The organism is Nocardia sp. NPDC050718, from assembly GCF_040654235.1.
Classification (GTDB): domain Bacteria; phylum Actinomycetota; class Actinomycetes; order Mycobacteriales; family Mycobacteriaceae; genus Nocardia.
This window is the reverse complement of sequence record NZ_JBFAHQ010000004.1, coordinates 681,057-737,589: the sequence shown is the minus strand read 5'-3', so window position 1 is coordinate 737,589 and position 56,533 is coordinate 681,057. Positions and strand designations below refer to the sequence as shown.

The 56,533-nt window shown below is 70.1% G+C and carries 53 protein-coding genes and 2 pseudogenes (2 of these 55 only partly in view); 15 read left to right on the top strand and 40 right to left on the bottom strand.

The features are described from left to right. Positions 1-282, top strand: the final stretch of a protein-coding gene (locus tag AB0H54_RS22405) for an SDR family NAD(P)-dependent oxidoreductase (RefSeq protein ID WP_357347449.1). It extends 489 nt beyond the left edge of the window; only the last 282 of its 771 coding nucleotides appear in the window; the start codon falls outside the window, past its left edge; its stop codon occupies positions 280-282. A 69-nt stretch (positions 283-351) separates the two neighbouring features. Here the strand turns inward: AB0H54_RS22405 and AB0H54_RS22400 are convergent, their stop codons facing one another. Next, positions 352-2,034, bottom strand: coding sequence for an FAD-dependent oxidoreductase (locus tag AB0H54_RS22400; RefSeq protein ID WP_357347447.1), 1,683 nt, complete (start codon positions 2,032-2,034; stop codon positions 352-354). Positions 2,035-2,233: 199 nt separating this feature from the next. Here AB0H54_RS22400 and AB0H54_RS22395 point away from each other — a divergent pair. Beyond that, positions 2,234-3,078 (top strand): annotated as a pseudogene (locus tag AB0H54_RS22395) (NAD(P)-dependent oxidoreductase). 44 nt (positions 3,079-3,122) lie between these two features. Continuing rightward, complete coding sequence (locus AB0H54_RS22390) at positions 3,123-3,923, top strand: enoyl-CoA hydratase-related protein (protein WP_357347446.1); 801 nt, start codon at positions 3,123-3,125, stop codon at positions 3,921-3,923. 11 nt (positions 3,924-3,934) lie between these two features. Here the strand turns inward: AB0H54_RS22390 and AB0H54_RS22385 are convergent, their stop codons facing one another. After that, on the bottom strand, positions 3,935-4,792 hold the full coding sequence (locus AB0H54_RS22385) for a TetR/AcrR family transcriptional regulator C-terminal domain-containing protein (protein ID WP_357347444.1): 858 nt from the start codon (positions 4,790-4,792) through the stop codon (positions 3,935-3,937). Positions 4,793-5,008: 216 nt separating this feature from the next. Here AB0H54_RS22385 and AB0H54_RS22380 point away from each other — a divergent pair, with 216 nt between their 5' ends. Continuing rightward, complete coding sequence (locus AB0H54_RS22380; RefSeq protein ID WP_357347442.1) at positions 5,009-5,863, top strand: CoA ester lyase; 855 nt, start codon at positions 5,009-5,011, stop codon at positions 5,861-5,863. A 26-nt stretch (positions 5,864-5,889) separates the two neighbouring features. Here AB0H54_RS22380 and AB0H54_RS22375 read toward each other — a convergent pair whose 3' ends face one another. From AB0H54_RS22375 to AB0H54_RS22350, 6 genes and pseudogenes are all read right to left on the bottom strand, one after another. Further along, complete coding sequence (locus AB0H54_RS22375; protein WP_357347440.1) at positions 5,890-7,110, bottom strand: CoA transferase; 1,221 nt, start codon at positions 7,108-7,110, stop codon at positions 5,890-5,892. Then, positions 7,107-8,657, bottom strand: a complete 1,551-nt coding sequence (locus AB0H54_RS22370) for a class I adenylate-forming enzyme family protein (RefSeq protein ID WP_357347570.1) — start codon at positions 8,655-8,657, stop codon at positions 7,107-7,109. The genes AB0H54_RS22375 and AB0H54_RS22370 overlap by 4 nt, the downstream gene beginning before the upstream one ends. A gap of 162 nt (positions 8,658-8,819) precedes the next feature. Then, positions 8,820-9,842: pseudogene (locus tag AB0H54_RS22365) on the bottom strand (AMP-binding protein); the annotation flags it as partial. Between the two features lie 14 nt (positions 9,843-9,856). Further along, positions 9,857-10,573 carry a TetR/AcrR family transcriptional regulator C-terminal domain-containing protein gene (locus AB0H54_RS22360; protein ID WP_355278249.1) on the bottom strand — a complete coding sequence of 239 codons (717 nt, stop codon included), beginning with the start codon at positions 10,571-10,573 and terminating at the stop codon, positions 9,857-9,859. Continuing rightward, positions 10,570-11,370: an enoyl-CoA hydratase-related protein gene (locus AB0H54_RS22355; RefSeq protein ID WP_357347438.1), complete on the bottom strand. Its 801-nt coding sequence runs from the start codon at positions 11,368-11,370 to the stop codon at positions 10,570-10,572. The genes AB0H54_RS22360 and AB0H54_RS22355 overlap by 4 nt, the downstream gene beginning before the upstream one ends. After that, positions 11,367-12,620 (bottom strand): CaiB/BaiF CoA-transferase family protein, encoded by a 1,254-nt coding sequence (locus AB0H54_RS22350; protein WP_357347436.1) that lies wholly within the window; start codon positions 12,618-12,620, stop codon positions 11,367-11,369. The genes AB0H54_RS22355 and AB0H54_RS22350 overlap by 4 nt, the downstream gene beginning before the upstream one ends. A gap of 154 nt (positions 12,621-12,774) precedes the next feature. Between AB0H54_RS22350 and AB0H54_RS22345 the strand changes: the two genes are divergently transcribed. Beyond that, positions 12,775-13,686: a TIGR03619 family F420-dependent LLM class oxidoreductase gene (locus AB0H54_RS22345; protein WP_357347434.1), complete on the top strand. Its 912-nt coding sequence runs from the start codon at positions 12,775-12,777 to the stop codon at positions 13,684-13,686. A 45-nt stretch (positions 13,687-13,731) separates the two neighbouring features. Beyond that, complete coding sequence (locus AB0H54_RS22340; RefSeq protein ID WP_357347432.1) at positions 13,732-14,124, top strand: pyridoxamine 5'-phosphate oxidase family protein; 393 nt, start codon at positions 13,732-13,734, stop codon at positions 14,122-14,124. A gap of 71 nt (positions 14,125-14,195) precedes the next feature. Here AB0H54_RS22340 and AB0H54_RS22335 read toward each other — a convergent pair whose 3' ends face one another. The 3 genes from AB0H54_RS22335 to AB0H54_RS22325 form a co-directional block, all read right to left on the bottom strand. After that, a complete protein-coding gene (locus AB0H54_RS22335; protein ID WP_357347430.1) occupies positions 14,196-15,404 on the bottom strand; it encodes an amidohydrolase family protein in 1,209 nt (402 codons plus the stop codon). Positions 15,405-15,587: 183 nt separating this feature from the next. After that, positions 15,588-16,697, bottom strand: coding sequence for a GGDEF domain-containing protein (locus AB0H54_RS22330; protein WP_357347428.1), 1,110 nt, complete (start codon positions 16,695-16,697; stop codon positions 15,588-15,590). A gap of 174 nt (positions 16,698-16,871) precedes the next feature. Further along, positions 16,872-18,032 carry a helix-turn-helix domain-containing protein gene (locus AB0H54_RS22325; protein WP_357347426.1) on the bottom strand — a complete coding sequence of 387 codons (1,161 nt, stop codon included), beginning with the start codon at positions 18,030-18,032 and terminating at the stop codon, positions 16,872-16,874. Between the two features lie 489 nt (positions 18,033-18,521). On the opposite strand from AB0H54_RS22325, the gene AB0H54_RS22320 reads away from it, so the two are divergent. The 3 genes from AB0H54_RS22320 to AB0H54_RS22310 all read left to right on the top strand — a co-directional run bounded on the left by AB0H54_RS22320 (position 18,522) and on the right by AB0H54_RS22310 (position 21,067). Continuing rightward, positions 18,522-19,079 carry a helix-turn-helix domain-containing protein gene (locus AB0H54_RS22320; RefSeq protein ID WP_357347424.1) on the top strand — a complete coding sequence of 186 codons (558 nt, stop codon included), beginning with the start codon at positions 18,522-18,524 and terminating at the stop codon, positions 19,077-19,079. A 202-nt stretch (positions 19,080-19,281) separates the two neighbouring features. Beyond that, positions 19,282-19,437 (top strand): hypothetical protein, encoded by a 156-nt coding sequence (locus AB0H54_RS22315; RefSeq protein ID WP_357347422.1) that lies wholly within the window; start codon positions 19,282-19,284, stop codon positions 19,435-19,437. Positions 19,438-19,693: 256 nt separating this feature from the next. Further along, positions 19,694-21,067: an ammonium transporter gene (locus tag AB0H54_RS22310; protein WP_357347420.1), complete on the top strand. Its 1,374-nt coding sequence runs from the start codon at positions 19,694-19,696 to the stop codon at positions 21,065-21,067. 40 nt (positions 21,068-21,107) lie between these two features. Here the strand turns inward: AB0H54_RS22310 and AB0H54_RS22305 are convergent, their stop codons facing one another. Next, on the bottom strand, positions 21,108-21,413 hold the full coding sequence (locus AB0H54_RS22305; protein WP_357347418.1) for a hypothetical protein: 306 nt from the start codon (positions 21,411-21,413) through the stop codon (positions 21,108-21,110). 268 nt (positions 21,414-21,681) lie between these two features. On the opposite strand from AB0H54_RS22305, the gene AB0H54_RS22300 reads away from it, so the two are divergent. After that, positions 21,682-21,954 (top strand): hypothetical protein, encoded by a 273-nt coding sequence (locus AB0H54_RS22300; RefSeq protein ID WP_357347416.1) that lies wholly within the window; start codon positions 21,682-21,684, stop codon positions 21,952-21,954. Between the two features lie 21 nt (positions 21,955-21,975). Here the strand turns inward: AB0H54_RS22300 and AB0H54_RS22295 are convergent, their stop codons facing one another. The 11 genes from AB0H54_RS22295 to AB0H54_RS22245 form a co-directional block, all read right to left on the bottom strand. Continuing rightward, entirely contained in the window at positions 21,976-22,929 is a 954-nt protein-coding gene (locus AB0H54_RS22295; protein ID WP_357347414.1) for an NAD(P)-dependent alcohol dehydrogenase, read from the bottom strand. Positions 22,930-23,002: 73 nt separating this feature from the next. After that, positions 23,003-24,370, bottom strand: coding sequence for a hypothetical protein (locus tag AB0H54_RS22290; protein WP_357347412.1), 1,368 nt, complete (start codon positions 24,368-24,370; stop codon positions 23,003-23,005). Between the two features lie 11 nt (positions 24,371-24,381). Then, positions 24,382-25,206: an ABC transporter permease gene (locus tag AB0H54_RS22285; protein ID WP_357347410.1), complete on the bottom strand. Its 825-nt coding sequence runs from the start codon at positions 25,204-25,206 to the stop codon at positions 24,382-24,384. Positions 25,207-25,220: 14 nt separating this feature from the next. Further along, complete coding sequence (locus AB0H54_RS22280) at positions 25,221-26,168, bottom strand: ATP-binding cassette domain-containing protein (RefSeq protein WP_357347408.1); 948 nt, start codon at positions 26,166-26,168, stop codon at positions 25,221-25,223. Then, on the bottom strand, positions 26,165-27,403 hold the full coding sequence (locus AB0H54_RS22275) for a nucleotide disphospho-sugar-binding domain-containing protein (protein WP_357347406.1): 1,239 nt from the start codon (positions 27,401-27,403) through the stop codon (positions 26,165-26,167). Before AB0H54_RS22275 ends, AB0H54_RS22280 begins: the two co-directional genes overlap by 4 nt. Positions 27,404-27,407: 4 nt before the next feature. Continuing rightward, positions 27,408-28,829: a condensation domain-containing protein gene (locus AB0H54_RS22270; protein WP_357347404.1), complete on the bottom strand. Its 1,422-nt coding sequence runs from the start codon at positions 28,827-28,829 to the stop codon at positions 27,408-27,410. A 430-nt stretch (positions 28,830-29,259) separates the two neighbouring features. Beyond that, positions 29,260-30,579 (bottom strand): diacylglycerol kinase family protein, encoded by a 1,320-nt coding sequence (locus tag AB0H54_RS22265; RefSeq protein WP_357347402.1) that lies wholly within the window; start codon positions 30,577-30,579, stop codon positions 29,260-29,262. A gap of 52 nt (positions 30,580-30,631) precedes the next feature. Then, complete coding sequence (locus tag AB0H54_RS22260) at positions 30,632-31,063, bottom strand: acetyltransferase (protein WP_355271768.1); 432 nt, start codon at positions 31,061-31,063, stop codon at positions 30,632-30,634. A 172-nt stretch (positions 31,064-31,235) separates the two neighbouring features. Then, complete coding sequence (locus AB0H54_RS22255) at positions 31,236-33,074, bottom strand: glycoside hydrolase family 15 protein (protein ID WP_357347400.1); 1,839 nt, start codon at positions 33,072-33,074, stop codon at positions 31,236-31,238. A 70-nt stretch (positions 33,075-33,144) separates the two neighbouring features. After that, a complete protein-coding gene (locus AB0H54_RS22250; RefSeq protein ID WP_357347398.1) occupies positions 33,145-34,749 on the bottom strand; it encodes an MFS transporter in 1,605 nt (534 codons plus the stop codon). Positions 34,750-34,765: 16 nt separating this feature from the next. Continuing rightward, entirely contained in the window at positions 34,766-35,299 is a 534-nt protein-coding gene (locus tag AB0H54_RS22245) for a hypothetical protein (RefSeq protein ID WP_357347396.1), read from the bottom strand. 602 nt (positions 35,300-35,901) lie between these two features. Here AB0H54_RS22245 and AB0H54_RS22240 point away from each other — a divergent pair. The 3 genes from AB0H54_RS22240 (at position 35,902) to AB0H54_RS22230 (ending at position 37,994) form a co-directional block, all read left to right on the top strand. Further along, positions 35,902-36,471 carry a hypothetical protein gene (locus AB0H54_RS22240; protein WP_357347394.1) on the top strand — a complete coding sequence of 190 codons (570 nt, stop codon included), beginning with the start codon at positions 35,902-35,904 and terminating at the stop codon, positions 36,469-36,471. Positions 36,472-36,540: 69 nt separating this feature from the next. Continuing rightward, positions 36,541-36,912 carry a nuclear transport factor 2 family protein gene (locus AB0H54_RS22235; RefSeq protein WP_355271776.1) on the top strand — a complete coding sequence of 124 codons (372 nt, stop codon included), beginning with the start codon at positions 36,541-36,543 and terminating at the stop codon, positions 36,910-36,912. 95 nt (positions 36,913-37,007) lie between these two features. After that, entirely contained in the window at positions 37,008-37,994 is a 987-nt protein-coding gene (locus tag AB0H54_RS22230; RefSeq protein ID WP_357347392.1) for a helix-turn-helix domain-containing protein, read from the top strand. 22 nt (positions 37,995-38,016) lie between these two features. On the opposite strand, the gene AB0H54_RS22225 is transcribed toward AB0H54_RS22230, so the two are convergent. After that, positions 38,017-38,358 (bottom strand): hypothetical protein, encoded by a 342-nt coding sequence (locus tag AB0H54_RS22225; RefSeq protein WP_357347391.1) that lies wholly within the window; start codon positions 38,356-38,358, stop codon positions 38,017-38,019. Positions 38,359-38,618: 260 nt separating this feature from the next. On the opposite strand from AB0H54_RS22225, the gene AB0H54_RS22220 reads away from it, so the two are divergent. Then, complete coding sequence (locus AB0H54_RS22220) at positions 38,619-39,335, top strand: hypothetical protein (RefSeq protein ID WP_357347389.1); 717 nt, start codon at positions 38,619-38,621, stop codon at positions 39,333-39,335. Here the strand turns inward: AB0H54_RS22220 and AB0H54_RS22215 are convergent. The 16 genes from AB0H54_RS22215 to AB0H54_RS22140 all read right to left on the bottom strand — a co-directional run bounded on the left by AB0H54_RS22215 (position 39,325) and on the right by AB0H54_RS22140 (position 55,787). Then, a complete protein-coding gene (locus tag AB0H54_RS22215) occupies positions 39,325-39,663 on the bottom strand; it encodes a ferredoxin family protein (protein ID WP_357347387.1) in 339 nt (112 codons plus the stop codon). The two genes, AB0H54_RS22220 and AB0H54_RS22215, sit on opposite strands and share 11 nt — an antisense overlap. Next, positions 39,660-41,249 carry an FAD-binding protein gene (locus AB0H54_RS22210; protein ID WP_357347385.1) on the bottom strand — a complete coding sequence of 530 codons (1,590 nt, stop codon included), beginning with the start codon at positions 41,247-41,249 and terminating at the stop codon, positions 39,660-39,662. Before AB0H54_RS22210 ends, AB0H54_RS22215 begins: the two co-directional genes overlap by 4 nt. Before the next feature lie 65 nt (positions 41,250-41,314). Further along, positions 41,315-42,250 carry a TauD/TfdA family dioxygenase gene (locus AB0H54_RS22205; RefSeq protein WP_357347383.1) on the bottom strand — a complete coding sequence of 312 codons (936 nt, stop codon included), beginning with the start codon at positions 42,248-42,250 and terminating at the stop codon, positions 41,315-41,317. A 107-nt stretch (positions 42,251-42,357) separates the two neighbouring features. After that, entirely contained in the window at positions 42,358-43,698 is a 1,341-nt protein-coding gene (locus tag AB0H54_RS22200) for an LLM class flavin-dependent oxidoreductase (RefSeq protein ID WP_357347381.1), read from the bottom strand. A gap of 15 nt (positions 43,699-43,713) precedes the next feature. Beyond that, positions 43,714-44,607, bottom strand: a complete 894-nt coding sequence (locus AB0H54_RS22195) for an ABC transporter permease (protein WP_357347379.1) — start codon at positions 44,605-44,607, stop codon at positions 43,714-43,716. Further along, positions 44,600-45,460, bottom strand: a complete 861-nt coding sequence (locus AB0H54_RS22190; protein ID WP_357347377.1) for an ABC transporter ATP-binding protein — start codon at positions 45,458-45,460, stop codon at positions 44,600-44,602. Before AB0H54_RS22190 ends, AB0H54_RS22195 begins: the two co-directional genes overlap by 8 nt. Continuing rightward, positions 45,457-46,539 (bottom strand): ABC transporter substrate-binding protein, encoded by a 1,083-nt coding sequence (locus AB0H54_RS22185; RefSeq protein WP_357347375.1) that lies wholly within the window; start codon positions 46,537-46,539, stop codon positions 45,457-45,459. The genes AB0H54_RS22190 and AB0H54_RS22185 overlap by 4 nt, the downstream gene beginning before the upstream one ends. Before the next feature lie 319 nt (positions 46,540-46,858). Then, positions 46,859-47,599, bottom strand: coding sequence for a helix-turn-helix domain-containing protein (locus AB0H54_RS22180; protein ID WP_357347373.1), 741 nt, complete (start codon positions 47,597-47,599; stop codon positions 46,859-46,861). A gap of 103 nt (positions 47,600-47,702) precedes the next feature. Continuing rightward, positions 47,703-47,864 (bottom strand): hypothetical protein, encoded by a 162-nt coding sequence (locus AB0H54_RS22175; protein WP_357347576.1) that lies wholly within the window; start codon positions 47,862-47,864, stop codon positions 47,703-47,705. Between the two features lie 33 nt (positions 47,865-47,897). Further along, positions 47,898-49,286, bottom strand: a complete 1,389-nt coding sequence (locus tag AB0H54_RS22170) for a hypothetical protein (RefSeq protein WP_357347371.1) — start codon at positions 49,284-49,286, stop codon at positions 47,898-47,900. A gap of 10 nt (positions 49,287-49,296) precedes the next feature. Beyond that, positions 49,297-50,121: an ABC transporter permease gene (locus tag AB0H54_RS22165; protein ID WP_357347369.1), complete on the bottom strand. Its 825-nt coding sequence runs from the start codon at positions 50,119-50,121 to the stop codon at positions 49,297-49,299. Positions 50,122-50,150: 29 nt separating this feature from the next. Beyond that, a complete protein-coding gene (locus tag AB0H54_RS22160) occupies positions 50,151-51,113 on the bottom strand; it encodes an ATP-binding cassette domain-containing protein (RefSeq protein WP_357347367.1) in 963 nt (320 codons plus the stop codon). Continuing rightward, positions 51,110-52,366, bottom strand: coding sequence for a glycosyltransferase (locus AB0H54_RS22155; RefSeq protein ID WP_357347365.1), 1,257 nt, complete (start codon positions 52,364-52,366; stop codon positions 51,110-51,112). Before AB0H54_RS22155 ends, AB0H54_RS22160 begins: the two co-directional genes overlap by 4 nt. A gap of 2 nt (positions 52,367-52,368) precedes the next feature. Then, positions 52,369-53,796 carry a condensation domain-containing protein gene (locus AB0H54_RS22150; protein ID WP_357347363.1) on the bottom strand — a complete coding sequence of 476 codons (1,428 nt, stop codon included), beginning with the start codon at positions 53,794-53,796 and terminating at the stop codon, positions 52,369-52,371. A gap of 302 nt (positions 53,797-54,098) precedes the next feature. After that, positions 54,099-55,043, bottom strand: coding sequence for a hypothetical protein (locus tag AB0H54_RS22145; protein ID WP_357347361.1), 945 nt, complete (start codon positions 55,041-55,043; stop codon positions 54,099-54,101). A gap of 57 nt (positions 55,044-55,100) precedes the next feature. Beyond that, the gene (locus AB0H54_RS22140) at positions 55,101-55,787 is read right to left on the bottom strand and encodes a TVP38/TMEM64 family protein (RefSeq protein ID WP_357347359.1); all 687 of its coding nucleotides are present in this window, start codon (positions 55,785-55,787) and stop codon (positions 55,101-55,103) included. A 178-nt stretch (positions 55,788-55,965) separates the two neighbouring features. On the opposite strand from AB0H54_RS22140, the gene AB0H54_RS22135 reads away from it, so the two are divergent. Further along, a protein-coding gene (locus tag AB0H54_RS22135; RefSeq protein WP_357347357.1) for a methylmalonyl-CoA mutase family protein crosses the window boundary here: on the top strand, positions 55,966-56,533 show its beginning. It continues 1,304 nt past the right edge of the window; 568 of the gene's 1,872 nt are visible here — the first part of the coding sequence; the start codon lies at positions 55,966-55,968; the stop codon falls past the right edge of the window.

Below are 56,533 nucleotides of genomic sequence, written 5' to 3'. Positions count from 1 at the left end.
GCGGCCAAGGGCGGCGTGATCGGCCTGACGCTGGTCGCCGCTCGCGATCTGAGTGCGGTGGGGATCCGGGTCAACAGCATCGCTCCGGGCACCATGCACACCCCGATCATGGACTTCCTCGGTGCGGAGAAGCTCGCGCAGTTCGCCGCGTCCGTGCCGTTCCCGAAGCGGCTGGGCGCACCGGTGGAATACGCGTTGCTGGCCCAGCACCTGCTCGAGAACCCGTACATCAACGGGGAAGTGGTGCGGATCGACGGCGGTCAGCGCTTCCAGCCGAAGTGAGTCGTGCCGTCACCACGGCCGCCCGAAACCGCCACCGCCGCTCCGCGATCCGGAGCGGCGGTGGCGCTTTCAGGACTGCTGCGGTGCGCAGGCCGCGGCGAGCAGGGCGGCCCGGGTGGCCAGTTTGACGCGCGGCCTGCCTGCGGCGGCGCCCGCGGCCAGTTCGGCACGATCGATGGCCGCCCAGCCGTCCCGGCCGACGCGGTCGGGCTGCCTGCGGTCGAGCAACTCGGTGAGTGCGGCCCGGTCACCGCTGGGGGACGCCAGGCGCCCCGCGGCGAAGTCTGACAGGATGGCCTCGACCGTCTCCTGCGCGTCGACTCGGTTGGTCCCGATGACGCCCTGCGGACCTCGTTTGATCCAGCCGGTCACATAGACCCGGTCCACCGGTGCGCCGTCCGATCCGACGACCCGGCCGTGCTCGTTGGGGATCACCCCGCGCGCGGGATCGAAGGGCAGTCCGGGTTGCGCAGTGCCCCGATAGCCGACCGCGCGTAGTACCAGTCCGGCCGTGAGGGTTTCGGTGCGGTCGGTGGGCTCGGCACGGAGGCGGCCGTCCCGCGCGGTGAGTTCGTTGTGGACCAGCTCGACGGACTCGACCTTGCCGTCACCGGTCAGCGCGGTCGGCGAGGCGAGATAGCGGAAGACGATGCGGCGGTGTCCCGGTGTGCCCGCCGACGTCGAATACTGCTGTGCCACCGAGTACTTCAGTCGCAGTGATGGTTCGGCCGCGGGATCGTCGAGCAGGGCGCGGCTCCCTGGGTCCAGGTCGAGGTCGGTCGACTCGACGACGACGTCGACACCATCGAGATGGCCCAGCGCGAGGAACTCCGGACCGGTGTAGGCCGCCTGGAGCGGACCGCGCCGCCCGATCAGGACGACCTCGGTGACACGGCTCGCCCGCAGAGCCGTGAGTGCGTGCTCGGCGATATCGGTCCGGCCCTCGAGCAGATCCGGTGGCATCGTCAGGACCCGGGCCACATCCAGGGCGACATTGCCGTTGCCGATGATCACCGCGCGCGGGCCCGACAGGTCGAACACCCGGTCGGCATAGTCGGGGTGACCGTTGTACCAGGCGACGAACTCCGTGGCGGAGTGCGAGCCGGGCAGGTCCTCGCCCGGGATATCCAGGGCGCGGTCACCGGAAGCGCCGACCGCGTACAGCACCGCGTGGTGGTCGGCGAGTAATTCGTCGTGCGAGATATGCACGCCCACTTCGACATTCAAGTGGAGTCCGACGGCCTCGCGGTCGAGGACCGGCTCGAACCGGGTGGTCATCGCCTTGGTGCTCCGATGATCCGGCGCGACTCCGGAACGGAGCAGGCCCCACGGGGTGGGGAGGCGGTCGAAGATCTCGATCTCGGCGGCGCTGCGCCGCAGCAGTTCCTCGGCGGCGTAGCAGGCCGCGGGGCCGGCGCCGACGATGGCCACCCGCAGCGGGCCGAGGTTCTTCGGCAACCGCAGGGGTGCGACGGGGTCGGCCGCCGGCAGTAGCGGATGCCGCCGGAAGTACGCGGCGTTGATGTCGGCGAATCCGGTCAGCACGTCGGGCAGGTCGTCCTCGGCGAAGACGGCGTCCACCGGGCACGCGTCGACGCATGCGCCGCAATCGATGCAGGTGTCGGGATCGATGTAGAGCATCTCGGCGGACGCGAACCCGGGTTCGTCCGGACGGGGCCGGATGCAGTCGACGGGGCAGTCGGCGACGCAACTGGCATCGTTGCAGCAGCGCTGGGTGATGACGTAGGCCATGGTGTTCCGCTCCTCGGGGGCAGGGTGGTGGTGAGCCGTCGTCGACGGGCGAGCGCGCGGGCCGGAATCGGCCAGATTATACTGTCAGTATTACAGTAAGTGACATTGGACGTGAGCTCCAGAGATATGTACTGTAATGACAACAGTATGATCACCCGCCGGCCTTGCCGCCGGGTCGAGCGGATCGGAGATCGGTCGAATGCCCGACGGTGACAGAGCCCTCGCGGGGCGAACGATGATCATGTCCGGCGGCAGCCGCGGCATCGGACTCGAGATCGCCCGGCGGGCGGCCGCGGACGGCGCCAACATCACCCTGATCGCCAAACCGATCAGCCGCACCCGAGTTTGCCCGGCACCATCCACACCGCCGCCGAGGAGCTCGAGCTGGCGGGCGGCTCCGTGCTGAAGGTGATCGGCGATGTCCGCCGGGACGAGGTCGTCGCGGCGGCGGTCGAACAGACCGCCGAGCGGTTCGGCGGGATCGACATCGTGGTCAACAACGCGTCCGCGATCGACCTCTCGCGCACCGAAGACCTGTCGATGAAGGCCTACGACCTGATGCAGGACATCAACTGTCGCGGCAGTTTCCTGCTCGCCAAGACGGCGCTGCCGTACCTTCGGAAATCGGCTGAGGCGGGCCGTAATCCGCACATCCTGACGATGTCGCCACCGCTGAACCTCGAACCACGCTGGGCCGGAGCTCATCTCGGCTACACCATCGCCAAGTACGGCATGTCGCTGGTCACCCTGGGGCTCGCCGAGGAACTGCGCGGCAGCGGCATCAAGGTCGACTCCCTGTGGCCGCGCACGACGATCGCGACCGCGGCGATCCGCAACCGGCCCGGTGGTGCGCAGCGCGTGGCCACCTCGCGGATCCCGCAGATCTGCGCCGACGCCGCCTATCTGGTGTTCACCTCGCCGGGCGAGGTTTCGGGCCGGTTCCTCGTCGACGAGGATGTGCTGGCTGCGCACGGCGTCACCGACTTCGGCCGATACCGGGCGGTGCCAGGATTGGCTCCGCTCGACACCGACCTGTTTCTGTAAACGCGCACCGGGTGACGCCGGCAGAACGGAAGGACTCGATCCCCGTGACCGACATTCTGCGCCGTGAGCGCAACGACCGCGTTGTGACGCTCACGCTCAATCGGCCCAGCCGCAAGAACGCGATCACCCTCGAACTGTGGGACGCGCTGCGCGGTGCGCTGGACGCGATCGCCCACGAACCCGGCGTGGGTGCCGTCGTCGTCACCGGGGCGGGCGGTGCCTTCTGCTCGGGAGCGGACGTCGTCGACAGCGATCCCTATGCCGCGCCGTTCCGGAAGCTGCGGGCGATCGCCGATGTCGCCCAATACCTCCACGATCTGCCGGTGCCCACCGTCGCGAAGGTGCGCGGCGTCGCGGTCGGTGCAGGCTGGAACCTGGCCCTGGGCTGCGACCTGGTCGTCGCGACACCGGACGCGACCTTCTCCCAGGTGTTCACCCGGCGTGGGCTCTCGATCGACTGCGGTGGCTCGTGGCTGTTGCCGAAGCTCGTCGGCGTCCAGCAGGCCAAGCGGCTCGCGCTGCTCGCGGAGACGATCGACGCGGCCGAAGCGCGCGAACTCGGCCTGCTCACCTGGATCAAGCCCGAGGCGGAGATCGACGAGTTCGTCGACGGGATCGCGCAGCGGCTCGCCGCGGGCCCGCCGATCGCGATCTCGCAGACCAAGGCGTTGCTCAACGAGGGTGTGGACCGATCCCTGCGTGAGGCCCTGGCCGGCGAGTCGCGCGCGCAGGCGGTCAATTTCGCCGTCGAGGATCTGCCCGAGGCCTACGCGGCGTTCGCGCAGAAACGGGAGACGGCGTTCACCGGCCGATGGAATGTCCGTCGGCTCGACGAGCTGGCGTAGCGGTCGGGCTGCTACTCGGAGCTCGCCGCCGCGCGGGTACGGCGAGGGGTGGCCGTCTTCCGGGCCGTCGTGGTCTTCTTCGCCGCGGTGGCCTTCGCGGCGGGTTGCGCGGCCGCCTTCTTTGCCGGGGCCTTCTTCGCTGCGGCTTTCTTGGCCGCGGCCTTCTTCGGGGGCGCGCCGATCAGGCGGACCGCTCGTTCGAGAATGCAGTCGAGCCCGTATTCGAAGTTGTGATCGTCGGGAGCACCGCTGTGGTGGCCCCTGGCGCTCGCTTCGGCCAGCAGCGGGGTGGTTTCCGGTGCGATCTGCAGGTGTTCGTAGTACGCACCCGGTTCGTCGCCGGATTCCTTGTTCTTGTCGTAGAGCCGCTGCAGTACCACCGAGCCGCGCGTGTGCAGCTGGACCGCGGAATAGGTGTCCACCGCGTCATCGACCGACATCCCCGCGTCGACCAGGCTGGCGACGACCTTCTCGGTCATCACGGCGCCGACCTGTGCCGCACGAGGACTCAGCGCGCCACGGATGAGGATCAGATCGCACAGGATCGGGTTGCTCAGGAACGTCTTGCGCATGGTGCGCGCGTGGTTGCGCAGGGTGTCCTGCCAGTCGTCGGTCTCGATGAACGGCGCGGCATTCTCGTACTGCTGCAACGCTCGGTCGGTCATCGCGTTGAGGAGTTCGTCCTTCTTGCGGAAGTACCAGTAGATGCTGGTGACGCCGACGCCGAGGTGCTTGCCGAGCAGCGGCATGCTCAGGTTGTCCAGCGAGATCTCCTCGGCGAGCTCGAAAGCGCGGTCGAGGATGTCCTCGGGGTTCAGGGAACCCCGCTCGCGCCGGGGGCGCCTGTCCGTGGTTGCTCGTTTCGTCATCTGTGGCCACCTTCGTGGAGTCTTTGGTGTGGGGGCTATATCGGTGCGCGGCCTTTGTTATTTACCACAGTAACCATTACCGATGGAGTTTCCGCTGCCCGGCACGCGGGCGCGTGGCCCGCGGAGGTGATCGCCAGAAACAAATACAGTAACATTCACGGGATGATATTCAGTGGAGCGCCCGGCGCAGGTGCCGACCTCGGACGGAGATCGTGGTTGTTCGCTCCCGCCGACAGCGAGCGGAAGACGACGAAAGCCGCGGCGAGCGCGGCCGACATCGTGATCCTCGATCTCGAGGACGCGGTGGCCCAGGATCGCAAAGCCCACGCTCGCGCGGTGTGCGCGGAATTCCTGGCCGACTGCCCCGTCGCGGAGCGGCGGCGGCTGTGGGTCCGGGTGAACCCGTTCGACAGCCCGCACACCCTGACGGACCTGGCGGCGGTGCTGCCCGGCCGGCCCGGCGGCATCATGCTGCCCAAAGCTCGTGGCGGCCAGGACCTGCGGACACTGGACAACTATCTCTCCGCTCTGGAAGTGGCGGGTGGAACACCGGCCGGACACACCGCGGTCATCGCGCTGGCCCCGGAGACCGCCGAATCGGTGCACACCATGGGGACCTATCGAGATGCGCCCCGGTTGGCCGCAGTCACCTGGGGTGTCGCCGATCTCGCGGCCGAGATCGGTGCGGCGGCGGTGAGCGGCGCCGACGGACGGTTCGGTCCGGTCCTCGAGACGGCGCGCAGCCTGTGCCTGTTCGGCGCCGCTGCCGCCGGCGCGGTCGCCGTCGACACCATCCACGCCGACTACCGCGACTCCGCCGGGCTGCGGGCGCGCTGCCTCCGTGCCAGGCAGGACGGTTTCGGGGGCATGCTGGCCATCCATCCGGACCAGGTCGAGATCATCAACGACGCGTTCGCGCCGACCGAGGCCGAACTGGCCGCCGCCCAGGAGATCGTGGATCTGTTCGCCGCCGACCCCGCGGCCGGGGCGATCGGCCATCGCGGTGCCCTGCTCGACCGGCCGCACCTCGCCCGGGCCCAGGCGCTGCTCTCGCGGCGACGCCCGAGCTGACCGGGTCGTCCGCTCGGGCGCGCGGATCAGATATCGGCCGCTGCCTTCCGCGATTCCGTGATGGACGGGGTGGAGAGCCCGATCAGGTCGCGCAGGACCGCGGTGGTGTGCTGACCCAGCGCCGGAGCGATCCGGGCGGGCAGGTGCGTCCCGTTGATCGAGACCGGTGCGCCGGGCGCGAGATAGGTGCCGATGCCGGGCTGATCCAGGGGCGAGAACAGGGGATTGGCGGTGACTTTCGGGTCGGCGGCGACTTCGCCGAAGGTCCGGTAGCGCTCCCACATCAGGGATGTCCCCGCCAGTCCCGCGGCGATCTGCGCGCCGGTGTGGGCCCGGAACCAGGGTGTGAAGAGACCGGTCAATACCTCGCGATGGCGATAGCGATCCCCTTCGTCGGCGAAGTTCGCCGCCAGCGCGTCGGCGAGCGCGTCGACGACCTGGCCGGTTTCGGTGAGCTCGGTGAGATCCCGGAAGTGCCGGGCGGTCAGTGCCACCACCATGAAGGTCGCGCCGTCGGCTCCGGTGAAATGCCCGCCGAACTGGCCGTAGACGGCATTGCCGAGCCGGGGACGGGTGCGCTCGCACACCATGGCCTCGGTGAGGAACCCGAGGTTGCCCGCGGTGGCCAGCGCGACGTCCTCCAGTGGCAGCGAGATCCGGCTGCCCTCCCCGGTGGCGTCGCGGTGCCGGACCGCGGCCGTGATCGCGAGCGCCGCGTACAGGCCGCAGAGCAGGTCCCAGACGGGCACCACGTGATTGACCGGTTCGGCGTGGTCGGCCGGTCCGGTGACGAGGGGGAAGCCGGTGGCCGCGTTCACGGTGTAGTCGACGGCGGTCGACCCGTCCGCGCGGCCGAGGATTTCGAGATGGATCAGATCGGGCCGCAGGGCGGACAGCGCGGCATGGCTGTGCCAGTCGCGGCCGGACACATTGGTCAGCAGGATTCCGCCCGCGGGGCCACCGGCCGTGATCAGCCGGCTGATCAGCTGCTGTCCCTCCGGCGATCGGAGATCTGCGGTGACCGAGTGTTTGCCCTTGTTCAGGCCCGTCCAGTAGATGCTGGCGCCGTCATCGGTCAACGGCCACCGGTGGACATCGGCGGCACCGCCGAGCGGGTCGACCCGGATGACCTCGGCGCCGAGCTGACTCAGGGTCATCCCGGCCAGCGGTGCGGCCACGAAGCTGGAGATCTCGACGACCCGGACCCCGGCCAAGGGCTGTGTCGCGGACTGCTGATCCTCGCTCACCGACCAGCTCCTTCCGGCTGGGGGGACTGCAGCAGGGTGCGCAGACCACGGATGTCGACCTTGCCGGTCGCGCCGCGCGGTATCCGCTCGGGCGAATCCGTCAGCACCCACACCGTGGGTATCTTGAAGGCGCTCAACGACTCCCGGACCTGGGCGCGCAGTCCGTCCGGCGTGGCCGAGCTGTCGCAGACCACGAGCGCGCCCACGCGTGCGCCCTGTTCGCCCGCGACATCGGTCACGCACGCATCGATGACGCCGTCGAGACCGCGCAGAGCGCGCTCGACCTCGCTGGGATACACCGTCGCACCGCTGACCTTGAACATGTCGTCGGCACGGCCGTGATAGTAGAGGAAGCCCCGGTCGTCGACACGGCCGAGGTCACCGGTGCGGTAGAAGCCGTCCGGTGTCATGAACTCGGTGCGCTCGCGCAGGCACATCCCGCGCAGCAGGTGAGGTCCGCGCAGTTCGATGACACCCACGTCGCCGGTGGGCACCGCGGATCCGGTGTCCTGGTCGGTGATCCGTAGCTGTGTCCCGGCGAACGGCCGCCCGCAGCTGCCCCAGGCCGACGCGGGCATGTCGGTATGCGCGGGATACCCGCTGTACGGGCCGAACGATTCGGTCATGCCGAACAGGTTGGCGCGTGCACCGGGTCTGGGCCGTAGCTCGGCGGGCAGCAACGCGTCCAGGCTGCCCGGCCGCAGTGTCGTGACGGCGACACCGTCGGTCTCGGCTACCCGGGCAAGGGCCTCGGCCTGCTCGGGCCAGCCCCGGAACAGCGTCACCCGTTCCCTGCGCAACAGCTCGAGGGTAGCCGGCGGGTGGGGGACGGCTTCGGTGACGAGCGTGGCACCGGCGAGCAGGGTCGAGAGCACGCCGCCGCCGAGGCCACCGACCCAGAAGAACGGCATCGGCAGGTAGAGGCGGGTGCTCGCGTCGATGGCGCGGGCGGACAAGCCGGCCCGGACAGCCCCGAAAGCACTGCCGTGGGAGTGCAGGACTCCCTTGGGCATGCCCCGGCTTCCCGACGTGAACAAGATGGCGAAGGTGTCGGCAGCCGACACGGATTCGGCCAGGGCTGTGGAGATTCGGACCGCCCGGCTGGTCGGCTTCGCGGTCAGGAGCCGATCCGCGGTCCAGATCTGCCTGAGCGCCGGGAGGGACGAATCGGGTGCGACCGCGCCGTCCTGGTGAGCCGGTGGGAGATCGTCGAGATAGTTCCGGCCGCGGAACTCCGGCACCGTCACCACGATCTGGACCGCGGCGACGCGCAGCTGGGCACGCAACTCCGGCGGACGCAGCAGCGTGCTCAACGGGACCAGGGTCGCACCGATCCTGGTGAGCGCCACAGCGATCCGGACCCAGTCGATGCCGTTGGGCAGCAGCAGCCCCACCCTGGTTCCCTTGCCGACACCGGAATCGACGAGCACGGCGGCGAGTTCCCTTGTCGCTGAGTCGAGCTCGCCGTAGGTGAGCCGGTCACCGGGTTCGATCACCGCCGGTACATCGCCGAACCTCTCGGCCCGATCGCGGACGAGCCGGTCCATAGTCGTGGCCGGATGCTCACCCGGGTGCGTCCGCGGCGACGGCTCGATGCCGCGACCCACCGGGTGGATCACGCCGTCGTCGTCGCGATGGACGAGTTCGCCCGTGTGGAACCACTGGTCGGGATCGAAGCACTCCTCACGGCTTCGCCGATGGTAGTTCTGCATGACGAACGGTCCGCGGAAACAGAACTCGCCGACCGTTCCCGGAGCGACCTCGGCACCGGTATCGGGGTCGAGCACCGCTGTATCGAAGCCCGGCATCGGCTTTCCGCCGGATCGGATTTCGTCCCCGGGCCACAGAACCGAACCGCCCGCTTCGATCGAGCCAAGCCCATCGGAGCGACCGGCGGCTACCTGCGTGGGAGCTGTGATGTCGTGGCGTTGCAGCGTCGCGCCGGCGAGTACGGCGGGCAGCAACCCGGGCAGGATCCCGGCGGGGGAGGGGAGCGGGTGATCGGTCCGCAGGACGGACTCAGTGGTCAGCCCGCTCGCCTGGTTGCGTACCCGATGACCACCGACCAACGAGCCGTGGGTATGCACGGCACCGGTGAGTGAGTCACCGGTCGAGGGCAGGTAGAGCAGGCACAGCGGATCCGCAGCATGGACATCGTCTTCGAGCGCGGCGAGCTGTTCGTCGTCGACGGCGTCGGCCCATCGGTGGACGTCCGGGGCGTACCGCGCCGGTGTCGTGCTGTCGGTAACCACGTGCCGTAACTGTGGTGCCGCCGTGCAATACCACCTCCCCTCGGCGTCGAATTCCGCGCCGCGCAGGGCCTCCGAGACCACCCTGGCCGCACTCGGCAGGTGATCTTCCCGCGCCCGCAGGAGGATCCGGACATCACTGTGGGCCAGCAGATTCCGGATCTCGACGGGGCCCGCGGAGGCGGGCAGCGGGACAGCGACGGCTCCGATGCGCGCGGCGGCGAGCAGCGCGACAACGAATTCCGCCCCGTCCGGGTACAGCAGCCCGATATGCATGCCCTTGCCGGCGCCGAGTCCGGCGAGACCGCGGGCGAGCAGCGCCGAACGATGCTCCGCGGCACCGAAGGTCAGCTGCTCGCTTCCCAGATCGAGCAGCGGCCGGTCTGGGAACGCGCGCGCGTGCGCGCGCAGCACTCCGCCCAGGGTTGTCGCATCTGCGCCGGGTGCTCGTCGTGTCGGCTCCACCTCGGTACCGCCTTCCATCCAGGTTCTCCTGTCTAAGGGCTGCTTCGCGTGGCGATGGCCTGCTGGGCGCGGTCGAGCACCGAGGCCAGACCCCATTCGAAGTTGTGGTCGTCGGGTGCGCCGGAGCGGCGCCCTTCCGCCATGGCCGCGGCGAGCAGCGGTGTCGTTTCGGGCTCGATCCGGATCACGTCGTAGTACGCGGCGGCCTCGCTGCCCAGCTCCTGGTTCTTGTCGTGCAGGCGCTGGAGCACCACCGATCCCTGGACGTGCAGGTTGACCGCCGAATAGACGGTGAACGCGTCGTCGAGCGACAACCCGGCGCTGACCAGGTTCGCCACGGTCCGCTCCACCTGTTCGGCGCCGAGTCGCGCCGCGTGCTGGCTCAGCGCCGAGCGGATCAGGACCAGGTCGCACAGGATCGGGTTGTCGAGGAAGGTGCGGCGCATGATCCGCGCGTGCCGGGCCAGCGAATCCCGCCAGTTGTGCGGCTCGACCGAGGGAAAGGGCACCGCGTACAGGTAGCGGCGCAGCGCGCGGTCGGTCATCGCGTTGAGCAGATCGTCCTTCTTGCGGAAGTACCAGTAGATGCTGGTCACCCCGACGTCGAGGTGTTTGCCCAGCAGCGGCATGCTCAGGCCGTCGACGGTGACCTGCTCGGCCAGTTCGAACGCGCCGTCGATGATGTCCTCCGGATTGAGGGAACCACGTTCGCGCCTGCGTCGCGGTGCGCTTCCCTGACGGCCGCTCACGCGGTGACTTCCGGGGCGCGGGTGTAGCGCGGTTCGCGCTTCTCCGCGTAGGCGGCGAAGGCCTCGAGCACGTCCGGTCCCGCGAGATTGGCGCTCGCCGCCGACGCTTCGGCGTCGAGGGCTTCCAGGAGGGTTCGACCGGTACCTGTGTTGAGCAGGTCCTTGGTCTGCCGGAGGGCCAACGGCGGACCGGCGGCGAGGCGCTGGGCCAGCTCGGTCGCGACGTCGTCGATCGTGTCGGCGGTGTGCAGCCAGGTGACCAAGCCCAGTTCGAGGGCTTGCGTTCCGTCGATCATCTCCGCCAGCAAGGCGAGGCGTTTGGCCTGCTGGAGGCCGACCAGTCGGGGCAGCAGCCAGGAGCCACCACAGTCCAGCGACAGCGCCCGGCGGGCGAAGATCTGGCAGAACCGCGTCTCCGGTGTCGCGATCACGAGATCGCAGGCCAGCGCGAGGTTCCAGCCCGCGCCGACGGCGACGCCGCGAACCTTGGCCAGGGTCGGCACCGGTAGTTCGTGCAGCAGGCGCACGGTGTCGTTGATGGTCGCGAGTTCCGCGCGGGGATCGGGGAATTCGTCCATGCCCTCGGCATCGGCGATATCGGCACCGGCACAGAATGTTTCGCCGGAGCCGGTGAGGACCACCGCGCGGACCGTGTCGTCTCCGGCGATGTCGCTCAGTGCTGCCCGCAGCGCGTGCCACAGCGGGAAGCTGATCGCGTTCTTGCGGTGCGGGCGGTTCAGTGTCAGAGTGCACACCCCGTCGGTCTGTTCGATGAGCAAGGTGGGTTCTGCGGTCACTGGATCGTCCTTTCGTCGTTGTTCCCGGCGGGCCCGAGCGCGCCCCGGCGGCGGAACTCCTCGATCTCGTCCGGCGTGAAACCTGCTCTTACCAGCACGGATTCGGTGTGCTCACCCAGTGCGGGTACCGCGCCCATCGGCGGCTCGAAGCCGGTGATGACCGGTGGTGGCAGCAGTGCGGTCACCGGACCCGCCGGGGTCGGGATGGCGCGCCAGCGTCGGCGTGCGGCCAGGTGCGGATGCGTGAGGACCTCGCCGGGCGTTCGGAACCGGGAATTGCCGATACCGGCCGCATCCGCCCGCTCCTGCACGGCGTCGGCCTCGTGGCGGCCGCACCAGCGGGCGATCTCCCGGTCGAGTTCGTCGCGCAGCCGCACCCGGTCGGCATTGGTGGCGTACCGAGGGTCGGCGGCGAGGTCCGGACGGTCGATCAGGTCGCGGGACAGGCGCTGCCATTCGCGGTCGTTGGTGGTGCCGAGGACGATCGTCGCGCCGTCGGCGGTGCGGTACGCGCCGTAGGGGGCGACCGCGGGCGAACTCATGCCCAACGGCTGCTGGTCGACCCCGGTGTGGCGGGTGTAGGTCAGGTGGTAGCCCATCAGCTCGGCCGCGGTGTCGAACAGGCTCACCGACGCGCTGGCGGGCACGGCGGATCGACCGGCGGGAGCACGTTTGGCGCAGAGGAGCGCCAGGATCGTCAGCGCGGCGTACAGGCCGGAACTCACATCGGCGATGGGTGGTCCGGGCTTCGCCGGCGCGTCCGCTGTGCCGGTGACCGCGCAGGTGCCCGACTCGGCCTGGATGAGCAGGTCGTAGGCCCGTTTGTGCGACAGTGGGCCGCCCGCGCCGTAGCCGTCGATCTCCATCACCACGAGTTCCGGGAACTCCGCCGTCAGCTGCTCGGCCGACAACCCGAGGGTGGCCGCCGCGCCTGGTGCGAGGTTGGACACGAAGACATCGGCGGTCCCGAGGATCCGCCGCAGGATCGCGCGGCCGTCGGGATCCTTGAGATCCAGCGCGACGGATTCCTTGCCCCGATTCGCCCAGACGAAGTGCGCGGCGAGGCCGTGGACGACATCGTCGTAGTGCCGGGCGAAGTCGCCTCCGGCCGGATTCTCGATCTTGATCACCCGGGCGCCGAAGTCGGCGAGGACGCGCGTGCACATCGGCGCCGACACCGCCTGCTCCAGCGCGACCACGGTGAGCCCGGACAGCGGTCCTTGCGGTCCTGCCTCGTCGGAAATCTGCACAGCTGACCTCGTTTGCGTCGATGGGCCGGTGACATCGGCCGCGAAGGTGTCTACTGTAATATATACAGTAGCAAGAACCGCACGGGCTACTGTCGTCTGGTGTCCGTGCGGCGTCACGGCGTCGCGAGGATCGGTGGGGCAGAGGTTGTCAGTGATGAAATATGTTCTGGAGTACCCCGGTGAGCGTCCCGGCGCCGCGGAAGAATTTCTGCATCCCGCGGTGATTCGCGAACTCACGGTCGCGGCCGAGGAGTGCGGATTCGCCGCGGTGGCGCTGAGCGAGCACCCCGCGCCGTCGCTGAAATGGCGGCACAGCGGTGGGCACAACACGCTGGACCCGATCGCGGCGCTGAGCTACATCGCCGGCGTGACCTCGCGGATCCGGCTGCTCACCAACCTGTACGTGCTCCCTTTCCGCAACCCGTATCTCGCGGCCAAGGCGCTGGGAAGCCTGGACATCGTCTCCGGCGGCCGGCTGATCGCCGGTGTCGGAGCCGGATACCTGCGCGCGGAGTTCGCCGCGCTCGGCATCGATCACACCCGGCGGGGGCGCCTGCTCGACGAGTCGCTCGAGGCGATGTGCCGGATCTGGTCCGACCCCGGATCTCCGGTCGCCGGAGAAGGTTTCGGCGCGCCGGGACCGGTGTGGCTCCAGCGCCCGGTCCAGCGGCCCCATCCGCCGCTGTGGATCGGGGGCAACGGGGTCGCCGCCCGGCGCAGGGTCCTCCGGCACGGTGCCGGGTGGATGCCCATCATCGCGGATCGAGGGATGGCCGCGGCGATGCGCACGACCGCGATCGAGAATGCCGAGGAGTTCAGCGAGGGCGTCGACGGTTTGCGTCGCGAACTGGCCGCCGCCGGCCGTGATCCGGACTCCGTCGACATCCAGATCGTCTGCCCGGTGATCGATTTCGCCGACGGCTCCTCGGTGCGGACCGCGATAGATGTCCTGGAGGACCTCGGGAAGCGCGGCGCCACCTGGGCCGTCGTGCATGCCGACAGCACGAGTCCCGATGCCGCGGCCCGGTCGATCCGGGCGTTCGCGGACTCGGTGATCGCGCGGTAGACGCGCCATGGAAATCGTCACAGCGAACCGAAGATGGAGTGTGTCATGACCGCACAGGTGCCCGCCGAACTCGCGGACCTGCTCCGGCGGCCGATCGTCGGTGTTCTCGGAACGGTCGCGCCGCACGGTGCTCCGGACCTGTCGCCGATGCGGTTCAAGTGGGACGGTGCGCATCTGCGGATGAGCCATACCATTCCGCGTCGCAAGTTCACCAGCCTGCAGGCGAATCCGAACTACTCGTTCCTGATCACGGATCCGGATGCTCCGTCGCGATGCCTGGAAACCCGGGGGTGGCTGGTCACGGTGCTCGGGGACGAGAAGGGCGAGTTCTACCAGGAGCTGAACGAACTCTACGGTGACGCCGGAGGTGAACTGCCCGACGACGTCTACGACCGTGTCGTGCTGATTCTCGATGTCACCAGGTTCCTGGTCAAATGAGGACGGCCGCCCGCCCCGGCACCGTCGTTCCGGTGCTGGGGCGGGCGGCCTGATGGGGTGGCTCCGCCGAGTCAGTCCAGCGTGACCTTGGCGCCGATCAGTTCGAGCGCGTTGTCCCGCATGACCTTTCGGGTGTCCTCGTAGGAGAACTCCGGGAACTGCGGGATATCCGCGGTGAAGGTGGTCGGATCGGCGAGACCCTCACCGTGCGGCCAGTCGGAGCCGAACAGGATCTTGTCGACGCCGATCGTCTCGGCCAGCAGCTTGACGTCGTCCTCGTAGTACGGGGCGATCCAGACGTGGTTCTTCAGCTGCTCGACCGGGTCCTCCGTGAAGTGGTACGGCGCGGTGTTCGCCGCCTTCTTCAGGCGCTTGATCAGGCGGTGGACGAAGTACGACCCGTTCTCGATGCTCGCGACCTTGAGCTTCGGGTGCCGGGTGAAGACCTGGTGGACGATCATCGAGGCGATGGTGTCGTGGATCGCCCGGTCGTCCAGGAGGATCTGATCCAGTGGATCCTTCTTGCCGAACCCCTCGAATTGGGCCTTGCCGCCCCACAGCGCGTTGATCGCGAGGTACCCGCTGTCGGACAGGTGGAAGCCGACCGGCACCCCGGCCTCGGCCAAGCGGGCCCACACCGCGTCGTGCAGCGGGTCGCCCAGCGATCGTGGGTGCGTGACGCCGGGCACCGGCGCCGGGCGGACCAGGACCATCTTGGCGCCCCGGCTCAGCACGAACTCGACCTCTTCGATCGCGGCCACCGGGTCGGCGAGCGAAATGATCGGCGCCGCGATGATCCGATGGTCGGGCCGGTCGAATCCCCAGTCCTCGTCGAGCCACAGGTTGAAGGCGTGCAGGGAAGCCATCGTCGCGGGGATGTCGTGCTTGAGTGCTTCCTCCACCCCGCAGGCGAAGGTGGGCAGCATGAAGACGGTCTCGAGCTTCTGCCGGTCCAGGACCGGTACGCGGGCGTCGCGCTGCTGGTACTCCGGGTGGTCGGCCAGGCGGTCGACTTTCATCAACGAGGCGGGATCGACGCCGTCCGGGATCTCACCGCGGAACAGCAGATCGAGGCAGCCGGGTTCGATGATGGGGTCGAACGTCGGGTTGGGGACGAAGTGATTGACCTTCCCGCCCATGATCGCGAGGGTGCGCTTGCCGTCCTGGACCATCTGCACTCCGCGCTGCCGGAATTCCTTGGGCAGGTGGCGGGTGAACGCGTCCAATGATTCGTAGTAGTGGTTGTCGACGTCGATGGCGAGATAGTCCAGCGTTGTCATTCCCTGTCCCTTCGTTGCTGAAGCCGCCGTCGAGGCCTGGCGGCCGACCGTCACCAACGCTACGGTCATTCATACTGTATCGCTTCCAGTATTGCACTTGGGGCATCGGATGGCGAGAACGGAAGGGAGATCGAATCGGTGCCCAGCGCCCGTCGTCGGCGCAGGAAGTTCCGGAGCCGGTCGTTACCGGCGGTCGTCCTCGTGCGGGTGGTGATGATTCGGTAGTGGCGTGAGATCGTCGACCACCACGAGGTTTCCGCCGGACTGCTTGGCCCGGTACATCGCCGCGTCGGCGCATTGCAGCAGTCGGTCCGGAGCTGGGTGCTGGCACTGGGGGCATGTCGTGGCGTCGAAGACTGCGACGCCGACGCTCGCGGTGACCATCACGGTGGTCTCCGAGGGTTCGGCGACGACCTGGCACAGCCGTTCGGCCTCGACCCGCGCGGCGGCTGCGTCGATCGGGGCGGCCACCACGAATTCCTCACCGCCGGTGCGTGCCACCACGGTGGAATCACCTGCGGCAGCGCGCAACCGGCGCGCCGTTCGGGCCAGGACAGCGTCCCCGATGCTGTGTCCCCAGGTGTCGTTGACGTTCTTGAATCGGTCGAGATCGAAGCAGATGACACAGATCGCGGGACTGCGGTCCATCAGCTGCGGCAGTCGGTTCTCGAGCCCTCGGCGGTTGAGGAGCTCGGTCAGCGGGTCCGACAGCGACTCGGTGCGCAGGAGCCAATAGAGGAGTTGGAACGCGGGCATCGCGACGGCCACCGACGCGAGCAGGAGCGCGACCGCGACCGCCAGGCGCACCTCGCCACCGCCGGTAGCGATCCGCGCCGACAGCACCAGCACCGACAACACCGACCAGACCGAATGCGCGGCCAGCGCTCGCGCGCTGTGGAAGAAGCTCAGGTAGCTGCCGGTGACCAGGAGAAGTACTGTGCCCATAGCGCCGAAGAGTCGATCCTGCAGCTGCAGGAATTCCACGGTGAACAGCACGTCGGCGCAGGCGATGAGCAACAGCGACTCGGTCCTGTTCGGCCAAGGAAACAGCCACCAGCGTACTGCCCACAGCGTCCCGGACAGCACCCCGATGATCGAAGCGATGCCGGGATCGCCGGGCGGCCCCACCGAGGTGCCGGCGATCACCGCGCCCATCACCGCGATCGCCGCGCCCGCGATGCCGATCAGTATCTTGAGTGGTCCCAGCGCCGATCGGGCCGCCAGCGTCGCGACCAGCCACCGGTAGTCGACCGGGTCTTGCCACCAGGCGCGCAGCGTGTTGCCGTCGCTCATCGGCCCACCCTCGGTCCCCGACTGCGTCGCCCACGGTCGCTCGCGCCGTTGTGAGAAATCTGGAAATCCCACCAGCTCATCGGTAGTAGTCTAGGTCGGATCCGTTCATGCTCGGCCGGATCTCGCGGTTGACGGACGGTTCCCGAACGACGCGTTCGGCCGGAATCGACCCGACTACGGAGTCGGAAGGAGCGCGTCGCCGTAGATCTCGAGGCAGCGTAGGGCCAGTTCGATATGGACTCGTCGGCGCTCGATCTGGCGACCCATGCGACGCTCGGCCTGGTGGAGTCGGTAGCGGACGGTGTTCGCGTGCACGCCCAGCAGGTCAGCGGTCGCGCCGATGCTACCGCCGGCGTAGAGGAACTCGCGCACAGTATCGCGGATCCGTGCCACCGGCTCGCTGCGGTCGGCCAGGTCGCCGAGCTCGCGCTCGACGAGCGCGCGCACAGCATCGATGTTTCCGTCGCCGGTGAGCATGCACACCAGGTCGACGTCCTGATAGACGGTGACGGCTGCGGCGTGAGAAGCGCTGGTCGCGATTCGCTGCGCCGAGCGTGCTTCCGGATGGCTGCGCCGGAAGCCGTCCACCCCGGGGTTCGGGATGCCGACTGCGACTCGGGTGTGCGTGGTCGGCGGCGCCGGGAGGTCGCCGGTCTCCGGGCGATGCGGCGTTCCCAACCAGGCCCACATGCCGTGAGCGCCGCTGCTGACCAGCAGCGGCGGTGGTGCTCCTAATGAATCGGCGATGTCCGTCGCGTGTTCGCGCAGTAGATGCGGTGCCTGCCGGGCGGGTACTTCGCGGTCGGTCCAGAGGACGAGGGCGGTCTGGAAATCGTCCATCGGGTGGCGGAGATCGTCGGGTGAACCGGCGGTCGGCGCGGGCTCGCCGTGCAGGATGGCCTGAACCGTTGCCGTGCGGTGGGCATCGGAGGTGTGGATGTGGTGTTCGCGCTCGCTCATGTACGCGGCGACGATGTCATCGAGGCAGTTGTCGAGCCACAGTGTGCTGCGTTCCCAGAAGGTGACCAACACGACCCCGCGGAGCTCGGAATCCGGGATCTGCTCGTTCAATACGTGGGTGATGTATCGCCACAGCCCTCGCTGTGCGGCCCGGTACGTCTTGAGCAGCATGTCCACGCCATAACCACGGCGCGCCACAGTCCGCGCGCCGTCGACGGCCTCAGTGGGTGGGTGTGCCTCGAACCGGGTACGGCCGACCACGGCTAGGAAGTTCAGCCAGTGTGCCCGTGTGGCCGCGCGGACCTCCCGATGGAGTTCGGCATCCGCGAGAAAGTGTGGAAACGTCTCCTGGATCGCGGCATCGACGGTGGACATGATCGGCTCGCTCGCGGACTCGGATCGCATCCGCAGTGCGAACGCGGTGAGCCACTCGAGGGCTGTCGTCGTACTCGCCCCGGCGGCGGGCGTCGATTCCGCCACGCCGGGTCGTGCTGTCCTCACTGCGGCGTTGGGCGATCGAACCGAGGTGCCTGCTCGGGGGGCGTTGATGTGCTGTCGGGGGTAGCGGATGCCAGCATCACTGCACCCTAGCCCAACCGGACTTGCTTGTCCGGATGTTTCGGACTCTCGGTATCCGGCCCGCCCCGAATTGTATGACTGCACGATTCGTGGACACGAATTTGGGCGAGGAAACAACTTGTGATGAACAGTTGGTGGCGATGTGACTGGCGATAGCCGCACGTGAATTCATCCGGCGTTATTCAAAGCGACCACCGCGTGGGGAAGTCGATTGTTGGGCTACGCCCGTCTGTATCGTCGCCGGTTGTGACCGGGCGGGGTCGACTTGTGGGTAGCGTAGTCCGGATGAGCTCGTCACGTCGTGTCAACAGGGGGCCCGCCGCCGCCGCCGGGAATCGCGTTGCCCTCCTCGCTGCGGCGAAGGCCACCTTTGCCGAACACGGTTTGGATGCGCCATTGAACCTGATAGCGCGCACGGCGGGAGTCGGCCAAGGGAGCCTCTACCGGCATTTTCCGACTCGTGAGGCGATCATCCTGGCGGTCTTCGACGAGAACCTCGCCCAGCTGGAGGCGATGGTCGCGAAGACCGACTCGACGCTCGACGAGCTGCTGGCGGAGATCTTCGACCAGATCGTCGAGGTGGCAGTCTTGTTCGACCTGTTCCGTCTCGCCGACAGCAGCGACCCTCGACTGGCGGAGATCATCGCCCGGCTCTACGCCCTGCTCGATGAGAAACTCGCCGACGACAGTCGACGTGGCAGTGTCCGTCGCGGGGTCACGGCCGAGGACATCTTTCTCGCCGTGGGAATGCTGGGCGCGCTGCTGAACAAGACGCCGGAACGGGAACGGGCATCGGTGGCGGGTAAGTGCTGGGGATTGTTGCTGCGCGCGCTATATGAGTGAAACCTGGAGCACGCGACGAATTCAGGTGTACTCATTCGCAAGATTCAGCGGTAACCGAATATTTGCGCCCGGTTGGAATGACCGCCGGACGGCGGGACCCCGGGGCGAGTCCATTGGGTGCGATCATGTTGTCCAACCTCATTCAGGCAAGACCCTGGTGATGTGGCTCGATCGTGGGTGTGGGAGCCACAACACTGGGACGGTGCTGCCGGATGAGGACTACGCGAGCGTGGTACCCAATCCTCCGACACGGTTCGGGGTCGGCGAGCTGCGGGATGCGTTTGTGGATGTGGTCACCGACGAGCGCGATCCGCAGTGGATGGCCGAGGAGCGCCGCGCCTACTTCGAGGGCCTGTGAGGGTTGTTCGACCTGGATCTGCCGACCTCACGCCGGACCGTCGGCTGGGGTCCGACTCGGTATGTGCGGGGTCTGGTGGTGGACGCCTCGCGGGCCGAACACCGCGCGTTGCTGGACCTGCTGCTGAGCGGGCTCCTCGGCGATCGTGTGGAACTGGTGTTCGTCGGAATTCATCGGCTCGAAACACCGCGGGTTGTTCGGGGAAACAGCGCTTCTCGATGCTGTGCCGGAATCCTGTCGGACAAGAGGTACGAATGTGAATTCGGGAGATACCGCGTGGGTGCTGGCCTGCGCCGCGCTGGTCATGTTGATGACACCGGGACTGGCGTTCTTCTACGGCGGCATGGTTGGCAGCAAGAGTGTGCTCAACATGTTGATGATGAACTTCGTCTGTCTGGGCGTGGTGTCGACGCTCTGGGTGCTCTACGGCTACAGCGAAACGTTCGGTGACGACGTCTTTTACGGGCTCGTGGGGGACATGTCGCACGTGCTGCTGCGCACGACCCACGGGACGTTGTCCGGCCCGGTGGGGCACCAGATCCCCACCATGGCCTTCGTCATGTTCCAGTTGATGTTCGCGGTCATCACCACGGCGTTGATCACCGGTGCGATCGCCGGGCGGACACGCTTCTGGTCGTGGATTGTGTTCGCGGCCCTGTGGGTCACTGTCGTCTATTTCCCGGTCGCGCATTGGGTTTTCCACGTCACCGGTTTCACCGACACCGATTCCTCCGGCGCCTCCGCCGATGTCGGCGGATGGATCGCGAACCAGCTTCGCGCGTTCGATTTCGCGGGTGGCACCGCGGTGCACATCAACGCGGGCGCGGCGGCGCTGGCGTTGGCGCTGGTGCTCGGCAAACGCCACGGCTGGCCGCGCAGCATCGCCCGGCCACACAATGTGCCGTTCACCTTGCTCGGCGCGGCCCTGCTGTGGTTCGGCTGGTACGGCTTCAATGCCGGATCCGCGCTGACCGCAGGCGATCTCGCCGCGCTGGCGTTCACCAACACCACCATCGCGGCAGGCGCCGCGTCGTTCGCCTGGATCGTCGTCGAACAACTCCGGGACGGGAGACCCACCACCATCGGGGCGTCCTCGGGCGCGGTCGCGGGGTTGGTCGCCGTCACTCCCGCGTGCGGTTTCGTCGGCGTCGTCGGCGCTCTGTGTATCGGTGTGGCCGCGGGTATCTGTTGCGCGCTCGCGGTGAGCCTGAAATACACCTTCGGCTACGACGATTCGCTAGACGTGGTCGGAGTTCACCTGGTCGGCGGCGTGGTCGGCACCCTGTTGGTCGGCGTGTTCGCCGACGTCTCGGTCAACCCCGCGGGTGGCAACGGCCTGCTCTACGGTGGCGGGTTCCTCCAGTTGCAGCGCCAGGCCATCGCTTCGGTGGCCGTCATGGCCTATTCCTTCTTGGCGACCCTGCTGCTGGCGTGGATCGTCGACCGGCTCATCGGCCTGCGCGTTGACTCCGAGTCCGAGGCCGAGGGCATCGACGAATCCGAACATGCCGAGTCCGCTTACAGCCTGAACCTCCCGCCCGCGGGCCCGGCGCCTGCTCTCCTACCGTCCCGGCCCCAACGTCTCCCTCCGCCCCGCCCAGCCCCGCGGCCCAACGACCACCGCTGGTGAGACAGTGGGGCCGCATCGGCTACGCCGCGGTGATGCCTGCTCAGCGGGGTGAGCCGGCCCTGTCACCCTTCGGCGCCGTCTTGCTGGTGACCAGGCCGATGCCGAAGCCGAACACCGTGATCGCGAAGAAGCACAGCAGCAACCCGCCGATCTTCGCCTCGGCGTCGGTGTCGGGACTGCGCCCGGAGCCGGAGGATCCGGCGACCACCGCGGCGGGATCGACAATCGCCTGGATTCCGGTGATCAGCAGAACTATCGCCACCAGGATCAGCGCGATACCGCCGATCACGCGCTTGGCGGTCCGGCGGGGCGGGCCGGCGGATTCGGGGATGTCGGGGACTGACATGGCACGCAACCTATCACCGTGAGGCGACTCGGTTGCGTGCGCTAACGAACGGCTCTCTCGTTCCGCGGCAGGGCTGTCTAGCAATATCGCCGACGTTATCGAAGCCGAACGCCAGTCTGAGCCGGGGCCGATTGCCAGTCTGAACCGGAGAGGCGTGGTGCGACGGTGTTGTCGCGCGCGAGCCGACACGCGGGCTCGGTGTCGGCCGCGGCGGCCCGGATCGTACGTAGAGTCCGAAGTCCGAAGTCCGACGGAGGAGGCTGGATCTATGGCACGCGAGCTGTTGGCCGGGATCGTCGTCGCGATCGGTGCCGCTGTGGTGGCTGTGGGGTTGGTGTCTGCCGGGTCCGGTTGTGGCGGTGCAGCACCGGATGCTGGTTGTGGATCGGTGCCCGAGCAGGCCGAGGTGGGGCAGGCGCAACCGAGGACGAAGACCATCACCGTGACCAAGACCGCCGCACCGGATGGGAAATCGTCCACGCCGACCAACGTCCCGAAGTCGACGAAGACGAAGACGGTCACGGTCAGCAGGACCAAGTAAAGCCCCGACGGTCCCCGCTGTTCAGTCGATCTCGACTACTACCTTTCCGAGTGCGCGGCCCGCGCCGACGTATGCCAAGGCCAGCGGCGCCTCCTCGAGCGGGAAGATGCGGTCGAGGTGGATGTCGATCTCTCCCGCCACGCACATGCGCGCCAGCGGCTCGAAATGCGCAGGCCCTTCCTTGACGACGAGTACGCCGAGCGAACGTCCGCTCACCAGGCCGAGGAGCGCGCCCGCCGTCGCGGTGCGCAGCACGGCCCGGGTGGTCCCGCCGACGCAGCGGTACCGGCCGCCGCGCGTCAGCGCCCGGCGGTAGGCGAAGACCGATCGGAGGGCGACGAGGTCGAGTATCCGGTCGTAGGGTCCGGTGCGGGTGAAGTCCGTGACGCGGTAGTCGAGGACCTCGTCGGCGCCGAGCCCGCGCATGAAGTCGAGTTTGCCGGCGTTGTCGACGCCGGTCACCCGGGCGCCAGCCCGCTCGGCCAACTGGATCGCGAACGCGCCCGTGCCACCGCCCGCCCCGTTGATCAGTACCGACATCCCCGGGGTGATGCCCTCTGTGCCCTGGATCGCGATCGCCCCCGCCTGCGGCACCGCGGCGGCCTCGGCGAATCCCAGTTCCCGTGGTTTGTGGGCCACCGTGGACGCGGGCGCGACGGCATACTCGGCGAATCCGCCTTTGTGCAGGAGATTGTCGCTGTACACCGCGTCACCGGGCGCGAACCCGGTCACCGACGACCCGACGGCCTCGATCACGCCCGCTATATCGGAGCCGAGAATGCCTCGGCGCGGTGCCCGCAAGCCGCCGATCCGCGAATAGAACGGTGACCCACGCAGATTCTCCCAGTCCGAGAGGTTCAGCGAAGTCGCGCGCACGCGGATGAGTACTTGGTCCGCTGCGGGCTCGGGGACGGGAACGTCGGTGAGGGACAGCACTTCCGGACCGCCGTAGCGGTCGTAGACGACGGCCTTCACGAGGTCTCCGAGGGCATCCGGTGGCAGCCTGACACGCCACGGATTCTAGTCGAAGCGATCCGCGGCCCTCGGATCACCAGTAGTGCGGTGTCAATCCCCAGAAGTCGAATTCGGCGGTGAGGAGGGTGCGCAGAGCGGCGCGGGTCGGGAAGCGGTCGGGGTCGGCGCCGGTGACGGCGAGGGTCACGGTGCGGCCGTCGGTGGAGAAGGACAGGTTCACGCCGACCTCCACCCGGCGGAACATGGCGGGATCGTTGGTGCACACGACCGGGCGCATGAGGACGGCGGCGGCCCGGTGACCGGCGAAATCCGCCACGCCCTGGGCGGTCTCGCCGAGATTCGTGCACAGGCACTCCGGTGCGGTGGCGGTGCGGGCGAAGTGGCGCAGGACGAAGCGGGGCAGGATCATCTGGAGCGGTTGCAGATGCTGGAGGGCGGGGGTGGTCGCCGGGTCGCGGTAGGCGGTCGCGGCTCGCTTGACCGCCGCCCTGACCGCGCCGAGGTCGATGCGGTCGGTGGCGCGGTAGTGGACCGAGATCGGCAGGCCGGTGGTGGCATTCGCGCGCGGGTCGTCGGCGGTGCGCATCGAATGGGGGATGTCGACGCGGATGTCGGCGGCGTCGCCGACGCGCCCGCTGCGGCCGAGCAGGCCCGCGCCGAGGGCGATCAGGAGTCCGTTGGTGGTGCCGGAATGCGTGGCGGCGATGGAGTTCCACTGATCCAGGGACAGGTGCACGACGGCATCGGCGGGCGACCAGCGATCCGGCAGCGGCAGCTCGGGGTCCGCCGGTCGGGGAGTGCGGCCGGGCTCGGTGACGGCGCGCGTCGCGAGGGCGGCCCGGATTCCCCGCGCGACGGCCCGGAGCTGGACCACGGCGTCGGAGATGTTCGCGCCGAACGTATTCCGGGGTGCCCGGCCGACCAGACTCCCGGAACTCACGGTCCGATCGGGCTCTTCGGTCAGGCGGGCCAGCGCGTCACCGACGGCGAACAGCACCGCGCCGCCGTCGGAGGCCACATGCGAGGTCACCAGCGACACCAAGGTGCCGCCCGTGGTGGTCGGCGCGGCGGACAACCGCCACACCGACCCGGCCGTGGGGTCGAAATCGATTCGGCTCTGGGCGAAGTACCAGTCCAGGACCTCGTCCTCGGTGACCGGCACCGTGTCCCAGCCGAGCGGGATCGAGGCGGTGGCGGGCACCCAGTACGGGCGGGCGAAGGGCACCCGGGTGCCCTGGACCCGGCGGGCCAGGAAGCCGTGGGCGAGCTGGGCGTGGAAGCGGTTGAGCAGCTCTCGGCTCAGCGGTTCGTCGAATCGCCAGGCGAGCTGGTTGACCAGCGCGTTGCCGTAGAGGCTGTGCAGTTTGAGGAACAGGTCGTCGTCGGCGGTGAGCCGGTTGACGGCGGCCGCGGGGGTGATCGCGGGGGCGGTGAGTGTCATGGGGGCTCCTCTCAGCGGGCGCGCAGCGTGCGGACGGTCAGGGGCGCGAACACGGCGACGATGACGAGCGAGGCCACCACCGACCAGCAGGCGTCGGCGCCGATCGTGCCGTCCTCGGCGAGCGTGCGCACCGCCGACACCAGATACGACACGGGGTTGTAGTCGGAGACGTAGGCGAGCCAGGTGGGCATCGATTCCTCCGGCACCAAGGCGTTGGAGGCGAAACTCAGGAACGTCAGCACCAGCATCGACATGCCCTGCACGGCGGCGGGCCGCGACACGGTGACCCCGATGAACGCGAACAGCCAGCTGATCGCCGTGGTCGCCAGCACGACCAGCACCGCGCCGGCGACGAATCCGAGCGGATGCGCGGGGCGGTAGCCCATGGCGAAGCCGACGATCACCACCGTGGTCGCGGCGATCACATATCGGGTCGCGCCGGCGAGCAACGCGCCGGCGACGGGCGCCGATCGGGCGATCGGCATGGCGACGAACCGGTCGAACACCCCCGACCTGATGTCCTCGGACAGCTGCACACCGGTGGCGACCGAGGAGGTGAGCACGATCTGCACCAGCACGCCCGGGATCAGAATCGGCAGGTAGGCCGTCATGCTGCCCGCGATGGCGGTACCGAAGATGCTGCCGAACAGGAGCGGTCCGACGATCGGCAGCAGCAGGGCGTCGTAGAGCAGCTGGGGGCTGTGCCGGAAGGTGAGCAGTCCGCGCCAGGCCATCAGCAGCGACTGGAACAGCGCGGCGGGCAGGCTCACGTGGGTGACCCGGGGGCGGCGATCGATCGTCGCGGGGGCGGCGATCTCGGCGATGGTGACGGTCATGGTGGTCTCCGTGATCAGGCGGCGGCGCGGGCCGTGCCGGTGAGAGCGAGGAACACCTCGTTCAGGTCGGGTCGGTCGACGGCGAAGCCGCGCAGCGCGATGCCAGCGGCCCGGCAGGCGGCGACGATGTCGGCGGCGGTGCCCGCGTCCGCGAGCGCGACGGTGAGGATCCCGGCCGAGGATCCCTCCGGTACCTCGCCGGTGAGGTCGGCGACGATGGCCTCCGCGTGCGCGGACTGAGCCGTGTCGGCGAGTTCGAGGCGCAGCACCTGATCGCCGATGGAGGCCTTGAGCTCGGCGGCGGTGCCCTCGGCGACGATGGCGCCCCGATCGATGACGGCGATCCGGTCGGCCAGCGCGTCGGCCTCCTCGAGGTACTGGGTGGTGAGCAGGACGGTCGCGCCGCGCGCGACGAGCTTGCGGATGATGCCCCACATGCGGTCGCGGGTGTGCGGGTCCAGTCCGGTGGTCGGTTCGTCGAGGAAGATCAGCGGGGGATCGGTGATCAGCGTCGCGGCCAGGTCGAGGCGCCGCCGCATCCCGCCGGAGAACTGGCCGACCGGCCGATCGGTGACCGCGCTCAGTTCGAACTCCTCGAGCAGTTCGGCGCTGCGGGCGGCGGCCTCGCGACGGGAGAGCCCGAGCAGCCTGCCGAACAGGCGCAGATTCTCACCGGCGGTGAGGGTTTCGTCGACGGAGGCGTACTGGCCGGTGAGCCCGATCATCGAGCGCACCGCGGTGGCCTCGCGCACGATGTCGTAGCCGAAGATCTCGGCGCTGCCACGATCGGGGCGCAGCAGCGTCGCGAGCATGCGGACCGTGGTGGTCTTGCCCGCCCCGTTGGGGCCGAGCAGGGCGAAGACCGTGCCCGCGGTGACGGTGAGGTCGACGGCACCGACGGCGGTGAAGTCGCCGTAGGACTTGCCGAGTCCGGTGATCCGGATGGCGATCTCGGGGTTCATGGCAGTCTCCCTGCGGCGTGGACGAATTCGGAGGTGAGCGGGGCGAGCGCCTCGACGGTATCGGCGGCGCGCGCGACCCCGTCGGTGGTGAACGTCGCGGCGTAATCGGTGACCCGGCGACGGACGTCGGGGGTCGAGATCCGGTCGAGCAGTGCGCCGAGGCGCGCGGCGGTGAGCGTGCGCGCGGGCGCGGTCGCCGCCAGACCGAGCCGCTGGAGTGCCTGCCCCCAGTAGGGCTGGTCGGCCTGGATGGAGCAGATGACCTGCGGGACACCGGCTCTCAACGCGGCCGCGGTGGTGCCCGCGCCGCCGTGGTGCACGGCCGCCACGCACCGCGGCAGCACCTCGGCGTGGTCGACCTGATCGACGACGGCCACCTCGGCATCGAGGGAGGGCGTGATCGCGGCCCACCCCGAGGCCAGCAACAGCCGCCGACCCCGACGCGCGCAGACCGCACGCAGCATGGCGACGAACTCGACGGGATCCCCGACATCCATCGAGCCGAAGCCGACATAGATCGGTGCGGAACCGGCCGCCAGCCACCGGCGAACCGCGATCGTGGTGTCGGTGCCGTCCGCGGCGAGCACACCGCCGACGTCGACCGGAAAGCCGGTGAACGGCCCGGGCAGTTCGTCGCGCAGACCGGGGAACAGCGCGGGGTCGTAGGCCTGGATACGCACCCGGACCGGCGGTTCGCCCGCGGTCAGCACCGGCGCCAGCGCGGCGGCCCTGGCGCGGGCGAGCACCGACCAGCCCCAGCGGTGCACGACACCCGGAATCCGCTCCGCCCACCGCGCCGGAACCACCGGGACGACGGTCGTGGCCTGGATCGGGAAGAAGTGCATCGCCGCGAACGGCAGCCCGGCCTCGCGCGCCACCACGGCGGCGGCCTCCTCGCCCGCCATGCCCGCCACGACCACGTCGTGACCCGGCACCAGTTCGCGCAGGTCGGCGACCATCTCCGGCACGCCACGTCGCTGCAGGTCGAGCACCGCCCGCGCCCGTGCCCACGGATTCCGGGCACCGAATCGGGGGTCGGTGCGCTGGGCACGCAACAGCGCGGCGCTGTCGCAGCCGAACCCGACGGCGGGGACACCGTGCTCGGTCGCGAACCCGACGAGGTTGGGGGCGAGCGCGAGGGTCACCTCGTGGCCCCGGGCGATCAGCGCGCGCGCCAGCAGGATGCCGGGCTGGGCGTCGCCCCGGCTGCCGGTGAAGGCCAGCAGTGCCCGCATCGGCTCACACCGCCTGCGCGACGACCGGCGCCGCGGCGGGCGCGGGGGCGTCGAGGTGGACCGCCGCGGTGACCTCCGCGAGCGCCGCGCCGAACGCGGTGAGGAACTCGTCCATCACCTCGGCGGGCAGGCCCGCCGGATACCGGGTGGACACGTAGAGGCCGTCGGCGGCCCGCACGACCCACAGGAACACCTCGTCGGTGGAGTACGACTCCGCCCGCAGGGTCCGGCCACGCAGGTCGGCGACGAGCTCGTAGCCGGGCAGCACCCGGATGTCGAGGAAGGAGATGCCGAACCGGGGCGTCTCCGCGACCCCGAGGACCTCCAGCACCCGGGACCAGGACGCGTCGTTCGCGGTCCGCGACCGGCGCAGCGCCGTGCGCGCGCTCTCCAGCGCGGCGGCCATCCCCGCCTCGGGCTCCACCCGGATGTCGACCGGGACGACATTGACGAACCAGCCCATCGACTCCAGCCAGCGCAGATCGGGCCGGGTCGCGATCGGCATGATGGTGCGCATCCGCTCCGCGCCGAACCGGCGCTGATGGGCCACCGCCAGCGCGGCGAACACCGCCACCGACATCCGGTGGCGCACCTGGTCGAGGACCGCCTCGACCCGTTCGAGCTGGTCGAGCTCGAGCACCCGGCGCGACACACTCGGCTGCGCCAGGTCGGCCGGTGCGGGCCGGTGCGTGTGCGGGGCGAACCGCGGCATGGTGCCGTCGCCACCGGCGAGGAACTCCCGCCAGGTCGCCACCGCGGGCGAGTCGGCGTCGAGCTCGGCGGCGGCCGCTCGCTCGACCACCGCGAAGTCGGCGGCACTACCGAAGGTGGCCGACTCGCGGGCCTGCTCGCCCGCCAGTACCTCGCGGTAGAGGGTGCGCAGCTCGAGAATGAGAATGGCCTGGGAGTAGGCGTCCATGACCGAGTGATCGGCGGCCACCAGCACGGTGAAGTCCGCGGTCGCGGCGTGCTCGACCGTCGCGGCGAGCAGATGCGGCCAGACCAGCGGGGACAGGCGCAGTTCGAGTGCGCCGCACAGGAATTCGTTGATCCGGGCGCCGTCGGTGAGTCCGTCCACCCGGTGCTCGGCGATACCGACCGCCGTGGCGGGGGCGAGCAGTCTGCGCGGTTCGCCCGCGGCGTCGACGCGCACCGTGGTGCGCAACCCCTCGTGCCTGGCGTGCCAGCGACGCAGCGTCTCGCGCCAGGCGGCGGGCTCGAGGCGCGCGTCCATCTCGAAGACGGTGCCGATCCAGCGCCCACGGCCCGGTCGCGGATCGGCGGGGTCGACGCTCGCGCAGTAGCCGGCGTGCACGCTGGTCAGCGGACGGTCGTCGGGCTGCCAGGCAGCCGGGGGGAGTTCGGGCGTCCAGATCGACAACGTGCCGGGACGGATCTGGAATTCGGACAGGTGGGTGTATTCCATGACCGGGTTCACCTCGCGACGAATACATGCCGAAGCGGCGGAAGACGGATTCGAAAAAGGGGCACGTCGATGTGTCACCACTGGTGCTCTGGAACTTCGACGGCGGATATTCCCGGGAAGCCTCGGCGGATCTGATGGTATAGCCGGAACGGCGGAATTCATTCCTGTGACGGCGATCACGATTTCGCTGAACAAAACTCGTCGGTCAGTACCTTTTGCCGAGCGGTCGGCGGATTACGGCTGGCGCACAGAATATTTCGGAATGGAATTACCTGCGCACAGTGGTGTCCGCCGATACTTTTGTTCACCCGGGCCGGTCGACGGTGTCGGCGTCATCACAGCCCGGGGCGTCCGTTGTCCGGTGCTGTTTCCCCGTCGTTCACCTGACGCATGATGGCAGTGGGTGCAATCCCGGAACCGGTGACGGCGTTCAGCGCGGTGCCGCGGCGTCGCCGCGAATGGCCAAGTCGCGCAGCCGGAGCCAGTCGATCGTCGGCGGGGCGGGGGGCGTTCCCGGCCGGTGGCGCGGTACCCACACGCGCAGCGCGCCGGGTTCGATGACGCAGCGCACCGGGGTGTCGAGCTGGCGGGACTCGCCGTCGACACCGACCGGGATCTGTGGCGCGTCGGTGTCGACGGCGACTTCCGGGGTGGTGTGCTGGGTGAGGCCGCGGCTGCGGGTGCGCCGGATCAGCCCGACCGCGTCGCGGGTGTTGGCGACCGAGACGGTGACCGCCCCGAGCGTGCCGCGATCGAGGCGTTCGCGGCGGCTCAGCCCGGCGAGGTCGCTGGTGCCGTAGGGGTTGTTGCTCACCAGGATCGCTTGCGGGCCGTCGACCGTCGTCCCGTCGATGCGGGCGACGAGCCGGTTGCCGGTGTGCCCGGCGAGCAGGTCGGGCAGCAGGCGCAGCACCGTCGCGGTCTTGTCGTCGCGATAGGCGGGACTGCGCACGATCTCGGCGTAGACGCCGAACGAGGCGTTGTTGACGAATGGCAGGCCGTTGATCCGGCCCAGGTCCACCCGCAGCTCCACACCGTCGCGGAGGGCGTCGAGCCCGGCGGCGGGATCGGCGCGATCCAGGCCGAGGTCCATCGCGAAGTGATTGCGGGTCCCCGCGCTGATCACCAGGAACGGCAGGTCGTGCTCGGCCGCGATGCCCGCCACCAGCGCCTGGGTCCCGTCGCCGCCCGCCACCCCGAGCAGATCCGCACCCCGGGCGACGGCGTCTCTGGCCAGCGTCTCGACGTCGACATCGCCTTCGAGCAGGGCGACTTCCGCGCCGAGCTCCTCGGCGCGGCGGCGCAGATCGAACTTCTCCACCTTCCCGCCCCCGGAGCGCGGGTTCATGATGAGGAACGGGCGCTGGGCCACTGGGGCGGGCCGGTCGGCCGCCGGGGCGTGCGACGTCCCGGTGCGCAGCGCGACGCGCGCGCACAGCAGCGCCAGCACGGCCACCGCCACGGTGAGCAGCACCACCCACAGCAGCCGGGCCCGCACGAAGGCCACGATGACGATGATCGGCGAGAGCACCGCGATCGCCAGCGACACCCAGCGCAGCAGTCCGTACCTGGTCAGGAACCAGTACAGGGCGGCCATCGTGACGACCACGCCGCCGGTGCCGACGATCAGCACGCCGAGAGTCCCCACCACTCCCGCGAACAGCACCGGGATCACCGCGGTCAGCGCGGCGAGCAGAAGGGCGGCCCTGGCCGACCAGATCCGGACCCGCGCACCGGAGTCGGCGCTCATCGCCCGGCCCGCCACACGTCGGGCCGGGGCGATGTCGGTAGCGCCTGCGGAGTCAGTGCTGTGGTCTCCAGGTGGAGATCGCCCAGACGATCACCAGGCTGAGCCCGATGATGATGAACGACCAGGCCGGATAATAGGGCAGGGACAGGAAGTTCGCGACGATCACCAGCGCGGCGACGGCGAGCGCACTGTACCGTCCCCAGGTGGCGCCCAGGACCAGGCCGACGCCGACGATCAGCGCCAGCACCCCGAGCACGACATGAATCCATCCCCAGGTCGTCGTGTCGAACTTGTACACGTATTCGACTCCGGCGACATATATTTCGTCGTCCAGCAGCGCGGCAATGCCCTGCAGGATCGAGACCGCCGCCAAGATGAGCAGCATGCACGCGGCCGTGATGGAAATACCCTCCGCGATGGCCTGTGTCTGGAAGGGTTCTTCCTCGGGTGGCGCGCGGTGCGCCGACGAAGTATTGCTGGTCATGCTCGACTCCTCGGGATGCTGAGGGAAAGAAAGTGCCCGTCGAGAAATGGATCGCCGAGAATTGCGCCGACGGTCCGCGAGCGAAGTCGGCGAGCAGTGTGTATTCGGTGCGAGAACGCACTGATTTTACCGAAATAGTGTCCTCCGAACAAGGAATCGGGTGGTCACGGGATCAGCCCGCCGACGGGGGCGCCGCCTCGACGCGGTCGAGTTCTTCGTCGAGAGCGAGCGCGGCGGTGATCAGGGCCAGATGCGTGAACGCCTGCGGGAAATTGCCGAGTTGCTCGCCGGAGGGCCCGATCTCCTCGGCGAACAGCCCGACGTGATTGGCGTAGGTCAGCATCTTGTCGAAGGCATAGCGGGCCTGCTGCAAGCGGCCGGTCCGGGCCAGGGCTTCCACGTACAGGAAGCTGCACAGGTTGAAGGTGCCCTCGGTCCCGCGCAGACCGTCGGGGGAGGCCTCGGGGTCGTAGCGGTAGACCAGGCTGTCGCTGACCAGCTCGTGGTCCATCGCGTCGAGGGTGCTCAGCCACATGGGGTCGTTCGGTGACAGGAATCCCATGCGGGGCATGAGCAGCAGCGACGCGTCGAGGACATCGGTGGCGTAGTGCTGGACGAAGGCCTGGCGCCGCTCGCTCCAGCCGCGCTCGATGATCTGCCGGAAGACCGCGTCGCGTTCGGCGGTCCAGCGGGCCAGGTCCGCGGGTCGGGCGTGCTCGGTCGCCAGCCGGATACTGCGATCGAAGGCCACCCAGGTCATCAGCCGGCTGTAGGTGAAATCCTGACGCCCACCGCGGGTTTCCCAGATTCCCTCGTCGGGCCGGTCCCAGTGGTCGGCGAGCCAGTCGATCAGGCCGGTGAAGGTGCGCCAGCCCGCGATCGCGGCCATGTCGGTGGCCTGGGCCAGGGCATCGGCGGCCTCGCCGTAGATGTCGAGCTGGATCTGGTCGGCCGCGCCGTTGCCCACCCGCACCGGCGCCGACTTCTCGTAACCCTCCAGGTGGGGCAGGATCAGCTCCTCGAGCTTCGGATCGCCGTCCACGCGGTACATGATCTGCAGGGGCTCACCGGAGGCGGTGCCGCCCGCGTCCACCCGTTCCCGTAGCCAGCGCCGGAAAGCGAGGCCCTCCGCGGTGAATCCGAGGTCCATCAGCGCGCGGACCGAGAGGGAGGCGTCCCGGATCCAGGTGTAGCGGTAGTCCCAGTTGCGCTCGCCGCCGATCTGCTCGGGCAGTCCCATGGTGGCCGCGGCGATGGGGGCGCCGGTCGGCGCGTAGGTGAGCAGCTTGAGGGTGATCGCCGAGCGGTTGACCATGTTGCGCCAGCGGCCGCGATAGGTCGACGAGCGCAACCAGGTCTGCCAGAAGTGGCGGCAGTGGTCGAATTCGGTGGCGATGGCGGCCCATTCGGGTGCCGCCGAGGCGGCCGCGCCCGGGGCGGTGGTGGTCAGCACGACCGCCGCGCGTTCCCCCGCGGACAGGGTGAAGCGCGCGGTGACGTCCGCGCCGTCGGGGTCGAGCACGATCGGTTCGGTGGCCTGCAGGTGCAGATCGGCGGTGGGCGAACGGAAGACGGCGGTGCGCTCGTCGACCTGCTCGAGGGTGTGGGTGGCGCGGGCGTAGTCGAAGCGTGGCCGGCACTCGAGGGCGAAGGTCAGGCTGCCGCGCACCACCCGCACGACACGCACCAGCCGGTGCCGATCGGTGGGCGCGGTGCCGGGGATCGGGACCATGAAATCGGCGACCTCGCCGACGCCGTCGGGTCCGGAGAACCGGGTGACCAGGATGGCGGTGTCGGAGAGGTACAACTGCCGGACCGTGCCCGCGCTGGCCGGGTCGACCGCGATCGAGCAGTGCCCGCCCCGCGCGCTGTCCAGCAGCGAGGCGAACACGCTCGGTGAGTCGAAGCGCGGCGCGCACCACCAGTCGATGGTTCCGGCGGACGACACCAGCGCCGCGGTCTGCAGGTCGCCGACGATGCCGTGCTCGTCGATGGGTGGGTACGCGTTCACGAGCGCTCCTCGCCTCGGGACTCTGCGGTCGGCCGTGCTGCCAGCCAACCAGCCGCCCGCGGCGCGGTCCTCACCCGGAACGGGTGATTCCCGTGACCGGACGGCGGGGTAGCAGGCCGGTGCCGAACAGCGCCAGGATCGCCAGCAGCGCGGTCACCGCGAACGCCACCTGCAGTGCCTCGAGGCGGGCATCGGTGTTGACGGCCAGGATGGCCTCGGCGGTGGTGTCGTCGATCCCGGCGTTGTCGAGCGCGTCCGACAGCTGCCGGTCCGACAGGAAGGGCACGCCCGACGACAGCTCGGTGGTGGCCTGTTGCTGCACGGAGGCGGGCACCGCCGGGTTCTGCTGGATGCCCGAGATCACCGACGAGGTGAGCGTCGCGATCAGGATCGACCCGATCAGCGCGGTCCCCAGGGACGCGCCGAGCTGGGTGGCGGTGTTCTGGATGCCGCCGACCTCGGAGCTGCGCGAATCGGGCACGGCCGAGACCGTGACCGCGCCCAGCTGCGAGGCCAGCGCGCCCAGACCCAGGCCCATCAGCAGCATCGGGATCGACACCACGGCCGCGTCGGCGCCGGGATCCATGCCGGCCGCGAGCATCAGCACGCCGACGATGATCACGCCCAGGCCCAGCCGGACGACCCGGCGTGGATCGGCCTGCGGCCGGAAGCGGGGGATCCCGATCGCGGCCAGCACCAGCGCGACCGACAGCGGCAGGATGCGCACCCCGGTCTCGACCGCGCTGAGCTCGAGCACCACCGACAGGAACAGCGGCACGGTGAAGAACACCCCGGCCTGCACGGCGAACTGCGCGAAGAACATGCTCGACCCGCCGACGAGCTGCCGGTTGCGCAGCAGCGCCGGATCGACGAGCGGGTCGCGGCCCCGGTCGACGAGGTAGCTCTGCCTGCGCAGGAACAGATACATGGTGAACAGGCCGCCGAGCACCAGCCAGATGACCGCCGACAACCCGAACAGCGCGGGCGCGCCGGAGGTCGGTCGCACCCACCCCCATTCGCTCGACCGCAGCACGCCGAACACGATCGCGCCCAGGCCGAGGACCGACAGCACGGACCCGACCAGATCGAGCCGGACCTGCTCGGCGGGCGCGTCCTCGACGCGGCGCAGCACCAGCAGGATCGCCACCACGATGACCACCTCGCCGAAGAAGACGTAGCGCCACGACGCGAACGTCGTCACCGCGCCACCCAGCAGCGGACCGACGGCGACGGCGACCGCGCCGGCCGCCGCCACCATCCCGTAGGCCGCCGACCGGCGCGCGGGCGGGAAGTTGCCCGCGACCAGGGCGACGATCGCGGGCATGATCAGGGCCGCGCCGATCCCCTCCAGCAGCGACCAGCCCAGCAGCAGGACCGTCAGATTCGGCGCCAGGCCGGTGACGAACGAGCCGATGCCGTAGATGACCAGGCCGATCCCGAACACCCGGCGCCTGCCGATGATGGCGCCCACCTTGCCGCCGGTGATCATCAGCGAGGCCATCACCAGCGTGTAGAGCGTGATGGCGGTCTGGATCCCGGTGATCGTGGTGTCGAGGTCCTGGGCGACGGTGGCCATCGACACGTTCATCACCGAACTGTCGAGCGTCATCAGGAACTGGCCGGCGGCCAGTACGAGCAGGACGAGCGAACTCGACTTCACCGGTGGCGCCGACACGTGGTCCTCCTCGCGGTCAGTGGGTCAGGACGACTTTGACCGCGACGACCGTGGTGGCCGCGCAGCCCAGCACCACCGCCCCGATCAGCGTCGATCGGTCCGGGCGCCGGCCTTGCAGCCGCCGGATGACGAAGACGATGCCGGCGATCCGCACCAGCATCACGACCTCGGCCAGCACCTGCGCGGTGCGCGGCTGCAGCCACCCGAAGGCCGCGGCCGCCAGCACGACGCAGGGCACCACCGCCGAGCTGAGGATGGGCAGCGAATCGCGCAGGTCGGCCAAGCGATCCGCCGTGGTCTGCGGCGAGCCCTCGCGCACCGATCGGCCGACGCTCTCGGCGAAGGAATGCGCGATGAACGTCGACACCGCGGTCCCGAGCACCACCAGGATGCCGACGTTCTCGGCGGACGGCGCGACCGGGATCAGGGCGGCCAGGATCAGCACGTTCCCGTAGATGTAGGCGCTGATGCGGCTGGCCGCGTTGCCCTGGTCGAGGGGGACGCGGGAGAACAGGGGCCTGTGCAGGAGCTCGTGACTGATGCTGTCCATCCGTCCTCACCGTGTTCGTCGGGCGCTACCGGTCTCACGTCGGAAAGGTGTGCTTCCCCAGTACTGTATTCGCGGTTCGCGACGGCCGCGAGGAGGTGCGCCGCCTGTCGTCGTCGAGACCCGGGGCCGATCGCCCGCCGCCTCGATCTCGGGCGAATATCTGTCCGGCGTGGAATTCACCGCACCGGACGAGCTGTCCGGCAATTGTGCCCCGCACGGCATTCGAGCGCCGGGCGATTTCGCATCGGCAACGCTCTCACCTGCTGAAACATCGATTTCGTTGTCGACGAGACGAATGCGCGCGCGTGCTCACTGGTAATGCTCCAGTGCGCCGAGATCGTGTCGTGATCGGCGGTGGCGAGTTGCTATGGTGGGCAAGCGAATCGTTCGTCCGAATGTTAGGAAAACTTGATGGGAAGCACTGCTCTCGACGTCATTGCCCTGCTGGTCAACCGGGCAGCCGGATTCTGGAACTGGATGGCGACCGGCTCGGCGGGATTCCCGCCGCTGTGACGGTGTGATCTGTGCGCGCGAAACCCCGGAAGGCCTAGGGCCTTCCGGGGTTTCGCCGTTTCCGGTGCCGGGATCCGTAGGGTGGGCCCATGACGACCGTGGAGACCGGGACCGTGCCACCGACTCGGCGCTGGGTGTCGGCGATGCGCGCGTCGACGGTGCTGGCGGTCGGCGCGACCGTCGCGCTGCTGCTCGACGACGCCGCCGCCCTCGACCTGCTGATCACGGTCGCCGCGGTGCTCGCGCTGCTGGTCGCCGGTGTGGTCTGGCTGGTGTGCGCGCCGATCGGGTGCGCGCGCTACCGGCGCTACGGCACCGTGCTGGTCGCGCCGCTGGTGGTCCTGGCCGGGATCGGCGCCGTCGCGGCGGGGATTCCGGACCGGGTGGCCTGGTGGCTGTCGGAATCGGCGCTGACCGAAGTGGCGCGGGGGCGGTGCGCCGAGTCCGACGCCGGCTGGCTCGGGGTGATCCGGGTGTCCTCGGTCGCCGATCGCGACGGCGGCTGCCTGTTCGGGATCGGTGACTCGCTCGGCGGCTTGGCCTACTTCCCCGCCGGTGCCCGGCCGCCGGTGCACGTCCCCACCGCCTATCAGCCCGTCTACACCCCGTTCGACGGGAACTGGTACCGGTACTCGGTCGACGTGCACGACGGGCACTGAGACGCTCGTCCGGTTCTGTCGTACCCCGGCGTTACCGTTGGCGCACAGCCCATGTCGAGGAGGGTGACGATGACCGACAGTGTCGACGGTGTGCGGGAACGAGCGCGACGTCCGGAGGATCTGAGCCGGCTGGTGGTCGAACGGCTGAACGCCGGTGACGTGGACGGCCTGGTCGAGTTGTACGAATCCGAGGCGGTCCTGGCCCTGCCGGACGGCGTGGTGGCGACCGGCATCGCGGAGATCAGAGCCGCCTACGCGCGCCTGGTCGCGGACCGGCCGGTGTTCCAGCTCGGCGCGCAGGCGCCCGCGCTGCGGGCGGGCGATCTGGCGCTCACGTCGTCGCGGCTGCCCGGCGGTACGGGGGCGACCGTCGAAGTCGCGCGCAGGCAGCCGGACGGTAGCTGGCGCTGGATCCTGGACCAGCCGAACGTGCTCGGCTGAGCGGTGGCGGTGTCCAGAATGTTGGACATCGCGGGGAACGCCTGCTCCGTAGCGTGGTGCTCAGGTCGGGACCAGCACATCGAGGAGGCCTGTACATGACGAGGTCGCATTCCGTCCTCGCCCGGGCGTCGGGCTCCGACGGCGCGTGGCGCACGACGATGCCGCTCGCCGAGCACGGAGACGACGCGGGCCGGGTACGGCACCTGGTCGCCGCGTTCACCGAGACCGAGGACGCGGTGGGCGCCGCCGAGATCGAGGACGTCGTCGCGGCGTGGGTGCGCCAGGGTGTCTCGTTGGAGACGGTGCTGCGCTACGCGGTGCTGCGCGAACACCACAGCGCGGTGCACCTGATCACGGCGGCCCTGCTCGACGGCAGCGCGACCGCGACGATGGCCCGGCGGTGCGGGGTCGAGATCGCGTCGCACTACTGGGTGCTCGCGGTGGCCATCACGGATCCGCCCGCGTCCGGCGCCCGGGTGCGTCCCGATCGGGCACAGGCCCGGCGTCGGCTCGAGCAGGTGCGCGCCGAGTTGTTCCGCTGGTCGGACGGCACCGCGCTGTCCCTGCTGACCGGCGACGGCGGCACCGCGCTGCTTCCCGGCGATGTCGACGCCGACGAACTCGAGCCGCTCTTCGCCGCGCTCACCGACGCCGCGGGCGTGCCGATCACCGTGGCGGTCGCGCACTGCGCCGGCGGCGCGCTGCCGACCTGGGCGGACCGGACCCACAGCCTGCTCGACATGGTGCAGCGGCTCGGCGTCGACGGCAGGCTGCACCACTTCGCCGACCTGGCGCTGGAGTACCAGCTCACCCGACCCGGCCCCGGGCGGGATTTCCTTGCGGCGCTGCTGGATCCGCTCGACGAGCACCCCGAACTGTTCGCCACCCTGCGGTGCCACATCGCGCACGACGTGAACCGGCAGCGCACCGCGCGCGCCCTGCACGTGCACCCCAACACCGTCGACTTCCGGCTCAAGCGGATCGCCCGCCTGACCGGCTGCGACGCGACTCGCAGCCACGGCCTGTGGCGCCTGCGGTCGGCGTTGGTCGCGCGCAGCTATCGCAGCGCGGAACCGGTGTAGCGCAGCGGCTTGCGCCGATCGATCAGTTCTGGTTCAAGCCGGTCGACAGGACGACGACGACCTTGTCCTGGGTGACCTCGCTGACCCGGACATCCATCCCGTTGGCCGCCTGCGACTGGCCGACCGGCACCGTGACCTGCTGGCCGCCGATGCTCAGCGTCACCATGTCGCCGTTCACCGCGACCAGCTCGGCGTCGATGCCGAGCACCGATGCCTTGGCGCTCACCCCGCGCTCGAAGGTGACCGTGCACCCGCCCACGTTGCACTCGGAGGTGGTGCCGGGGCCCGTCATGGTGCAGGCGGAGGCGGCGAAGGGCAGCAGGAGGGCGAACGCACACAGCGTGATCAGCCGACGAACAGGCATGCCGGTCAGTGTAGTGCGAGCCGCCGGGCCGGGGCCGAAAGCGATGACTCGGGAGCGAAGGTACAACGGAACGGTCTCGCCGTGTTGCGGGTTCGCCACGCCGGGTAATACCGTCGCTGACAGGTAACTGGCGTCGCAGAGGGGTTGCCGATCGTGTCCGGTACGTCGGGGTGAACTGGCCGAATCTGTCGTTCGTCAACAGATCCGCCGGTCAACCGGGTGGTCGCTGGGGGCGAGCGGTCGAGTCGGGAGGTGGGTCGATGAGCGCGAGCGAGATGACGGTTGCCAGCCGCTGGTGGTGGCGGCCGGGGTGGACACCGGGACGTTCCTTCTACGACTGGCAGGTCACGCCGACCCAGCCGGTCGCCGACAAGCTGGTGGAGATCTTCGCCCCGACGCTGACCAGGCTGCCCGGTTTCGAACCGGTCGAGGCGGGCCGTCTGCGGATCGGGGTCCAGGGCATCGGGTTCGTCGACGGCGTCAAGGGAGTGCATCTCGCGGCGCTGGTCGCCGGCTCGCGCACCGTCCTCGCCGAGCGCGCCCCGTTCCAGATCGGGTTCGGCGCGCCCGTGGTCGCCGGCGATTCGATCCGGCTGCCGATCGCCTTGCCCGCCGATCTGCTCGAGGTCCGCGACGACCTCACCCGCGCGCTGACCGACGTGTGGATCCGCGAACGGATCCCCGAGTTCGGTGAGCCGCTGCGGCCGTACCTGGCCCTGGCCTACGCCACCCGGCCGACCCCGGTCGAGCACGTCCGGACGGTGCTCGCCGAGGACGGCTTCGCCGATTTCGGCCTCGACGACACGGTGTCGTCGGTGTCGCTGGTCGAATTGCAGTGCGAGAACCAGCGATACGACTGGTCCGAGGTGAGCACCGCCGATCTGCTCCGGGTGCCCGATCCGGTCGTCGAACCCACCGTCTACGACGATCCGCTGTTCGGCGCGTTGCGACGACCGGCGGACCTGCTCAGGGGGTGAGCCGCGGCGGCGGGGTGCCGTGCGGCAGGCGCGGGCCGACCGCCACCCGGGCGCCCGCGGTCCGGCCGTTGCCCCAGCCGAGCTTCTCCCGGTACCGGCCGATGTGCTCGGTCGGCAGCGTGACCTCGCGGGGGAGCGCGGTGGACTCCGGGGACACGTAGAGCGCGTCGGTGGGGCAGTACGCCTCGCACATGAAGCAGGTCTGGCAGTCCGACTGCCTGGCGATGACCGGAATGCCGTCCTCGGTGCGGTCGAACACGTTGGTGGGGCAGGCGAGCACGCATTTGTCGCAGCCGATGCAATCCTGCGCGCGCAGCAATTCGATCACGACGCCACCGCCAGTCCGGAGTTGCGGGCGTCGGCGGTGCCGGTCCACGGGGTGTCGAGGCCACCGGAGACGACGTGGTAATGCTGAGCCGGATCGATGGCGGGATGATCGGCCCGTTTGCTCATGCCCCTGGTCTCGGTGCGCGACAACGTCGATCGGTACATCAACCGGCCGACCGCCGTGATCGCCGCGGCCTGCCTGGCCCGGATCCGGTCGTCGCCGGTCGTGCCCGCCAGCCCGTCGGCGGCGGCGTTCCACAGCTCGTCGAGGCGGGCGAGCGCGGGCCGCAGCCGGTCGCCGTGGCGCAGGTAGTTCTTCTCGAACGGGATCAGTTCCGCCTGGGCGGCCGCGACCACCTCGGCGGCGGCGAGGGTGCCGGAACCGATGGGTCGCAGGCCGACCCGGCCCGCGCCCTCGACCTCGCCGCCCGTGCGCGCCGTGCGGGCGTAGCGCGCGGCGCCCGCACCGGCCCAGCTGCCCGACGACATTGCCCAGGCCGCGTTGTGGCTGCCGCCGCCGGTGAAGCCGCCGCAGATCCGCTCCCTGGTGGCGGCGTCGCCCGCGGCGAAGAGCCCGGGGATCGTGGTGGCGCAGTCGTCGTCGACCACATCGATTCCGCCGGTGCCGCGCACGGTGCCCTCGGCGAGCAGGTCGATCTCGAAACGCTGGGTGAACGGGTCGATCCCGCGGCGGTCGAACTGCAGGAAGAAGTTCGGCTGCCCCAGCCGCATCTGCGCCTGCACGGTCGCGTCGGCCCGGTCGAGCTGGGCGAAGACCTTCTCCCGCGACAGGGTGCGCGCGATCACCGAGCGGCCCCTGGTGGACCCGGCGTCCTCGAGTACCCGGCCGTCCTCGCCGAAGAAGGTGGCGTAGCCGTAGTAGGCGGTCTTGGTGATGGTCGAGCCCTTGGGCACGATCGCATAGGCGTTGGAGAACTCCATGCCCGAGAACCGCGCGCCCACCTCGGCCGCCATCAGCGCGCCGTCGCCGGTGTCGACATTGGTGCCCAGCGCCCCGGACAGGAACGCGCAACCGCCGGAGGCCAACACCACCGCACCCGCGGTGATCCGGTAGTCCCGGTCGAGCTGGCGCTGATGACCCGCCGCGCCGCGCACCGCGCCGGTGTCGTCGACGAGCAGTTCCAGCGCGGGTGAGTGGTCGTGGATCCGCACCCCGATCCGCTGGAGCCACGCGCGCATCCGGCGCATGTACTCGGGACCCTGCACGCCGGTGCGCAGCTGCTCGCCGGTGGCCGGGTCGACCGGGAAGGGATAGCGGCCCTCGACGGCGAGCCGGTGCATGTTCGTGTAGGTCTGGTCCAGGACGCGGTCCATCCAGTAGTGGTCGGCGAGGTGGCCGCCCAGTGCCTCGCGCGACGCCTTCGCGCTCGCGCGGGCGGTGGCCTCGGGCGCGACGTACCAGACCCCGGTGCCCGACGGCGCGGTGGCGCCGCTGGTGCCGCAGTAACCCTTGTCGACCAGGATCACCTCGGCCCCCGCCTCCCTGGCGTGGATCGCCGCCCAGGACGCGGCGGGGCCGCCGCCGATCACCAGGACGTCGGTGCTGGTGTGCCAGGTTTCGCTCATGGATCGTGCTCCTGTCGAGAAGAAGCCGGTGCCCGGCCGGGGACGGCCGGGCACCGGAGGGGAAATCAGGCGCCGGTGAACTTCTCGCCGGCCACCGAGCTGGACGCCGTGCCGTCGACGCCGACCGGGACCTCGCCCTCGAGGGTGGTGCGGTAGAGCACCCGGGTGACGTCGAGGTGGTCGAGATCGCTCGGGGCCAGGTGGGCGGTGGCCCGGTTGTCCCAGAACGCGATGCTGCCCTTGGCCCACCGGAACCGGACGGTGTAGGCGGGGTGGGCGATCTCGTCGAAGAGCAGCTGCAGCAGGGCGTCGCTCTGCGGCGGGGTCAGGCCGATGATCCGGGTGGTGAAGCCCGGGTTCACGAACAGCACCCGTTCACCGGTCACCGGGTGCACCCGCACCACCGGGTGCTCGGTGACCAGCGGCGCGGCCGCGATCTTGCGGGCGTAGTCGCTGTCGGCCTCCCACGGCGGGATCCGGCCACCGAAGCGGTGCTCGGCGCGCAGGCCGTCGAGGAAGGTACGCAGCGACTCCGGCAGCCCCGCGTAGGCGGCGGCCAGGTTGGTCCACTGGGTGTCGCCACCGCGCTCGGGGGCGATCTCGGCACGCAGGATCGACGCCGCGGGCGGGTTGATCAGCGGCGAGACATCGGTGTGCCACTGGTTGGTGTAGCTGAACTTCTTGCGGCCGAACCGCTTCTCGTAGAGGCGGCTGTCGACGGCCAGGATCTCCGGGTGCTCGGTGGGCGCGTCGTCGTCGTAGGGGTGCGACGGGGTGACGGCGCCGAACCGGCGGGAGAAGGCGATCTGCTCGGCGTGGCCGATCTCCTGATCGCGGAAGAACAGCACCTTGTGCCGGTGCAGGGCGGCGGTGAGCTCCGCGACCTGGGCGTCGGTGAGCTCGGTGCGCAGGTCGACGCCGGCGACCTCGGCGCCGATGTGCCCGGCGACCGGAGTGATCTCCAGTGCGGTGGCGGTGCGGGGTGTTTCGATGGTGGTCATGTTCTCGGTCCTTCGGGGATGCCGGGCTGGGGGCGGGTGTGCTCAGCGGCCCGGACAGGAACTGCTCACCACCCGCATCAGGTCGATGTCGAGACGTCGGGTTCGCATCAGGCGCTGACCCGCGAATCGCGCTGGGCGAACCGGCTTTCCACCGGGTCCAGGTCGTAGTGGCCACGCAGCGTGGTGGCTTCGTAGTCTGCGCGGAACAGGCCGCGCTCCTGCAGGATCGGCACCACCCGGTCGACGAAGTCCGCCAGCCCGCCGGGCAGGTACGGCGGCATGATGTTGAAGCCGTCGGCGGCGCCCGCCTCGAACCAGGTCTGCAGCTCGTCGGCCACCTGCTCGGGCGTGCCGGCGAAGGTGCGGTGCCCACGGCCGCCGCCCAGCTTGCCGATGAGCTGGCGCACGGTGAGCTCCTCGGTCTCGGCCAGCTCCTTGACCAGCGTGAACCGGCTCTTGCCGCCCTCGATCTCGCTCTCGGCGGGCAGTGGGGGCAGCGGCGCGTCCAGCGCGTGCGCGGTGAGGTCGACACCGAGCATGGACGAGAGCTGACGCAGCGCGTAGTCCGGCGAGATCAGGTCGGTGAACTCCTGCTCGAGCGCCTTCGCCTCCTCGACGGTGTCGGCGATGAACGGCACCAGGCCGGGCAGCACCTTCAACTCGTGTTCGGCGCGACCGTATTTCGCCAGCCTGCTCTTGAGATCGCGGTAGAACCGCACGCCCTCCTCGACGGTGCGCTGTGCGGTGAACACCGCCTCGGCCCGGTGCGCCGCGAACTCCTTCCCCGATTCCGACGATCCGGCCTGCACCAGCAGGGGCCTGCCCTGCGGTCCGCGCGGCGAGTTGAGCGGGCCGCGCACCCGGAATCGCTCGCCGGCGTAGTCGAGGGTGTGCACCCGGGTCGGGTCGGCGAACACGCCCGCCTCGGTGTCGAGCACGATCGCCTCGGACTCCCAGCTGTCCCACAGCGCGAGCGCCACGTCGACGAACTCCTCGGCGCGCTCGTAGCGGCGGGCGTGCTCGGGGATCGCGTCGAGGCCGAAGTTGTAGGCCTCGTCGACGCTGCCCGAGGTGACGATGTTCCACCCGGCCCGCCCCGCGCTGATGTGGTCGAGCGAGGCGAACTTGCGGGCCAGGTTGAACGGCTCGTTGTAGCTGGTCGAGGCGGTGGCGATGAGGCCGATCCGCTCGGTGGCGGTCGCGATCGCCGACAGCAGCGTCACCGGTTCGAACACCGCGAGGGTGTTGCGTTCGATGCGCGGGCCGACGGCGAGGGTGTCGGCGAAGAACACCGAGTCGAGCTTGCCGCGCTCGGCGATGCGGGCCAGCTCCTGGAAGTGCCGCACATCGAGCACCCGGTGCGCGTCGGTCCGCGGGTGGCGCCAGGCCGCCTCGTGGTGGCCGACGCCCATCAGGAAGGCGTTGAGGTGAAAGGTCTTGCGGGACATGGAAGGAACTCCTGGTCAGGCGTCGGTCGGCGAGGTGCGCCAGCGGGAGAGGCGGCGTTCCAGCGCGACGAGGGCGAAGTTGAAACCGAGGCCGATCAGTGAGATGGCCACGATGCCCGCGTACATCTGCGGGATCTGGAAGTTCTGCTGCGCGGCGGTGATCAGATAGCCGAGACCGGCCCTGGCGCCGACCATCTCGGCGGCGATGAGGACCAGGATCGAGCCGGCGGCCGCCATCCTGATACCGGTGAAGATCGACGGGATGGCCGCGGGCAGGATCACCTTCTGGAACAGCCGCAGCGGCGAGAAGCCCAGCGACACCGCCGATTTCACCAGCAGCGGGTCGACAGTGCGCACACCGGTGATGGTGTTGAGCAGGATCGGGAAGAAGGTCGCGTAGCCGATCAGCGCGATCTTCGACGTCTCGCCGATGCCGAGGATCAGGACGAACACCGGCAGCAGCGCCAGGGCGGCGGTGTTGCGGAACAGCTCGAGCACCGGATTGAGGAAGTCCGAGACCGGCTTGTACCAGGCGATCGCGATCCCGACCGGCACCGCGATCACCAGGGCGATCGAGAAGCCGGTGATCGACCGGGTGAGACTGGCCGAGACGTGCTCGCCCAGTTGCCCGTTGGCGGCGAGTTCGGCGAAGGCCTGCACCACCACCGAGAACGGCGGCAGGAACACCTCGTCGACCAGGCCGAACCGGGGCGCGAGCTCCGATGCGCTCAGCAGCAGCGCGAAGGCCAGCAGGGGCTTGGTGATCCGGATCAGGGTCGCGGCGGTCGTGCGGGCGGCGCGGGTCAGCCCGGCGGGCACGGCGGGCCGAGGGACCGGAATCGCCAGGGGGACCGCCGGTTCCGCGGCGACTTCGGCGGGGCGGACGAGGACGGGGACGGCGCTAGACATGGGCGGGGCTCCTGTCGGTGGACGCGACCGCCGCCGCGGCGCGGTCGTCGGTGGCGAGCTCGAGCCGCTGTGCCCGGCTCACCTCGCTCTGCAGTTCGGTCCAGATGCGGTGGCGGTAGTCGCGGAACTGTTCGCTGGAGCGGACGTCGATGTCGCCGGTCCGGTCGATGTCGATGTCGATCACGGCCTTGATCCGGCCGGGTCGCGAGGTGAGGACGGCGACGCGCTGGCCCAGGTACACGGCCTCGTCGATGCCGTGGGTGATGAACAGGATGGTCTTGCCGGTGGTGCGCCAGATGCGCAGCAGTTCGTCCTGCAGCGATTCCCTGGTCTGCGCGTCGAGGGCGGCGAACGGCTCGTCCATCAGCAGCACCTCCGGGTCGAAGGCCAGGCTGCGGGCGATGGCGACCCGCTGCTTCATGCCGCCGGAGAGTTCGTGCGGGTAGCGGTCGCCGAAGCCGGCCAGGCCGACCAGTTCCAGGTAGTGCTCGGCGATCGCCCTGCGCTCCTTGCGCGCCACGCCCTTGGCCTCGAGGCCGAACTGGATATTGGCGCGGGCGGTGCGCCATGGCAGCAGCGCGTACTGCTGGAAAACCACGCCGCGGTCGAGCCCGGGGCCGGTGATCGGGGCGCCGTCGAGCAGGATCTGCCCCGCGCTGGGGGTGCTCAGGCCGCCGAGCAGATCCAGCAGGGTGGACTTGCCGGAACCGCTGGGGCCGACCAGGACCAGGAACTCCCCGGCGCCGACGTCGATGCTGATGTCGTCGATGGCGGTGAACTTCTCGGCCGCGCCGCGCACGGCGAACTGCTTACCGACGCCCCGCAGGGCGAGTTTGGCTGTGGTGGTACTCATTTCGCGGCCACCGCCTCGCCCGTCGGGCCACTGGCCGGCTGGTAGGTGCCGTTGGCGTAGGGGTTGTCCTGGTTGGTGAACAGATCCTCGGCGGCGATCTTGCCCTTCGGCAGTTCACCGTTGCGCTCGAGCCAGTCGATCCAGATCTGGATCTCGCGGTCGGCGATCACCGCACCCGCCACCGGGATGCCGGAGCTGCGCCAGTAGTCGAGCAGCTTCAGGTTCTCGTTGCGGCCACGCTTGGTGATGATCTCGGCGAACTTGGCGACGACCTCGTCGCGCGGAGTGATCTGCAGCCAGCGGGTCGCCCGCGCGGTGCCCTGCACGAAGTCCTTGACCGCGGCACCGTTCTGGGCGATGTAGTCCTTGCGGAAAACGTAGGTGCCGTAGTCGAATTCGCCGAAGATGTCCTTGTCGGTGAACAGCGGGCGCAGGCCGCCGCGCGGCACCGCGGTCTCGCGGTACACGCCGCCGAGCGCGGCCACGTCGATCTGGCCGCTGCGCAGCGCCTCCTCGGTGTTGACCGGCGGCACCACGATCAGCTGGACCTGCTTGATCTCGGCTTCGCTGAGCCCCTGCTGGTGCAGCCATTCCCGGGTGACGAACTCGTGATGCGCGCCGAGGGTGTTGACACCGACCTTCTTGCCGATCAGGTCACGGGCGCTGGTAATCCCGGCGTCGTCACGGACGAAGTAGCCGGTGAACGACTTGGCGTCGGAGCCGTAGGAGCTCAGCACCGCCTGCACCGGTGCGCCACCGGCGGCGAGCTTGACGACCGCGCCGTTGAACGCGCTGCCGAATTCGATCTGCTTGGTGGCGGCGGCCTGGATATTGGCCGGGCCGCTGGTGGTATCGCCCTCCCACTGCAAGCTGATCGTGCTGAAGTAGCCGAGGCTGTCGGCGAGTTCGAAGGCCGTGACCAGGCCGGTCTGGCCCTGATAGCGCAGGACGGTCTTGCCGTCGGCGGTCGTCGGCGCGTCGGTGGCGCCGCACGCGGTGACCACCGCGAGGGCGGCGGGAACGACGAGTGCGGCGGCGAGCGCCCGCAGCGGACGTCGTCGGAAGAGGGTGGAGAACATGTTTCGGGGTGCTTTCGACGGCACGCGTGACCGCGCGGCGGGCCACACGGGCGCACGCCGCGACGATCCGCGCGAACGGATTACCGGGAAGGAGAGGGGAGAATCGGCGGACCTGGAGCCGCCGCGGCGTCAGCGGCGACAGCGGCGACAGAATCCGGGCGACAGGCGCATCAGGTCCACCGTACGGCGGCGGACGAGCGCGGGGGATTCGATCATGACGGGACTTTCGGTGACGAGTGCGGCGAGGGCTGCGCCGCAACGGATTCCATAGTGCGCCCGGCGGTGTCCGGGCGGCAATGCCGTTTTCGCATCGTGGAAATCACGGTGCGCCGAATCCCGTACCAGCGGCGCCGGCGTGGAAGTACGGTCCGATCCGCACGGCGATCTGGTGCATCGCGGGCACGACGGCCCGCACGAGATCCCGGTCGAGGCGGACCGAGCGCGCCTGCACACCCAGCGCGCCCCAGACCTGCCGGTCGGGTCCGAGCACCGGGACCGCGATCGCGCGGATCGGCTCGTCGCTGTCGATCTCCTCGACCGCGAACCCGCGCCTGCGCACCGTGTCGAACAATTCGCCGGTGCCCGCGTCGGCCCTGGCGGGGGTGTGCGCGAGCAGGGCGTGGCCGACCGCGCTGGTGGACAGCGGGCTGCGCTCCCGCGGAATCTGGTTGTGGCAGAAGTACACCGGTGGCCGCGCCTGGAAGACGGTGAGCGCCTCTTCCGCGTCGGGCACGCTCAAACTGACGGTGATCTTGATCCCGGCGGCGAGCGCGTACAGATGGGGCGCGGCGGCGTCGAGACCCAGCCGGGAGAGCGCGGGGCGGGCCAGGCAGGCCAGCCCGTGCCCGATCCGGTAGCGATCGGTGGCCGGATCCTGTTCGAGCAGCCTGCCCCGGACGAGGGCCTGGGCCAGCCGGAAGGTGGTGCTGACGGGCAGTCCCGCCCGCTGCGCGAGTTCGCTGAGCGACAGTTCGGGATCGCTGCCCTGGAAGCAGTTCAGCACGTGCACCGCGCGGTCGACTGCTTGCGCGCCGGAACGCGGCGGTTCGGTGGCGGTCATGGCGGCTCCCTCTCGACGAAGTGCCGTGAACTATCGCCAACGCCGTGATCAGGCGCAATCCTTCCGCGCACCGATAGCGGAATTCGAACGGTGCGGGGCGGCCTCAGTCGCCGTCGGCCCGCGCCGGGGCGACGGGCGAGGAGAGCCGGATGACGCCCGCGTCGAGGTCGACGTCGAGGCGGGGTTCGCGCTCCTGGCCGTTGCTGTCGCCGCTGCCCTCGTTCTGCAGCTTCTTGCCCGGAAACAGCTCGCCCATGATGCCCACGGCTCCACGATAGCCGCGGGCACCGGCGCGGCCTCACCAGAAGCGCGGTGTCAGTCCCCAGTCGCCGAACTCGGCGGCGAGCAGGTCCTGCAGCGCCGCGCGGGTCGGGAAGCGGTCGGGGTCGCCGCCGGTGACCACCAGGGTGACGGTGTCGTCGTCGCAGGAGAACGCCAGGTTGACGCCCACTTCCACCTGCCGGAACAGCTCGACCGGGCCGGGATTGACCACGGGGCGCATGATCACGTCGCGCGCCCGGTGCTCGCCGAGCACGGCGATGTTCTGGGCGGTGCGGCCCATGTTCGTGCACAGGCACTCGGGCGCCTTGGCGGTCCGCGCGAACTTGTGCAGCACCACCTTCGGCAGCAGCATCTGGACCGGCTGCAGATGCTGGATCGGGGGAATGGTCGCGGGATCGCGGTAGGCCAGGCCCGCAGCCTTGAGCGCGGCGCGGACCGCGGGCAGATCGGCCCGCGCACCGGCGCGGTAGGTGACGCTGATCGGCAGCCCGGTGGTGGCGTTGGCGCGCGGATCGTCGGCGACCCGCATCGAATGCGGGATGTCCACGCGGACGTCGGCGCCGTCGGCGATCCGGCCGCTGCGCCCGAGCAGGCCGACGGCGACACCGATCAGCAGGCCGTTGGTAGTCCCGCCGTTGGCCGCGGCGACGGCGTCCCAGTCGGCGAGGCCGACCTGGACGATCGTCTCGGCGGCCTGCCAGGTCTCCGCGTGCGGCAGGCGGGGTTCGGCCGGGCGCGGATTGCGGGCGGGCTCGCTGACCCCGCGGGCGCGGCGCGCCAGGCGCACCCCGCGCGCGACCGCGCGCACCTGTCCCACCGCGTCGGCGATGTCGGCGGCGAAGCGGCCGGAGCCGGCGACCGGGCCGACCAGATGGCCCGCGCTCGCGGCCCGGTCGGGGGTCTCGCCGCGATTGAGCCGGTCCAGCGAGTCGACGATCGCGTGCATCATCCCGCCGCCGTCGCAGGCGACGTGCGAGGCGACCAGGGTGACGACGGTGCCGCCGGACTCCGTGTGCGCGCCCGCCAGCTGCCACACCAGGCCGCGCTCGGGGTCGAACTCCACCGCGGCCTGCTCGAGGAACCACTCCAGCACCCGGTCGTCGGGCAGCGGCGTCGGCGACCAGATCAGCGGCAGCGACTCCGTGGCCGGCTCCCAGTGCGCCCGGGCGATCGGGAACCGGGTGGTGCGGACCTTGCGGGCGATGAATCCGGTGGCCAGGTGCGCGTGCCAGCGTCGCAGCAGGTCGGGGTCGAGCCGCTCGTCGAAGCGGTAGGCCAGCTGATTGACCAGCGCGTTCGGGTAGAGGCTGTGCAGCTTGAAGAACAGGTCGTCGTCGGCGGTGATCCGGTTGAGGCCGGCCGGTCCGGTGGCGACGGCCGCGACGGCGGGGGAGGTGACGGTCATCGGGAACTCCTCATCGGGAACGGAGAGTGCGCACGGTCAGCGGCGCGAAGACGGCGACGACGACCACCGAGGCCACCAGCGACCAGCACGCGTCGGCACCGACGGTGCCCGCGGCGGCCAGCTCGCGCACGGCGGAGACCAGGTAGGACACCGGATTGACGTCCGAGACGTGCTGCATCCAGGTGGGCATGGATTCCTCGGGCACCAGGGCGTTGGAGGCGAAGCCGAGGAAGGTCAGGACCAGCATGCACATGCCCTGCACGGCGGCGGGCCGGGCGACGGTCGCGCCGATGAAGGCGAACAGCCAGCTGATCGCGGTCGTCGCGAAGACGACCAGCACGGCACCGGCGAGGAACCCGGCGGTGTGCTCGGGCCGGTAGCCCATGCAGAATCCGACGATCACCACCGTCGTCGCGGCGATCAGGTACCGCACCGTGCCCGCCAGCAAAGCTCCGGCAACCGGCGCGGAGCGGGCGATCGGCATGGCGACGAAGCGGTCGAAGACCCCGGAGTGGATGTCCTCGGACAACTGCACGCCGGTGGCGACCGAGGAGGTGAGCACGATCTGCACCAGCACGCCCGGAATCATGATCGGCAGGTAGGCCGCCATGCTCCCCGCGATGGCGGTGCCGAAGATGCTGCCGAACAGCACCGGGCCCACGATCGGCAGCAGAATGGCGTCGTAGAGCAGCTGCGGGCTGTGCCGGAAGGTGAGCAGGCCACGCCACGCCATCATCAGCGCGTGCTGTACCGCCGCGAGCGGGCCGACCCGGGTGATCCGCGGCGCGCGCACGACCTGCGGCGGCGTCGTGCCGGTCGGGGTGGTGAGAGTCATTGCGCTGCTCGACCTTTCACGGAGGGCGGTCATGCCGCGTCGACGGTGTCGGCGGTGCGGGCGTGTCCGGTCAGCGACAGGAACACCTCGTTGAGGTCGGGCCGGTCGACCGCGAAACCCCGCAGGGTGATGCCCGCGGCGCGGCAGGCGGCGACGATGTCGGCGCCGAGCGCGACATCGGGCAGCGCGACCGTCAGCGTGCCGGTGGAGGAGCCCTCGGGGACCTCGCCGGTGAGTTCCTGGATCAGCGACTCGGCGCGGCGCAGGTCCGCGGTGTCGGGGATGTCCAGGCGCAGCACCTGTTCACCGATCGAGGCCTTGAGCTCGGCGGCGGTGCCCTCGGCGACGAGGGTGCCGCGATCGATGACGGCGATCCGGTCGGCCAGTGCGTCGGCTTCCTCGAGGTACTGGGTGGTGAGCAGCACGGTCGCGCCGCGTTCGACGAGTCCGCGCACGATGCCCCACATGCGGTCGCGGGTGTGCGGGTCCAGGCCGGTGGTCGGTTCGTCGAGGAAGATCAGCGGGGGCACGGTGATCAGCGTCGCGGCCAGATCCAGGCGGCGGCGCATCCCGCCGGAGAACGCGGAGACGCTGCGGCGCGCGACGGCCGAGAGCTCGAACTCCTCGAGCAGTTCGTCGCTGCGCGCGGCGGCGTCCCGGCGGGACAGGCCGAGCAGGCGGCCGAACAGGCGCAGATTCTCACCGGCGGTGAGGGTTTCGTCGACCGAGGCGTATTGCCCGGTGAGCCCGATCATCGAGCGCACGGCGGTGGCCTCGCGCACCACGTCGAAGCCGAACACCTCGGCGCTGCCACGATCGGGGCGCAGCAGCGTCGCGAGCATGCGGACCGTGGTGGTCTTGCCCGCGCCGTTGGGGCCGAGCATCGCGAAGACCGAACCGGCCGGGATGCTGAGATCGATACCGCCGACGGCGGTGAAGTCGCCGTAGGATTTGCCGAGCCCGCTGGTGCGGACGGCGATGTCGGTGGTCACAGGGGCCTCCCGGCATGGTCGAGTTCGGGGGTCGGGAAGGTCAGGGGGACCAGGGTTTCCACCTCGTCGGCGGCCAGGGCGACGCCCCGCCGGGGGAAGGCGTGCGCGTACGCGGTGGCGCGTGCGATCACCTCCGGGTCGGCGACGCGGTCCAGCAGGGCGGTGAGCCGGTCGGCGGTCAGCTCCGCGGCGCGCAGGGTGCTGGCCAGGCCAAGCCGGGCCAGCGCCCGGCCCCAGTACGGCTGATCGGCCTGGATCGAGCAGATCACCTGCGGCACCCCGGCGCGCAGCGCGGCGGCGGTGGTACCCGCCCCGCCGTGATGCACCGCGGCGACACAGCGCCCGAACACCGCGGCGTGGTCGACCTGCTCGACGATCGCGACCTCGGGGGACAGCTCCGGCTCCAGGCCCGCCCAGCCCGCGGCCAGCAGCAACCGCCTGCCCCGCCGCGCGCAGACCGTGCGCAGCATCGCCACCAGCGCCGCCGGATCGTCGACGGCCATCGAGCCGAAGCCGACATAGATCGGCGCGGGGCCCGCGTCGAGCCACGCGGTGAGCGCGGGATCGGCGGGGCCGCCGAGGAATCCGTCGGCGTCGACGGCGAAACCGGTGATGGGATGCCGCTCGGGGAGCTCGGCCGCCAGCCCGGGAAACAGGTCGATGTCGTAGGCCTGGATCGAGACCCGGCCCGGCAGTGGATGTTCCACGATGCCGAACTCGGCGAGTGGCTCGGCGAGCGCGGCATCGCGCGCCCACCGCAGTCCGGACCAGATCCGCCGGTTGAGCGCGCCGGGAATCCGGTCGCCCCACGCGGTGGGGACGACCGGCACCGAGCGATTCGGGTGGATGGGGAAGAAGTGCACCGCGGCCAGCGGCAGGCCGACCCGCCGGGCGGCCTTCTCGGCCGCCTCCTCGCCCGCCATCCCCGTCACCAGCACGTCGTGACCCGGCGCGAGCGCGAGCAGGTCGCGCACCGCCTCGGCCACGCCACGCCGCTGCAGATCCAGCACGGCCCGCAGCCGCTGGCGCGGGCTGGGGCTGCGGAACCGCCGGTCGTCGTGCTGGGTGCGCAGCAGCTCGGCGCTGTCGCGACCGAAGCCGACGGCGGGAATGCCGTGCGCGGTGGCGAAGTCGACGAGATTGGGGGAGAGGGCGAGCGTCACCGAGTGCCCGCGAGCCAGCAGCTCGCGGGCCAGCAGGATGCCCGGCTGGGCATCGCCACGGCTGCCGGTGAAGGCCAGCAGTGCACGCATCGTCAGCCCGCGCTCAGCGCTGCCGACGCGGTGTCGGCGACCGGGGCGCTCGCGACGGGCGCCGCGAGGGTGGTGACCGCGTAGATGGCCCTGGCGAATTCGGTGAGGAAGCGATCCATCACCTCGGCGGCCAGGCCGGCCGGGTAGCGGGTGGACACGTAGAGGCCCTCGGGGCCGCGCACGACCCAGAAGTACACCTCGTCGGTGGAGTACGACACCGCGCGCAGGGTGCGTCCGCGCAGGTCGGCGACCAGTTCGTAGTCCGGCAGCATCCGGATGTCGAGGAACGACGCGCCGAAGGTCGGACCCTCGAGCGCCCCCGCCATCGCCAGCGACCGGCCCCAGGAGGCGTCGTTGCAGATGTGGGCGCGCTTGAGGGCGGCCCGGGTGACGTCGAGCGCGGCGCCCATGTCGGCGCCCGCGGGCAGGGTGATGTCGACCGGCACCACGTTGACGAACCAGCCCATCGACTCGAGCCAGGTCAGGTCGGGGCGGGTCGCGATCGGCATGATGGTGCGGAACCGGTCGTCGCCGAACACCTCTCGCGAGGCGGCGGCCAGCGCGGCGAACACGGTGACCGAGAGCCGGTGCTTGAGCCGGTCGAGCGCCTCCTCGACCTCTTCGAGCTGGTCGAGGGTCAGCAGCGTGCGCGAGACACTGGGCTGGGCGTGCTCTCCGTCGAGCGCGGCCACCAGGCCCTCGGCGAAGCGGGGCATCGGCGAGCCGGGCGTGCCGACGAAGTCGCGCCACACCGCGACGGCGGGGGAGTCGGGGGTGAGTTCCTCGGCGGCGGCGCGTTCGACGGCGGCGAAGTCGGCAGCGCTGCCGAAGGTGGCCGAATCGCGGATCTCCCCGCCGTCGCGCACCGCGGTGTAGAGGGTGCGCAGTTCGAGGATCAGCACGGCCTGGGAGTAGGCGTCGAGCACCGAGTGGTCGGCGGCGACCAGGACGGTGAAGTCGTCGGTGTCGTGGGCGACGGTGGCCACCAGCAGATGCGGCCAGATCAGCGGCGACAGCCGCAGTTCCAGTGCCTCGCACAGGAATTCGTTGATCAGGTCACCGTCGGTGAGTTCGGGGACCGGCGCCGAGGCGACCCGCACGGTGCCGGGGGCGGTGGTGATCCGGTGGTAGTCGCCGTCGCCGGTGGGGGCGACCGTTGTGCGGAAGCCCTCGTGGCGGTCGTGCCACAGTTCCAGGGTCCTGGCCCACACCCGCGCGTCCAGCGGGGCGTCCATCTCGAAGATGGTGCCGATCCAGCGGCCGCGACCGGGGGTGGGGTCCTCGGGATCGAGGAAGCCGAGGTACTGGGAGTGCACGCTGGCGAGCGGGCGTTCGTCGTCGTACCACGAGCCGGCGTCGGCCAGCTCCGGGGTCCAGATGGACAGGGCGCCGGAGCGGATCGTGAATTCGGACAGATGGGTGTATTCCATGCGGGGTCACCTCGAGGTGCAGTGCATGCCGAAGACGGCGCGAACGGGGATGTCGGTGACCGCGGTCGCGTCACCGGATGTTGCTCTGGATCCCGCACCGGATGTAGCTGGCGAACCCTGGGCTATCCCGAGTCTATAACTCTGAGAGTTTTCTGAAATATGCGTTAGTCACAACTGGCCTATGTGAAGAAGCTCACTTTCAATTTGTCTCGGAACGCCAGCGTAACCCGGTGCCCCTGAAGTAAGGGGGTTTCAGTTCAGAAAGTCCGGAACCGAATCGGTGGATGGGCGCTGACCTGTGGTTATGTCGCGACAGTCGGCCCGAACTCGGCGAGCACGGTGCCGTGGCGGACCACGCCGGAGAGCCCGGGGAGCTCCGTCGGGGGCGTCCACGACCGGAATCCGTCGTAGCTGTCGCTGTAGACATAGCGGCCGTCGGTGTAGGCGTCGAGGTAGATCCGGTGCCCGCCGTCGGGCAGGCGGACCACCGACTGGCCCTCACGCGGACCGCCCCAGCCGGCCCAGTCGCCGGTGGCCACGAAGGAATAGGGGCCGATCGGCCGGTCGGCCACGGCGAGTTCGATCAGCTTGCTGTCCTCGTTCTTGACGAACGCGAACAACCGGCCCGCCAGCCGGACCAGGGTGGCGTCGATATAGCCGAGGGATCCCGGTCCGCCGGGGCCGAGGCCGAGCAGCGGCACCGGTGGCGCCCAGGTCGTCAGGCCGGGGTCGAGCGGGATCAGCAGGTGCGGGGTGAAGCCGTGGCCCCAGGTGAGCGAGACGATGATGCCGACGCGGCCCGCGGCGTCGGCGTACCACTCCGGCGCCCATGCGCCGTCGAGCCTGCCCGCCACCAGCATGGGCACCGGGGCCATGGCGGTCCAGGTGATCCGGTCGAGGCTGTGCGCCAGGCCGATCGCGGTGGCGTCACCGGCGATCGTGTAGGTGAGGTAGTAGCGGCCGTCGGTGTGCCGCAGGATGCTCGGATCGCGGACCAGGCCCGTGGGTGGGGTGTAGGCGTACTCGTCGACGGGGGTGAACGCCGTGCCGTCGGCCGACTCGTACACCGCCAGCGTGGTGTCGCTGTCGGCGCGGAAGGCGGTCATCGTGTAGCGGGTGGGCGTGCGGTCGGGGTCGATCCCGACACCGGGACCGAGCGCGGATTGCGCCCGCGCGGTGCCCGCTGCCAGCAGGGGCACTCCGGCCAGCAGTGCGAGTGCGGATCGTCGGCCCACCGTCATCGCCATGACCTGGGATTATCCGATCGCGAACGGGTCGGGCCGCGCAGGCGCGCCGCGACGAATTCAGCCGCGCACCGCGACCGGGTCGGTGTCCGGCGCGGCCGGAGCGGCGGCGATCGGCATCTTTGCGTCGAGCGCCAGTCCGAGCAGTCCGATCGACAGGCAGACCGCCGAGACGACGACCGCGATCGGATCGGTGTGGCCCGCCAGCGAGCCGGCCAGGACGACCGTCGAGATGGTGCCCGGCGCCGAGCCGACGAGGGTGGCCGCCAGATAGGGCAGCACCCGCACCGAGGACAGGCCACAGCAGTAGTTGACGATCGAGAACGGCGCGAGCGGGATCATCCGCAGCGCGGCCACCGCGAGCCAGCCGCGCTGGGCCAGGCGATCATCGATCGCGCGCACCGCCGGGTGGTGCAGATGCCCGGCGACCCGGTCGCGGCCGAGCGCGCGGACGCCCAGCAGCGCCAGTGTCGCGCTGATCCCGGTCGCGCCCAGCGCGACGATCGACCCGAGCACCGGACCGAACAGGACACCACTGGTCACGGTCAGCACGGTGCGCGGCACCGGCGCCACCGCGACCAGCGCGTAGAAGAGGAAGAACAGCAGCGGCAGCAGCGGACCCGCGCCGCCCGCCCACTCCCTGATCTGCTGCGGGCCGGGCAGCGGGACCATCATCGCCACCACGAACAGCACGGCGACCCCGGCCAGAGCCATGAGCAGGCGCGGGGAGCGGATCAGTCGGGACACCGGGTAAGCGTACCGGCCGGTAGGGGATGGCCGGAGAGAGTGGACAGAGTGTCACAGTTAGCATCATGTAAGAACCGGACACATCCTGGTTCGCCGCAGTATTCCGCTGCTGGGCTGATGCTGCCGGATCGGCAGTACACCGGGATGCGGTCGTCGAATGGAAGAGAGAACAGCAGCTATGCCGATTGGTTCAGAGTCCGGGGCGGGACTCGCGCCGGATCCGGTGCCCGAGTACGCCGCGTGGCGCAAGGGTGTGGCGGGCGTGCTGGCGAAGGCGCGACGGGTCGAGGTCGCCGAGCTCCCGGCGGAGCCCGAGCATCTGCTCGACGAGACCACCTATGACGGGCTGACCATCGCCCCGCTCTACACCCGCCGCGACGAGCTGCCCGAGCAGCCGCTGCCCGGCGCTTTCCCGTTCGTGCGCGGTGGCAGTGCCACCCGCGACCCGCAGCGCGGCTGGTTCGTCGCCGCGTTCGCCGGCTCGGCGGATGCCGCGGCCACCAACCGGACGATTCTCGGCTGGCTGGAGAACGGCGTCAGCGCCGTGTCGCTCGGGATCGGCGCCGAGGGCGTCGCGCCCGCCGACATCCCCACCGCGCTGACCGGCCTGCTCTTCGAGCTGGCCCCGCTGACCCTGGTCGCGGGCGCCGACGTCGAGGCCGCCGCCGCGCAGGTCTTCACGGTGCTCGACGGCTACCAGCTCGCCGAGCGCGCGCAGATCCAGGTCGGCCTGGGTGCCGCGCCGC

Excerpts from the sequence above, each read along its gene's own strand:
- AB0H54_RS22400 (WP_357347447.1), bottom strand. The coding sequence starts at position 2,034 with ATGGCCTACGTCATCACCCAGCGCTGCTGCAACGATGCCAGTTGCGTC.
- AB0H54_RS22385 (WP_357347444.1), bottom strand. The coding sequence starts at position 4,792 with ATGACGAAACGAGCAACCACGGACAGGCGCCCCCGGCGCGAGCGGGGT.
- AB0H54_RS22370 (WP_357347570.1), bottom strand. The coding sequence starts at position 8,657 with ATGGACCGGCTCGTCCGCGATCGGGCCGAGAGGTTCGGCGATGTACCG.
- AB0H54_RS22345 (WP_357347434.1), top strand. The coding sequence starts at position 12,775 with ATGAAATATGTTCTGGAGTACCCCGGTGAGCGTCCCGGCGCCGCGGAA.
- AB0H54_RS22340 (WP_357347432.1), top strand. The coding sequence starts at position 13,732 with ATGACCGCACAGGTGCCCGCCGAACTCGCGGACCTGCTCCGGCGGCCG.
- AB0H54_RS22335 (WP_357347430.1), bottom strand. The coding sequence starts at position 15,404 with ATGACAACGCTGGACTATCTCGCCATCGACGTCGACAACCACTACTAC.
- AB0H54_RS22330 (WP_357347428.1), bottom strand. The coding sequence starts at position 16,697 with ATGAGCGACGGCAACACGCTGCGCGCCTGGTGGCAAGACCCGGTCGAC.
- AB0H54_RS22325 (WP_357347426.1), bottom strand. The coding sequence starts at position 18,032 with ATGTCCACCGTCGATGCCGCGATCCAGGAGACGTTTCCACACTTTCTC.
- AB0H54_RS22320 (WP_357347424.1), top strand. The coding sequence starts at position 18,522 with ATGAGCTCGTCACGTCGTGTCAACAGGGGGCCCGCCGCCGCCGCCGGG.
- AB0H54_RS22305 (WP_357347418.1), bottom strand. The coding sequence starts at position 21,413 with ATGTCAGTCCCCGACATCCCCGAATCCGCCGGCCCGCCCCGCCGGACC.
- AB0H54_RS22300 (WP_357347416.1), top strand. The coding sequence starts at position 21,682 with ATGGCACGCGAGCTGTTGGCCGGGATCGTCGTCGCGATCGGTGCCGCT.
- AB0H54_RS22290 (WP_357347412.1), bottom strand. The coding sequence starts at position 24,370 with ATGACACTCACCGCCCCCGCGATCACCCCCGCGGCCGCCGTCAACCGG.
- AB0H54_RS22285 (WP_357347410.1), bottom strand. The coding sequence starts at position 25,206 with ATGACCGTCACCATCGCCGAGATCGCCGCCCCCGCGACGATCGATCGC.
- AB0H54_RS22280 (WP_357347408.1), bottom strand. The coding sequence starts at position 26,168 with ATGAACCCCGAGATCGCCATCCGGATCACCGGACTCGGCAAGTCCTAC.
- AB0H54_RS22275 (WP_357347406.1), bottom strand. The coding sequence starts at position 27,403 with ATGCGGGCACTGCTGGCCTTCACCGGCAGCCGGGGCGACGCCCAGCCC.
- AB0H54_RS22270 (WP_357347404.1), bottom strand. The coding sequence starts at position 28,829 with ATGGAATACACCCACCTGTCCGAATTCCAGATCCGTCCCGGCACGTTG.
- AB0H54_RS22265 (WP_357347402.1), bottom strand. The coding sequence starts at position 30,579 with ATGAGCGCCGACTCCGGTGCGCGGGTCCGGATCTGGTCGGCCAGGGCC.
- AB0H54_RS22260 (WP_355271768.1), bottom strand. The coding sequence starts at position 31,063 with ATGACCAGCAATACTTCGTCGGCGCACCGCGCGCCACCCGAGGAAGAA.
- AB0H54_RS22245 (WP_357347396.1), bottom strand. The coding sequence starts at position 35,299 with ATGGACAGCATCAGTCACGAGCTCCTGCACAGGCCCCTGTTCTCCCGC.
- AB0H54_RS22240 (WP_357347394.1), top strand. The coding sequence starts at position 35,902 with ATGACGACCGTGGAGACCGGGACCGTGCCACCGACTCGGCGCTGGGTG.
- AB0H54_RS22235 (WP_355271776.1), top strand. The coding sequence starts at position 36,541 with ATGACCGACAGTGTCGACGGTGTGCGGGAACGAGCGCGACGTCCGGAG.
- AB0H54_RS22230 (WP_357347392.1), top strand. The coding sequence starts at position 37,008 with ATGACGAGGTCGCATTCCGTCCTCGCCCGGGCGTCGGGCTCCGACGGC.
- AB0H54_RS22225 (WP_357347391.1), bottom strand. The coding sequence starts at position 38,358 with ATGCCTGTTCGTCGGCTGATCACGCTGTGTGCGTTCGCCCTCCTGCTG.
- AB0H54_RS22220 (WP_357347389.1), top strand. The coding sequence starts at position 38,619 with ATGAGCGCGAGCGAGATGACGGTTGCCAGCCGCTGGTGGTGGCGGCCG.
- AB0H54_RS22210 (WP_357347385.1), bottom strand. The coding sequence starts at position 41,249 with ATGAGCGAAACCTGGCACACCAGCACCGACGTCCTGGTGATCGGCGGC.
- AB0H54_RS22205 (WP_357347383.1), bottom strand. The coding sequence starts at position 42,250 with ATGACCACCATCGAAACACCCCGCACCGCCACCGCACTGGAGATCACT.
- AB0H54_RS22200 (WP_357347381.1), bottom strand. The coding sequence starts at position 43,698 with ATGTCCCGCAAGACCTTTCACCTCAACGCCTTCCTGATGGGCGTCGGC.
- AB0H54_RS22195 (WP_357347379.1), bottom strand. The coding sequence starts at position 44,607 with ATGTCTAGCGCCGTCCCCGTCCTCGTCCGCCCCGCCGAAGTCGCCGCG.
- AB0H54_RS22190 (WP_357347377.1), bottom strand. The coding sequence starts at position 45,460 with ATGAGTACCACCACAGCCAAACTCGCCCTGCGGGGCGTCGGTAAGCAG.
- AB0H54_RS22185 (WP_357347375.1), bottom strand. The coding sequence starts at position 46,539 with ATGTTCTCCACCCTCTTCCGACGACGTCCGCTGCGGGCGCTCGCCGCC.
- AB0H54_RS22180 (WP_357347373.1), bottom strand. The coding sequence starts at position 47,599 with ATGACCGCCACCGAACCGCCGCGTTCCGGCGCGCAAGCAGTCGACCGC.
- AB0H54_RS22170 (WP_357347371.1), bottom strand. The coding sequence starts at position 49,286 with ATGACCGTCACCTCCCCCGCCGTCGCGGCCGTCGCCACCGGACCGGCC.
- AB0H54_RS22165 (WP_357347369.1), bottom strand. The coding sequence starts at position 50,121 with ATGACTCTCACCACCCCGACCGGCACGACGCCGCCGCAGGTCGTGCGC.
- AB0H54_RS22155 (WP_357347365.1), bottom strand. The coding sequence starts at position 52,366 with ATGCGTGCACTGCTGGCCTTCACCGGCAGCCGTGGCGATGCCCAGCCG.
- AB0H54_RS22150 (WP_357347363.1), bottom strand. The coding sequence starts at position 53,796 with ATGGAATACACCCATCTGTCCGAATTCACGATCCGCTCCGGCGCCCTG.
- AB0H54_RS22145 (WP_357347361.1), bottom strand. The coding sequence starts at position 55,043 with ATGGCGATGACGGTGGGCCGACGATCCGCACTCGCACTGCTGGCCGGA.